This window comes from Methylobacterium sp. GC_Met_3 (genome assembly GCF_026540775.1).
In the GTDB taxonomy this organism is placed as follows: Bacteria; Pseudomonadota; Alphaproteobacteria; order Rhizobiales; family Beijerinckiaceae; genus Methylobacterium.
On sequence record NZ_JALNUL010000027.1, the window covers coordinates 1 to 54,317 of the forward strand.

The window sequence follows — 54,317 nt, forward strand, 5'->3', positions numbered from 1 at the left end:
CACGTACATGGAGCGCTTCGCGAACATGATCTCGCAACACGAAATGGTTCGATTGGTTGCCGGCGCGGGCCGCATCAAATGATCGCTCCTGAATCATGCGTCTCGGGAAGCGGGTCCGGTAGATGACCCGGAAGGTGGCTTGGCGCGCCCCGTGAAAGCCCATTCCGCTCTCGGTTTCCCCATGCGCCAAGTCATGATCGCTTCCGCCATGAGGCTCGACTTGGAACAAACGAGTGCACCTGCGTGGGAAAGGTCGTCATCCTGATCGGCTGATCGACCTCGGCCGGACTGGTCATCCCGAAATTCGTAGCCTGTAGCGTATGCCGTTACGCGGTATGCGTTACCCTCGGAGTCGCGCAGCTCTTGCACGAGGCCCTGGTCGCCCCCGACATGTTCTCCCTCGTCCACGTCATCCTGCCCGTCTCGGAGCTCGCCCCCGCCGAGGCCATCCGCGCCTCGCTTGCGCCTTTCGAACGCGGCGGCAAGGGCGAGGTCCCGGACGACTGGCTGGCCTTCCACGACGAGACCGACGAGGTCCGCGCTCTCCACCGGACCGAGTTCACCTTCACGCGGGTCGCGGGACCCGGATCGAGGGCGAGGCACACTGGCACCTGGACGTCGGGGCGATTAACGCCGAGATGGCGCGCCGCGGTCTTCGGCGCTGGCAGGTGCGCTTCGCCGACGCCGAGCCCGACCTGGACGCCTTCGTCGGCCGCTGTCGCCGAACTAGGTCCCGTTCGGGCATACCGTGAGGACGTGCATCCGTTCTACGGGTAAGGGCGAACCAACGGGAGAAACCATGCGCCGTCTCGTCCCCCTTCTGCTCGCCTCCATGCTTCTGGCAGCCCCGGCCCGCGCCGAGCAGGACCTGCTCCTGGGCGCCGACATGGGGTCGGCGGCGATGACCAAGGCAGAGATGACCCGGGCCGACGTCGAGGCTCTGATCGCCAAAGCCGACGGCAAGCCCATCGACCTGTCCGATAAGGCACTGGCAGGCATCGACCTTTCCGGGCTGAACCTGAGAGGCGCGAACCTGCGCACCGCCCGCTTCAACAAGGCCAACCTGCGCGGTGCCGACCTGACCGGTGCGAACTTAGAGCAGGCATGGTTCATCAAGGCCAACCTCAGCGGGGCCAAGCTCGCCGGCACCAAAATGTTCGGCATCACCGCCCGCGACGCAAACCTCAGCGGGGCCGACCTCAGCCGAAGCATGCCAATCGGTGACTTCAAGGGTGCCAACATGGCAGGGGCGACGCTGGTCGACCTCAAGGGTGGAGCCGACATCAAGAACCAGTCCATGGGTCTGATGCGGGCCGTATTCGTTTCGGTGAACCTTAGAGGAGCCAACCTGAAGGGGGCGAACCTCGGGCGGTCGCGCCTGGAATATGCCGATCTCACGGACGCCGACCTCACCGACGTGGTGCTGATGGGATCCGACCTGTCCGGCGCCAACCTCACCGGCGCGACGGTAGCCGGTGCGGATTTCAGGAACGTCGACGTCAGCGGCGCGCGTCTGATCGCCCTCAAGGGCCAGGACAGCGCCAAGGATTGGTCGGCGCGCGTGAACGCCGACCGTGCCATCGACCACGTATCGAACTGAAGTCAGCCAGGCCACCCTTCATGCTTGGGTGACGCGAACCTCGACCGTCATACCTAGGAAATCGCTCTGAAGCCCCATGAAGCTGCCGACCACGGGCATCGCCTGCCGGATGTCCCGCGCGACCGCGACCGGGATCAGGTTCGCGCCACCCATCCTGCGATTGGTCGGATCGAAGGTGATCCAGCCGGCGCCGGGCACGTAGACTTCCCCCCATGCATGGGTCGATCCGGCATCGGCGGAGCCGACGAGGGTCCGGGTCGGATCGTGCAGGTAGCCCGAGACGATCCGGGCTCCCATGCCGAGGCTGCGGGCAGCCTCGACGAACAGGGTCGCTAGATCCCTGCAGGAACCCTGCCCGATGGCCAGGGTCTGGTCCGGCGACTGCGTGCCCTCGTCTTCCCGGGCGATGTAGGCGATGCCGTTGGCGACGCCTGCGTTCAGGTCCTGAAGCAGGGAGAGCGTATCGGTCGGATTGGACGCCACAAAGCCCTGCGCCCAAGACAGCAGTCGCCCATCGTCCGAGTATTGCTGGACGGCGAGCGCACCAAGATCGGTCCGAGCGTCCTCGGAATAGGGGAACGGGTAACTGATGGCGGAAGCGTCGATGTCGAAAACCGGATAGGCCGCGGCGGAGAGTTCGACCCGGGCGACGCTGTCGATCACCAGGGTGTCCGAAGGTGCGCCGAAGGTGGCGGTCGCGATGGCGTTGCCGAAAACGTCGTAGGCCCAATGCAGGATGCCGGAAGGCGCCAGGTTCACTTCGCTGCCGATGAGGCGCACGTCCCGGCTCTCTCGGGGCCGCAGCATCAGTCGGTGAGAACCAAGGCTTACGGGCCGCCCATAGCGATACGTGGTCCGATGATGGATCCGCAGGGCGACCATTCGACGTTCCTTCGGTTCGGAAGGGTTTGTCATAGGGACGTTTTGGTCATGACTATCGGGAGGACGATGGCCCGCTGCCTCACCGTACGAGCAGAGCCTTGTTCATCGTGAGGTTCACGACAACCCCGCAATCGTCCCAGGTCCGTTCGACGGACCCGTCGAGCTGCTGCGTGATCGCCCGGTCGAGCAGCCGGCTTCCATACCCCCCAGGTCCCGTGGGTGGCGCGACGGGTGGACCGCCCCGCTCCGTCCAAACCAGCGCGAGGTTCTCCTGTCGGTCCGTGGCGGAAACGTCCAGCGTGCCGGTCGGGACCGATAGGGCGCCGTACTTGAGCGAGTTGGTCGCAAGCTCGTGCACCACCAGCGCCAGGGTGGTCGCGGCGGCCTCGCCCACGCCCATACGGGGAACCGAGACCCGGATGCGCCCGGTGAACGCGCCCATGTCGTCGTAGGGCTTGAGCAGGATCGCGATCAGGTCGCCCAGGAGCGCCGCCTTGCCCTCGTTGCCCGGTAGCGGGCGGACGAGGTCGTGGGCGCGACCCAAGGCGGTCAGCCGCTGGGTAAGCTCGCGCGCCATGTCGACCGTCGTCGTCGTCGAACGCGAGGTGATGGCGGTTAGGCTCGCAGCGATGGTGAGGAGGTTCTTGACCCGATGGCTCATCTCGCCAGCAAGGAGCTCGTGTCCCTCCTCGGCCTGCTTGCGCCCGGTGACGTCGAGGAAGATGCCCGACATGACCCGTGCGACGATGCCCTTGTCGTCACCCTGCCCTCGCGCCGAGATCCATCTTGCGATCTCGCCGTGCAGAATGCGGAAGTCGATCTCGTAGGGTCCGACAATCGCGCGAGTCGCGGCGAAGGCGGCTCGGACGCGGTCCCGGTCGGCCGGGTGGATACGCGAGGACAGATCCTCGAATTTGACGGATGCGCTCTGCGGCAGGCCCCATAGTCCGAACGCGCGTTCATCCATGGCGAAGGCGTCGCTGTCCACGTTCCACGACCATAGGGACACCCCGGCCGCATCCAGGGCGAGCCGCAGTTGCTCCGACGTCCAGAGCGACGGGATCTGAGTTGGTGAAGGCACGGGAACGCTTCCGATGGTCGGATCTCCAAGATAGGTTTTCCGCAATCGGAATGGTGCCGCATTCATGCGTCCGTCGCTACGGCGTTCTCGCATCAACTTCGACAGAAACGGCACTACGGTGCCGGCCGAGCCTTATTCATCGTCTACGCTTCGCGTCCACGGTCCTGCGCAGGAGGCGCGAGAGCTCCTCGACCGAATAGGGCTTGCGCAGCAGATCGAAGCCGTGGGTGCCGTTCTGGGCCAGCACGTGGCTGTAGCCCGAGGTCAGCAGCACGGGCAGGTCAGGGTAGTCGCGGCGGATGCGACGCGCGAGATCGACGCCGTCCATGCCGGGCATCATCACGTCGGTGAAGACCACATCGAATCGAGATGCATCCTTCGCGAGTTCGGCCAGGGCGGCTTCGGCATCCGATGCCAGAACGGGTAAGTACCCGAGTTCGACCAGGCTCTGCGTGGCGAAGCTGCCGATCTCGGCGTTGTCCTCGACCACCAGGACGCAGGTACCCTGGCCATCCAGGAGCGCTTCGGATGCGATCTCGACAATCGGCCGTCCGGCTTCCGCGGCGCGCGGAAGGAACAGCGTGAAGGTGGCGCCTGCGCCCACCCGGCTCTCGACCGTCACCTCGCCGCCGGACTGCTTGGCGAAGCCGAACACCTGGCTCAGGCCGAGGCCGGTGCCCTGGCCGACGCCCTTCGTCGTAAAGAACGGCTCGAAGATCCGGTCGAGCATCTCCGGCTCGATACCGATACCCGTGTCGGTGACCGATACCGCAACGTAGTCTCCCGGGATCGCACCGTGGGAGCGCACGGCGGGCATGGTCTCGACGGCGGCGACAACGACGACGATGCGACCCTCGCCGTCCATCGCGTCGCGGGCATTGACCGCGATGTTGACCAGCGCCGTATCGAACTGGCTCGGATCGACGTTCAGGTACAACGGTTCGTCGGGAAGTCGGATCTCGACCTCGATGCGCGAGCCGGCCAGAGTGGACATCATCCCGCTGATCGCCCGGACGCTGGCACCCGCATCGAACACCTCCGGCTTGAGCGACTGTCGTCGGGCGAAGGCCAGGAGCTGCGCCGTCAGCTTGGCCGCCCGGTCCACGGTGTCGGAGATCGCGCCGACGTAGCGTGCGCGTCGCTCCTCCGTCAGGTTCGGCCTCTTGAGGAGGTCGGTGGACGACTTGATCACCGTGAGCAGGTTGTTGAAGTCGTGCGCCACGCCCCCGGTCAACTGCCCGACCGCCTCCAGCTTCTGCGATTGCCGAAGGGCGTCCTGGGCCATCTCAAGCTCGGCGGTGCGTTCCGCCACCCTGGCTTCCAGCGTCGCGTTCAGGTCGCGCAGCCGTTCCTCGCCGGTCCGCAGCGCCTCCTCGGCCCGCTTGGCGGCGGTCACGTCGCGAGAGACCGACAGCAGCTTCTCCGGCCTCCCGTCGGGGCCGTTGACCGGTGTCACGATGACATCCCACCAACGTGGGCTTCCCTTCAGCGTCGTGGCGAAGCCCTCGAAGCGCGCGATGCCACCGCCACGGGCCGTCGCCACGGCGTCGACCGCCTTCGCGTGCCCGTCACCCATCCAAAAGTCCGGCCAGCACGCGCCGCGGATGGTCTCGAAATCGTCGACCTCCATCACGCACATGCCCTGTTCGGTCATGAATTCGAGGCGCGCGTCGAGGTCGAGCACCTTGATGCAGTCGGCGGAACTCGCCAGCACGCGGCTGCTGAACTCCTCGCTTCTGCGAAGCTCCGCCTCGGTCGCGATAAGCCGATTGATGACCCGCTGCTGATCATGAGCCAGCCGGTCCATCGCCTCCGCCTCGCCACGGAGCCGGACGGTCTCGGTGACTTCCTCGACCCGGTGAAGGATGAGGGCGACCTCGCCGTCCGGCCCCAGAACCGGCACGTTGACCGGGCTCCACCACCGCTCCTCGAAGCGACCCTGGGCGTCGCGCACGGCGTAACGTTGCACCGCCATCGTATCGGACGACTTCGTGTCCAGGACGCGTTGGAAGGAGGCTGTCAGGTTTCGAACGCCATCGGCGGCGGGATCGGCCGGATCGTCGGGAAAGAGATCGAAAAGCCGACGTCCGACCTGGTCGGCCTGCGTCGTGCCGGTCGCACGAAGCCTGGCATCGTTCGCCGCGACAATGATCCAGTGCGGAGGGGACACGACCAGAAGTGGCGCCGGGACGGCTTCGAACAGCGACCGGTAATCGAGTGCCTGAACCAAGTCGGCGCCAGGAAGTGTGATCAACGAATCCGTCGGACGGTCGATGTCTCTCATGCGGCGTCTTGGTTCTGGTTTGATGTTGCCCGGTCACCGTCACGGAGACGGAACGCAGAACCGACCGGTTGGAGGACCCTATCCATAAGGCGTTCCAACCGGCGAGAATTCCATCGGTTGCCGGCTCCCTCGACGATTGAGGTTCGGTCTCGCGGGTTTTCCGGCCAGTACCGATTCCGATCTTGGACCCGGTGTCGTGTGATGGGGTTTAGGCAGCCATCGCATGGGCCATGAAGAACCGAAGCATCTCACGGCTCGCATCGGGACCCTGGGGATCGGTGTGGGACCCGGAGGGGTGGCCGCCGGCCCAGGCATGGCCGGCACCGTGGAGGACCCATTGCTCCGAGGACCAAACGCCGTGGGTCTCCGCCAGCACGGTCCGCGTGAATGCCATCCCGCCGGCGGAACGCCCCTCGGTGGTGGAGCCGGTGAGCTCCGTCCCCGGCCGGGATTGGGCGATGGCCTGGTCACCGTTGATCGGCGCGACAGTGGTGTCGCGGTCCCCATGGAATACGATGGTCGGAACCGGGTGCACCGTCCGCGCCGGTTGGCGCAGGGCGCCCCGACGCATCGTCGAGAAGGCCGCCGCCATCGATCCGGCGGCCCCGCTGGCCAGTCCGGAATGGATGCCGACGGCGGCATAGATGTCCGGGTAGGCTTGGCCCATCACCGCGGCGGCGGCCCCGCCCGAGGAGAGGCCGGCGACGTAGACCCTTGCCGGGTCCACGTCGAAGTCCTCCATGATCCGTCGCGTCAGCCCGGCGAGGATGCACGGCTCGCCCCGCCCACGCTGCTGGTCGCCGTCCCTGAACCAGTTCCAGCTCTTGACCAGGTTGGCCGACCTCGGCTGGTCGGGATAGGCCACGATGACACCCTGCTCCTCGGCCAGCCGGTCCATCCGGGTTCCGATGGCGAAGTCGCGCGCCGTCTGCGAGCAGCCGTGGAGCATCACCACGAGCGGACGGGAACCGCGTCCGGACCCGGCTGGCACGAACAGGTCGTAGGCGCGGCTCCCGGCCCTGTTGCCGTACCGACGTGCCAAGGCGCCAGGCCGGTCGATGGACCGTTCCGCCGACTCCCTCGACGTGGGTCCGGGAAATTCTGTCATCGGAATGCTTTCGGGGATGGCCCAGTCCGGTGCGGATCGCGAACTACGGCAGGGCGCCGATCATGCCCTTCGCCTCGGTCATCGTATTCTCGCAGGCGCGCTTGTCGCCGCCACGGTCCTCGGCGGACGCCCGGACGATGAGGGCCCGCGCGGCGGCGATGTGGTCGGCGGTCGAGACTGTTTCGGGATCGCTCGGGGAACCGGTGCGGACGGTCGTCAGGCCCCGTGGGGAGCCCGTACGTAGCTCATGGCCTTCCATCAAGCCGGCGACACGAACGGCCCCGGCGCTGTCGAGGCGACGCTCGATGGTGCCGATCTGCTCGGCGCAGGACGATGCGAGGGCGGGAAGCGGTAGGGTCGCAAGAACGGCGGCGGCAACCAAGCGCATCATGGTGTCTCTCCGGGGGGTGGCAGCACCTGCGGATCCGCTCGGCGAGCGAACGACCGGGATGCCGTCCCTCACGCGGTGATGCGAGGGTAGCGTCAGTCCAACCTGGGCCAACGCCGAATGTTGCGCCGCAGCACGAAACGCGGGGCAGACCCGTGCCGACCGCCGCCATCGTCACAACCAGTCGCTGAGGCCAATCAGCGATAACTCGGCGGGGACATGCTCGCCGCCGGTCCGCTGAACGACGGGCCAGCGACCCGAAAGGCGAGCGGACGGCCTCATCCGCAGAAATTCTTCTTAGCCTTCGTGGGATCAAGCGACCCGTCGGTTGGTTGTTATCATGCTTAGCGCTCGACGGTGGATGGTCTTTCCCACGGTTTTGAGCGCGATATTTTCCAACGGGATCATCGAAATGAAGGCACTTACTTGGCAAGGTCGAGGCAAGATCTCGTGCGACACCGTGCCGGACCCGAAGATCGAGCATGGTCGTGACGCCATCATCAAGGTGACCGCCTGCGCGATCTGCGGCTCGGACCTCCACCTCATGGGTGGCTTCATGCCCTCGATGGAGTGCGGCGACGTCCTCGGGCACGAGACCATGGGCGAGGTCATCGAGGTCGGACGGGACAACCAGAAGCTCAAGGTCGGCGACCGCATCGTGGTGCCCTTCACCATCTGCTGCGGCGAGTGCCGCCAGTGCAAGTGGGGCAACTGGAGCTGCTGCGAGCGCACCAACCCGAACGGCGCGATGCAGGCCAAGGTCTTCGGCTATCCGCTCGCCGGACTGTTCGGCTTCTCGCACCTTACGGGCGGCATCCCCGGCGGCCAGGCCGAGTACCTGCGGGTGCCCTATGCCGACGTCGGTCCCATCGTGGTGCCAGAGGGTCTCACCGACGAGCAGGTGCTGTTCCTCAGCGACATCTTCCCCACCGCCTACCAGGCGGCCGAGCACTGCGACATCGGCCCGGAGGACACCGTGGCGATCTGGGGCTGCGGCCCGGTCGGCGTGCTCGCAGTGAAATGCTGCCTGATGCTCGGCGCCAAGCGCGTCATTTCCATCGACAGCGTTCCCGAGCGCCTCGCGCTGGCTCGGGAAGCGGGCGCCGAGACCATCGACCTGTCCAAGGATAACGTGCAGGACACCCTCATGGAGATGACCCACGGTCTCGGTCCGGACTCGGTGATCGAGGCGGTCGGCATGGAGTCCCACGGGGCCGACACGACGCTACAGAAGGTCTCCTCGGCCATCATGGAGCACACCGTCAGCCTGGAGCGTCCCTTCGCCCTCAACCAGGCCATCCTGGCCTGCCGCCCCGGCGGCAACGTCTCGATGCCCGGCGTCTTCGCGGGCCCCGTCGGTCCCGTCGCCCTTGGCATCCTGATGAACAAGGGCCTGACACTGAAGACCGGGCAGACCCACATGGTTCGCTACATGAAGCCGCTGATGGAGCGCATCCAGAGCGGCGACATCGATCCGTCCTTCATCATCAGCCACCGCTCCACGAACCTGGAGGACGGCCCGGCCCTGTACGAGATGTTCCGGGATAAGAAGGACGCCTGCACGAAGGTGGTGTTCAAGCCGCACGGCTGAACCGAAGACCGCGGGGGCGGTGCACATGCGCCAATCGTGCCCGGCCCCGAACCAACAAAACGAGCGGGAGGAGACCGGATGTCGAACTACGTTTTCGACGACAGCAACATCACCTGGCGGACGTTGGATTGGCTGCCGTACATCGCGTTCTTCGTCTACAAGGTCGACGAGGACAACCGCATCGTCGATGTCGTGTTCAAGTTCGCGTCGAACCGGAAGGTGATGCTCCATCGGCACAAGTGTCCCTACGTGACGCTCGTGATGCAGGGAGAGCTCCGGTTCTACCGCGAGGACGGGACCCACAAGGAGACCCGACCTACCGGCAGCTTCGTCTCCGGGCCCGCGAACGGCGAACCGCACATGGAAGGCGGCGGCAACGAGGACGCCATCGTGTTCTTCAGCAACCGCAACGTCGAGGATGCCCTCTACGAGTTCCTCGACGACGCGGGCAATCCGGTCCAGGTCCTCGGCATCGCCGACTTCAAGGCGCAGCTCGCCGAGCAGGTTTCGTCCGGGACCTACGCCAAGGTCGAGGGACGACCCGCCTGATCGATGCCGCCACTGCATCGGCCGGGCCCCGTTTCCGGCCCGCCGGCGGGCGCCATTCGCCTCGCATCGGTGAAGGACGGCAAGCTCCCGGATGTCCCTCGCCGCCCAACACAGACAGGAAAGCGACTGATGCCCACCGCAGTGATCTTCGACGTCGATGGCACCCTGATCGACTCGGTTCCCCAGCACGCCCGTGCCTGGCAGGACGCCTTCCGGGACTTCGGTCACGACATCCCGTTCGAGGATCTGCGCAGGCAGATCGGCAAGGGCGGGGACCTCCTGATGCCGGTGTTCCTGTCGGAGGCGGAGATCGCCGAGAAGGGCGACGCCCTGGAGAAACACCGTTCGGGGATCCTGAAGGAGCGCTACCTGCCGACCATCAAGGGCCTGCCGCAGGTCCGGTCGCTCCTCGAACGCCTGCTGGCCGACGGCAAGCAACTCGCGCTGGCCTCCTCCGCCAAGGGCGATGAGCTCAAGACCTACAAGACGATCGCCGACATCGACGACCTCATCAACATCGAGACGTCGTCGGACGACGCGGAGGAGAGCAAGCCGAACCCGGACATCTTCCAGGCCGCCCTGAAGCGCCTCGACGGCATCACGGCGCAGGACGCCGTCGTCGTCGGCGATACGCCCTACGATGCCGAGGCCGCCGGCAAGGCCGGCATCCGCACGATTGGGCTGCTCACGGGTGGATGGACGGCCGAGGAGCTCATGCAGGCCGGATGCATCGCGACCTACAAGGACCCGGCCGACCTTCTCGCCCAGTACGACACCTCGCCACTGGTCGGGTCGCGGACCTGATCGCACAAGGGTGGGGTGTCCGACATGACCGATACGTTCCCGAGCGTCACCGATGGCCCGCACCTGCGCACCGTCGCCATGCCGCGCGACACGAACGCCGCCGGCGCCATCTTCGGGGGCTGGACGGTGTCGCAGATGGATCTGGCGGGCGGCACCTTCGCCGCACAGCGCACCAAGGGCCGCGTGGCGACCGTCAGCATCGAAGCGATGCGCTTCCTCCGGCCGATTGCGGTCGGTGACGAGGTGAGTTGCTACTGTGCCCTGCAGGAAGAAGGCGAGACGTCGTTGGGCGTCAGGATCGAAGTCTGGGTCCGGGACCGTACCGGGAGCAATCCAGAGAAGGTCACGGAAGGGGTCTTCACCTACGTGGCCCTGGACGAAGAGGGGAAGCCCCGGCAACCGGCCGACGACCGGGCCAGCGAGACCTGAAGGCAGCCGCCGCCCTTACGCGACGGTCTCGTTCGAGAGATGCAGTGTGGCGATACAGGCCCGCCGCCATCGTCTCGGGCACGTCGTTTCGGTGAACAACGGATTCGGGGACCGATTGAATCGTCATGGAAACCTATGTCGTCGTCGTCGCCGGGTTCGGTGTCCTGGTGCTTCTGACGGCATGGTTGCCGATGGTACTCCGGGCGCTGCCTCTTTCGCTTCCCATCTGCTGCGTCGGCATAGGTGCGGCCTTGTCGACCATCCCGGTCGTCGCGGAACTCACACCCCATCCCGGCTCCCACGCCAAGCTGATTGAGCATGCCACCGAGGCCGTGGTCGTAATCTCGTTGATGGGAGCGGGCCTCAAAATCGACCGCCTGTTCGGTTGGCGAACTTGGTCGGTGACTTGGCGGCTCCTGGGTATTGGCATGCCGCTGACGATCCTCGCCTTGACCGTGCTGGGATCGACCCTGCTTGGGCTTGGTCTCGCGTCGGCACTGCTCCTCGCGTCGTCCCTGGCTCCGACGGATCCGGTCCTGGCATCCGACGTTCAGGTTGGTCATCCCGACGAGGACCATGAGGACGAGCCGCGGTTCGCCCTGACCTCGGAGGCAGGGCTTAACGACGGCCTCGCCTTTCCCTTCGTGAACCTCGCCATTGGCCTCGCCGGTGGCGGTCTTGCCGGAATGTCGTGGTCGCATTGGCTTGCGGTCGACGTGCTCTGGAAGATCGCCGTGGGGGCCGTTTTCGGCGCGGCGGTCGGCCGAGCGTTGGGATGGCTGATGTTTCACCTGCCCAACCTGTCGAAGCTTTCCCGCACCGGAGACGGCTTCGTGGCGCTCGGCGTGACCTGCATCGCCTATGGATGCGTCCAGGTTCTCGACGGATACGGTTTCGTCGGCGTGTTCGCGGCGGCCCTTGCGCTGCGTGCATCAAGTCGCGGCCATGAATACCATCGCAAGATGCACGACTACGCCGAGGAGCTCGAACGCCTTCTGATGATGGTGCTGCTCATCGGCTTTGGGGCGGTGCTTGTCAGCGGCGGGCTGCTCCGTGCCCTGACCTGGCCGGCGGTTGCCTTCGCCCTGCTCGCGCTTCTCGTCGCGCGACCCTTGTGTTGTTGGATCGGACTGCTCGGAAGCGGGCGATCCACCGAGGACCGTGCCGTCGTGAGCTTCTTCGGTATCCGTGGGTTGGGAACGGTCTACTACCTCGCGTTCGCAACCGGTCATGCCGCCTTCGAGGAGATGGATCTCCTTTGGGCCACGGCCGGGCTGACCGTGCTGATCTCCATCCTTCTGCACGGCGTCACCGTCACGCCGGTCCTTCGCGCCCTCGACCGTAGGATGGGACGGGACACGGAGAGCGCGCAGCTGGACCTGACCCTCCCCAAACCGATGGCGTAAGCGATCGGCGAGCGTAGCTCGCCTCTTGCAGGCACCGTCGCCTTCGCGGTCGAGAGGCGGGATTGAAAGCGGTCGGTCATCGAGCCGGCAACCACCGTGACGACACCGTGTTGTTGATGGCACCAGCGGTCAGCAACGCGCCAATCCGCGGTCTGGCGTCGGCGAGCGCACAAGCCCCCGCCAACGAGCCGCAGCATGACCGATCCGACGACGCCTCCGTCCGAGGTGGCCGATATCCGGCGTCTCGATGCCCTGCGGGACTACGACATCCTCGACACGCCTCCCGAGAAGGGGTTCGATGACATCGTGGAGTTGGCCCGCATAACCTGTGCCGCCCCGGTTGCCCTGGTGAGCCTGGTCACCGGCGACCGCCAATGGTTCAAGGCGAAGGCGGGCTTCGCCCCGTGCGAGACGTCCCTCGACAAGTCGGTGTGCGCGCATGTCCTGGGCGCACCGGACCTGCTGGTCATCCCGGACCTGACGCTGGACTCCCGCACCCGCGAAAACCCCCTCGTCACGGGTGAGCCGTACCTGCGCTTCTACGCAGGGGCCCCGCTTCAGGCTGCGGGCGGCGAGAGGTTGGGTAGCCTGTGCGTGATTGACCTGGCGCCCCGGCTGGAAGGGCTCACCGAGCCTCAGGCGGGGGCTCTGCGAGCGCTCGCCGGGCAGGTGATGACCCAGATGGACCTGCGCCGTTCGGTGGCCGAGCGCGAGCGCATCCTCTCGGGGCAGGCGGCGTTGATCGCGCAGCAGAACGTCTTGATCGCGGCCCAGACCGCGGTCACTCGAGCGGCCGGGGACCGGAACGCGATCCTCGACGCACTCGTCGCAGGCGTCATGGAGGCCGTCCCGCAGGCCGAGGGCGGGGTCATCGAGCTGCGCGAGGGGGACGAGCTCATCTACCGTTCGGGACGCGGTTCGCTCGCCGGACACGTCGGGTTGCGACGGCCCCTGGACGGCAGCCTTTCGGGTCATTGCCTGATGACGGGCAAGCCGGTGCTGTGTCCGGACGTGCTTCTCGATCCCCGGGTCAAGCGCGACGTCATCGCCCCCCTCGGGATGCGGTCGGCCATCTACGTCCCGGTCTCGCGGGGACCTCGCCGAGATCGGCCACTCGGATGCGGCCCACGATCATGGCGGCTGCCTTGGTCGCGTAGGGGTATGTCGATCTCTCGAAGAAGAGGCCATCCGCGGACGTCACGATCCAACGGAAGCATCCTGCATACGAAGGGCAGGGCACTGCCGCGAGCCTGTAGGTGCGAGACAACGCGTTGGCCTCATCGATCAGGCTGAGCAATAGAGGAGGAAGGGCTCCGCGAGGAGCCCCCCCTTTCACGGTGGAAGTGATGCCTCACATGTGGTGCATCATCCGCTTCTTCATCATGTGATGACGCATCATACGCTTATGCATCATGCGCTGTTTCATCGTCATCCGGTCGCCGTGCATCATACGGACTTGCGTAACATCCGACTGCCCGGGCTGCACGCCGTTCACCGGCATTGGAGCTGCGGACGCGGTGCCGACACCGAGAGCGAGGCTGCCAATTAGGGTTGCTGCGGCGAGCGAGAAGGTGATCTTCACCATCGTGGTCTCCTGAGTTCGGCGGCGGTGGACGTTCGTGGCCGGTAAGGCTTTGGAATTCCACTCCCGCGGAGCGGCGCCCGGATGGGGCGTCAACGGCCCTGTACGGCCCTGCTGATGCAAAGGTTTCAGCACCAGGTTCGATAAATCGAGAATGCTCAATGTATGAGTACATGCAGTTTAGTCGCTGCGGCGTGGCCGAGAACGAGCTACGGTTCAGCTTGAGCGCAAGCTTGACTGAACTGACACCCCATCATTGACGAGAGCTGAAACTATTTAGACGACGCTTCCGTTCTTCGAAGGCGTGGTCACCCCCGGCGGCGCAACCGTTGGAGCTGCCTGTGACCCGTATGCCCATCTCAATCCTTGCGACTATCCTGCTAGCCGGGTCTCTCTATCCGGCGGTTGCAGCTACGAAGAAGGTGCGCGTGCCGGACCAGTTCGACGGCTCCTGGACCATCGTGGCGACCACGGCTGAGGGACCTTGCTCGGCCAGCACGAGCTATCGCGTTAAGATCAAGAACAGCGACGCCTCGATCCCCGGCGAGGAGGTGGACATCGACGGCGGCGTATCGGCTGGTGGCGCCGTGCAGGCTACGATCACCCAGAGCTCAAACAAGGTGCCGATCGCCGGCAGTTTGACCGCGAAGGGCAGCGGTAGCGGCACGTGGCGTACCTCGGGCGGGCTAGTTGAGTGCAGCGGTATCTGGAGTGCTAAGCGGGCAAGCTGATGAGCATCAATCTAGAATTCGAAGCCCGCAATTGGCTGATCGTAGCGTCGACCCGGCAACCTGGATCTTCTCAGTCCAAAATGTGCTGGATCAGCTCGCGGTTCGCGCTGATGAGCGCGATGGTCCCGGCCCATATCACCTCAGGCGACATGCCGATCCTGTACTATGACCGCGGATATTATCATCCAGTACGCATATGATTGTCCATGACAATACGGCGTTGTAATTTCTCGTGCCCTGCCGCCATTCGAACCCACCGGGGAGCATTTCATGCATTTATACGCCGGTGCGCGACTCGCCCTGATGTGTTGACCAGCACACTGGAGCGGCGGCGCGAGGCTTCGGTCGTTGCAGGATTGACGTCGTTCGGTGGTGCGCTGAGGTTCCCAACTGGTCGACCTTGCGATCTTGCGATTGCAATGCCGGGGCGCCCCGGCATCTGGAATCCGACTGACCGAAACGCGGCGGGGTCGACGACCGCACGCCCTACGGCACATGAACGCGTACCGGGTGCCGAAGCATCCGGCGACAGTCACTCGGCCATATGCTTTGGAAACCAGTTTCCGTGAAAGCCTGGCGGGATCCGGTGCCCGAGATGGACCGTGGCGACGGGTGCCGCCTCGAACGCGCGCGCGTCGAGGATGATGAAATCAGTCGTGTCGTTCAATGTGTCGACGACGAGCCCAACGAGCCAGCCCTCGTCTTCGCCGGCCTCCGGCCTGGCCGGCACGAAGACGAACTCTCCCGGGATACTGTCAGGGCCGAACTCGTGCACATGCCGCTCCCCCGTTGCTAGGTCATGCTTGTAGATCTGCGTCGCGTCCACGAGCTGCGTGTTGCCGTCGGCGGGGACGGAGCCCGTGTAGACGTACCGGTGGGGTTGTCCGAAGCGACGCTCGTCGATCCGGGGGAACTCCTGCGCCGCGGGATCGATCACCCGACGGTCGACCTGTCCCGTCGCCGGGTCGGCGGTCCAGCGTTCCAGCCAACCCGGTGCGTCGAGGCCGCCGCTGGCCGAGGCGAACACCCGCTCGTAGACCACCACGTCGAGAACCACGCGCCCGTCAACGTCGTCATAGGCGTTGGCGACGTGGAAGGCGAAGCACGGCTCGATCGCGCACCACACGATGTCGGCGGCCGTACCATGCCGCGGGAGCAGGCCGATGCGGGCGGCATGGGCCGGGTTCCAACGGAACGGGAAGCGGTGTCCTGCCAACACCGCCCGCATCGAGAAGGTGACGGGCAGGTCCAGCACGACGACGAAGCGCGTCGTGATCGCGCAATCGTGGATGCAGGGGCCGTGCTCGACCGGAATCGCTACGTCACGCACAACGCGACCGGCGGGCGATATGACGACGTGGCGCACGCTGTCCCAGATGCGGCCGTCATAGGCGACGGCATGTGTCTCACCGGTCGCTGGGTCGCGATGCGGGTGTCCGGTGAAGGAGCCGGCGAGGGTGCCGTCGAACGGATTGTAGCGCTGCGTCTCCAAGTCCTCGGACAACAAGACGGGAAAGCTGCCGGCCTCGACCACGGCGAAGGCGCGGTCACCGATCTCAACGACGTTGGTATTCACGGTGTCGTCGCCGCGGCGCGGCCCCGGTGCAGCGGGCCGGCCGAGGGCTGCGGACGCCGCACGCGAGCCGATCCAGCGGTTACGGTACCACAAGGCCTTTCCGTCCTCGATGCAGAGACCGTGCACCATGCCGTCGCCCAGGAACCAGTCGTGGCCGCGCGTTGTCGGGCCGGCGGGGTTGGCACCCATCTTGAGGTAGCGGCCGTTGAGCCCCGCCGGGATCGTCCCGCTTACGCGCAGATCCCGCAGGGTTAGCTCCTCGCGCATCGGCGCGTGGACGCCGACCACGAAGGGGTGCTGCGTCCACGGAAGCCGCAGCCGATTGCAGGCCGCCACCAGCGCCACAAGGCCCTCGGCGGTGGCACGCAGGCTGGACTCTATCAAGTTCGGCATCTGGCGCTGGCTCGGGGCGATCGGAGGGAGAGCGAGGGCCCTTGTGATGGAGGCCTTCCCCTTTTCCGGGCAAGAATGTCAGCTCTGTTCGTTTGGGACGACTAGCCGATCTTGTCGTTGATGTATCCAACTACGTCCCGCTGTGCGACGGACGTGGATCGCTACGTCGACAGCTCGATCAGCCAAGCGCCCGGACGCCTCCAGCCGCCGGATAAATGGCCGCTTGCGGATTTACCATCGGAGAGCTTCTTCGGCGTGATTGGGTCGGTAGCAGGCCGTCCGCTTTTCCGGTCGGCCTGCTCCGAAGCGGATAGACCGCTTACGGCCAGATCCAGTCCTGCGCCGGGCGCCCCTGAATGGCTGGGTTGGGTGGAAAGCTTCCGGTCCGCTTCCGGGCTGTAATAGGCAACTACCGCCATTCGCCACCGCATCAGCGTGACGGCAGCGGGATAGCCCGCAGCACGCCGTCAGGATCGTACCGGCGTTTGAGAACCGCTAGCTTGGCCGCGTTCGGACCGTAGGCCCCGGCGACCTGCTCGGTCGACGCATCAGGTAGCAGGTTGGCGTAACCGCCCGGCATTGCGGCAGGCGCTAGATTGGCCATCAGTTGCGCCGTCCAGGCGCGAGGCACCGCCCCGTCGGCAGATGGCGGGTCCCAGGTGGCGTAGAGCAAGGCGGTGAAGTGCGGTTCGCGCTGCCCAAAGGCCGTGGCGTCCGCGCTGATGGCCGTCGCAGCGCCGTAACAGTGGTGCACGATGATCGATGACAGAGCCGATGTCCGCGCCTCGAACCCGGCAATCAAAGAGTCGATGGCGTCGGCGGATAAGGTGGCGAACCAGCGCGTGCCGACATCGTAGCCGCGTCCCTGCATGAGCTTGCCGTCGGTCAGCGAGAGGAGCGCACTTGCCGGCATCAGCCCGGCTTTCACGACGATCGGCGTGCCTGCCGCGACCACCTCGGTTACGAAGGTCTCGCCTCGGTCGTCCGCGCCGGTCCATACCAGGGACACGACTGCCACCGGCGCACCACCAGGCCCCACGGCCAGCACCGCCGACCCAAACAGTTCAGCGGGGGCACACTGCATCAACTCAGCGTATGCCATGATCGCGGCACGCGCGTCTGACCAAGGGAAGACCACGGTAATGACCAGTGGTGGCGGTAAGTCATACAGGCGCAGGCGCGCAGCGGTGACGACGCCGAAATTGCCACCGCCCCCGCGCAGCGCCCAGAAGAGGTCGGGCTCGTCGTTGGCATCACAGCAGACTATCCTGCCATCGGCCAGGACGACTTCGGCGGACAGAAGACTGTCGCACGCCAGGCCAAAGCGCGTCATCAAGGGTCCGTAGCCCCCGCCCATGAACAGGCCGGCCATACCCACGGCGCCGTCGTTGCCTATGATGGCCGTCAAACCCTGTTCCCCCGCCGCCGCGTTCAGTTGCCCCGCGGTGACGCCACCACCGATCGCCGCCTCGCGCCGCTCCGCGTCGATGCTGATCGTTGTCATGGCAGACAAATCGAGGACGACGCTACCGTCGCGCAGCGAACGCCCTAACCAGTCCTGCCCGCCGTTGTGGATCGACACCGGCTGATGGACCTCCCGAGCGAGGCACAGGGCGCGAGATACCTGCTCGCCGGTCTGGCAGCGCACGATCAACGCTGGATCAGCGTCGAGCGCCCCGTTCCAGTGCCGTCCGGCGCCACCGGCATCATGAAGATCGGTCAGTGTGCATCCGGCCGCCATGAGACTTTGACGAAACGCAACTGCGCTCAATGCCTGAAATTGTTGCATTTCCCATCAACCGTGCTGAACGCTTCGGCGAGACACGCATCATGTTAGATCACGATGGTGCCACCTATGTTACGAGATCGATTGCAGAGCCCACAGGGCCGCTTTCGAGCTATACCTTCAAGTACTGAGATGTGCATTTGGGTCGCTACGAGACCGTCCACTTCTCCGGCGGACTTCCTCAGAAGCGGACCAGGGGCTATCGGCCAGATCAGTCGCAATGAACCATTCTGCATGGGACACTTCACGACCGGAAAAGGGTCGGTAACCGGTCACCGTCTGCCGTGAAACCCAGTCCGGCTTCGGGCTGGAGAGATCCAGATCGACCGTTGCGATGCACTCATCCTGGAGTGGTTTGGCCTTATCCGGGGTCCGCACCCCTGCAATCGGCTCGACCACTCCAGCGGCGGCCAATCGTTCGACGACATACCCGCCGACGTTGCTCGTGGCGCGGACAATCAAAGCCTTGATTTTCGTCATAGCCGAGCTCGTCTATACTGAAGTGAGCTGAATCCATGCATGGGCAGCAGGTTCGCCGGCGCTTGACGCAACTTCACTGACCCGGAAAGGCATGCCCGGATGAAGTGTCTCCGGGTGCCCGTGCTTCCACCCCCGCGAGTGCGCGCAGCCGTGGTTCCCCGACCTGCGAGAGCATGTCCCCATGGACCGACTTCCAGCCAAGTTCCGTTCGAGCACGGGGGTCGAGCGAGCGGCTGCACGCGGAATAGATCATCGCGCCGAGCGGCCCGAACATCTCCTGCGCCTCCTCCATGGAAAGACTGCGGGTCGGTACGCCCAGGTCTCGGGCGACGGCTTCCGCGATCCACCGCCAGGCGATCTCCCCACCGGCTGCGTGGTACAGGGCGCCGGGCACGCCACGGTCGATGGCCAGCGAGTACAGCCGCGCCAGATCGGCGTGGTGGACGCTCGAATAGGCCGCCAAGCCCGAGCCAACGTAGCAGGCTGCCCCCGCGGTTGCGACGGTGCGGTAAACCCGGGCCACCTGCCCGTTGTCGCCCGGTCCCCAGATCGCCGGGGGACGGACCACCATGCCGCGAACCCTTGTTTCCGTTGCCACTCGCACGATGCGCTCGGTCCTCACGCGCTCGCTAAGGAACGCGACGGGCTCGAACGGGTCGTCCTCGGCCATCGCGTCCGAAGTCCAATCACCGTCGGTTCGCTTCATGAAGACGCTGCTTCCGGAAGTGAAGATCAGCGTCTTGCCCGTTCCTGCAAGCGCCTGGCACAATCGCTCCAGGACCTCGGGTTCGCGGTCCAACTCGACCAGGGCGGCGAAGACCACCACGTCGGCATTGAATGCCGCTGCCAACACAGTGGCTATGGCGGTGTCGAGGTTGCCCAACACCGGCGCAATCCCATCCCTCGCCAGCCTCGCGCTGGCCTCCTCCGTCCGTGCCAAGCCGGCGACCTCGTACCCCTCCTCGACGAAGTGCCGCGCGAGCACGCCGCCGAGATAGCCAGTGGCGCCTATGACGAAGATGTTTTTCGACATGGATGATGCCTCGACGAAGCGAGCGGATCGAGGGGATGGAGCGAAGAAGGCGCCAGGGCTTGGGACATGCCGCGCACAGGGAAGCGCCGCTGCGTGCGGACGAGACTTCCCAGACGGGTACCGTCCTAGACCGAGGTTTGGGCCACCTCGGCGAGGAGGTCGGCATGCCTGGGCTTCCAACCGAGCATTCGACGTGCCTTTTCGCTCGATGATTGACTGTTAGAGGACCAGTAGTCGGCCATCGGCGGGAAGCCGATGGCTTCGGCGAGCGCGGGGCCGTCCAGGGCGACGGTCTTCCCGCCCAGCCCCATGCCGTGACTAAGGGCGACCGCTATGTCCCGGGTGCGAAGCCCGTTCTGAGCCCCGGCGTGGAAAAGCTGCCCGGCGGGGGCCTTTTCGAGAGCCAGGACGAAGAGGTCGGCCAAGTCGTCGACATGGACGAAGGTCCAGAAGTTGTCGCCTGCCCCGACCGCGTACGGGACGGCCCCCAGCCGTTGGGCGGCGGCCCGTATCATCCAGAATACGGCACGGCCGTCGCCAAGCCCGTAGACGTTGGGGGGGCGCAGCACGATGCCGCGCAGGCCGGGTGCATCCAAGACCGTCCTCTCGATCTTAAGGCGCATCTGGAGCGACCTGACAGCGGGCAGCTCCGACGCCGCGATGGGGGTCTCCTCGTCGTAGATGGCCGCCCCGGTATCTCCCAGCACCCCGGTTCCGCTGGTGTAGACAAGCGGCTTGTCGCTCCCTTGCAGCCCGACGATCAGGGCTTCGACGGCTTCGGCGTCGAGGGCGTTGGACGTCGCGAAGTCGCCCGTGCTCATGTCGAAGGCATTGTGGATGACGCCGTCGGCGCTCCGAGCCGCATGCGTGAGGATCTGCGTATCGGTGAGTGCGCCGTGGAGAGGCTCAATGCCCTGCTTTTCCAGTTTCCGAGTGGCGTCATCGGAACGGGCGAGCGCGACGATTTGGTTTCCCGTTTCCAGCAGCCTTCGGGCGATGGCGCTTCCGATGTAGCCGGTGGCGCCCGTCATGAATACTTGCATGGTCCTCGCTCAACCTTAAGTTGTATCAGGAGACGTGTTTCGAACATCGGCACAGCCGGCGGTTTCCGTTGGAGGTGGAGGCGGCGGCCGCTTGGCGGCTCAGAATACGAGCGCGCTCTTCCCTCGGACGTGCCTTCCTAGGATCGCGTCATAGGCGTTCGGCGCATCGCTGAAGGGGTAGGTTGCGCTGACCTCCCAATCGAGGTCACCGGCCACGATGGCGGCTAAGATGCGCTCGACGACCTTTGGGTCGCGTCGTCTCCAAATCTGCTTGATCCGCAGCGACGAGGGTTGCAGCGCAGCTACGGACCCGACGGTCCCGTCCGGTTTCACGCGGGCCAGCGAGCCTCGGGTCGCCTCGTCCGTGCCCGCCATATCGATGGCTGCATCGAACAGGTCGGGCCAAGCCATTTCCAGCCGCTCGATAAGGCCAGGTCCGTACACGACCGGGATCGCGCCGAGCGAGGCGAGGTAATCCTGGTTGACCTCCGAGCCAGTGGCCACGACGGCAATCCCCCGACGTCGGGCGAGTTGCAGCAAGATCGAACCGACGCCGCCGGCACCGCCATGGGCGAGGAGAGAGGAGATTGGGCCGAGCTCCTTTAGGATCGTCATGGCGGTCTGCGCCGCCCCGGCCAGCGAGCCAGCGATCTGCCAGGGAACCGACGGCGGGCGTCTGATTAGGTTAGCGACGGGTACATCAATGACCGTGGCATGGGTGAAGTCGCCACCCGATCCCAGGACCTCATCGCCGATGCCCCATCCGGCAGCATCGCCCCCCAGCGCGACCACGGTACCGGCGAACTCAGTGCCGAACGAGAGGGGGAGCGTGCCGTAGCGGAACTCGCCTGTCATCCGTCTGGCATCAACCGGATTAACCCCGGTCGCCCTCACGGTGATGCGGGCCAAGCCGCTGCCGAGTGATGGCAGTTCGAAGGTGGTGAACTCAAGCACGTCGGATTGACCATACCGCTGGGCGGTCAAGGCTGTGGTTTCCATACAGGTCCCTTCTCCCGGAATGTCTCGTGCCAAGGCGGGGATCAGACGAGTTCGGAGAGAGAGGCGAACTCGAAGCCCTTGAGGGATTCAGTGTTCCGTCCTTGCGCTTTCAGGACCCAGTTGGGATCGCTGAGCAGTGTCCGTCCGACCGCGATGAGGTCGAACTCGTCCCGCCCCATGCGCTCGATCAGCCGCTCCAGGCCCACGCTGGTGGAGCTCTCGCCACAGAAGGCGGACAATGAATCGCTGGACAGGCCGACCGACCCGACGGCAATCGTCGCGGCACCCGTCAGCTTCTTGGCCCAACCCGCGAAGTTCAGTCCGTCCGTCCCGTCGATCTCCGGGAACTCAGGCTCCCAGTAGCGACGCTGGGAGCAATGGAGGATGTCGACGCCTGCCTCCACCAGGGGCAGCAGCCATTCGGTCATGAGCTTCGGCGTCTCGGCCAGCCTCACCGTGTAATCCTGCTGCTTCCATTGGCTCACGCGGAAGATGAGCGGGAGGTCGGGGCCGACAGCCGCCCGGACGGCAGCGACGACCTCACCCGCGAACCTCGCCCGCTCCTTGATGGTCGCGCCGCCGTAGCGGTCGGTGCGCAGGTTCGTGCCGGACCAGAAGAACTGGTCGATCAGGTATCCATGCGCACCGTGGATCTCGACCGCGTCGAAGCCGAGCCGCCTAGCCTCGGTCGCCGCGGTGGCGAAGGCCGCCACCGTATCGGCGATGGCCTCCTCGCTCATGGCCTCTCCCCGCGGTGTGCCGGGAGCCAACAGACCCGCGGGGCTCTCGACCGGGGCCGCCGGCTCCCATTGCAGGTGCTTGGTCGATCCGGTGTGCCAGAGCTGCGGTGCCATGCGCCCGCCGGCCTCGTGGACGGCATCGATGACGCCCTTCCACCCGGCGAGGGCGGCCTCGCCGTAGAAGGACGGCACTTCGGGATGGTTGCGCGATGCGGGACGGTCTACGACCGTGCCCTCCGAGAGGATCAGCCCAACCTGTCCCTCGGCTCTGCGCCTGTAATAGGCCGCGTTCGCCTCGCGCGGGACGCTCCCAGGGGCCATGGCGCGGGTCATAGGCGCCATCACGATGCGGTTTTTCAGATCGAGAGTTTTGAGCTGGAAGGGGCGAAACAGCGGAGCGCTGTCGGAGACGGACATCGGGGAACCTCCTCGCGCGCTTAACGGAAGCCGCCGCTCGCCATCAGGCGCTCGCCGGTCATCCAGCGGGCGTCGTCCGAGGCCAGGAAGACCGCGACGCCGGCGATGTCGTTCGGTTGGCCGATGCGTCCGAGCGGGGTGCTTGCAATCGCGTATCGCTCGAAGTCCGAGCCGATTATCCCCATGGCACGGGTGCCCTCAGTTTCGACGACACCGGGGAGGAGGGCGTTCACCCGGATTTTGCGCGCGCCCAGCTCCTTGGCGAGCACCCCCGTGATGGACTCGGTGGCCCCCTTCGTTCCCGCGTAGACGGCCGACGTTGGCGGCAACAGGGTCGTCACGTTCGACGAAATATTGATGATGCTGCCGCCCTCGCCGAGGTGCTTGAGCGCGGCTTGGGTAGTCAGAAGGAGACCGAGGACGTTCACGTCGAAGGTCCGGTGGTAGTATTCCTCGGTAACCTGCTCGATGGGCACCATGGCGTAGATGGCGGCGTTGTTCACCAGTACGTCCAGTCGTCCGAACTCGGCGACGGCGGCTTCGACCAGGGCTTGCGCCTGATCCGCCTTCGAGACGTCGCCGCCGACCGCGATCGTCTCTCCGCCGGCATGTCTGATCGCCTCCACGACGGCGTCGGCGCCTTCCCGGCTGGACGCGTAGTTCACCACCACCTTGGCGCCTTCAGAGGCGAACGCCTTGGCGATGGCCGCTCCGATGCCCTTCGAGGCCCCCGTCACGACAGCGACTTTCCCAGTGAGCTTGGCCATCTTGCAACCTTTCAAAAGGGCGAGCACCGCGTTCCGGTGCGGATTAATTCATTTATCCCGTTGTTCAGGATTTCCGGATTATTGAACTCGCTGTCAAGGCCGTTTATGGAAATCGCATGCGCCAGCCTTCCCATCCCGCCATCGAGGACGTACGACCAGACGCGATCCTGCACGCCCTTGGCGACGCGGAGCGCGCAGCGATCTTCGCGCAAATCGAGGGCGTGTGTTCCGGCGGCACGTGCACGGCATTGGCGAACACGGGCGAGCGCGTCGTTCCGCGGTCGTCCCTGTCCCAGCACATCAAGGTACTTCGGGAGGCCGGCCTTATCCGGAGCGAGCGTCACGGCGTCGAGATCCGAAACCACTCGCGGACCCCCGAGCTGCAGGAGCCAATGAGGGACCTCGTCCGGTCCATCATGGATGCGTATGCCTGGCATTACGGTCCGCGAGCGGCAGCTGACCGGTAGCATCCCCGTACAGGTCGGCCGCCATCGGAGTTCCACCCTGATCAGCCTGAGGACTCCGTCTGGCGTCCGTAGGGGAGTGAGGAGTGGCACCATGCTGAGGCGTGACGGATGGACGTGTCGACGGGGGATTGACCGCCCGGCGTTACGTGAAGGAGACCATCACGGCCCCGCCAAAGAACAACATCCTCATAGGCGAGAAGGCCGGGCCTGAAGGCCGGCTGTCAAAGCTTTACGCCGACGCTCTCCAGGAAGGTGTCCATCCGATTGTCGACTTCCGCCTTCGTTTCCGCCCACGCCGGGAATGACCGGAGAAGATTGTCATGCCAGGCGACCAGATTGGGATATTCCTTGATTGGGAACCGCGCCCTGTCGACCTGGGAAAAGGGGGCCGCGACGTCGAGATCAGCCAACGTCAGCGCATTGCCGACCATGAACGCGCGGCCTTCCAGATGCTTATCGAGCACCCTGGCCGAAGAGCGGATCTTCCCCTCGGCGAAGGCGATAAGATTTTCATCCTTGGGCAGGTTCATGACGGTCTTGCCGATACGCTCGTCAAAGATCGTGACGGTGAAGGTGCGCCACTGCTCGCCGGACCAAAACATCCATTGAAGCACCTGTGAACGCTCCTTCTCAGTGTTACCCAACAGCGGCGAATTGATTTTGTTAGCCAGGTATAAGTTGATCGCGGCGGCCTCGTAGAGAATGAAATCCCCGTCCTCAAGAACTGGTGTCAGGCCGTGCGGATTGAGGCGAGACTTGAATTCGGCGGTCTGACTTTCACCTTTAAACAGGTCGACGAACACCCGCTCCAGTTCAACTCCCATGATCTTTGCAGCGGTCGTTACGCGCCGCAGGCTACCTGAGCCGGGGTCGCCGTAAAGCCTCATCGTCATGATTGACCATCCCATCCCGGGCCATCGCAGCCCGTTGTGTATGGATCATCCACATTCGATCTTGGAATGATATTAGAAAAATTACGATAGTATCTATTCTCTCTGAGAATTGGTGCTGAGGTGGAAACGGAGGGAGAGCTAGCCTAGCCAGCAAACTGGACCGACACGCGGTCGGGGTAGAAAGCAAGGCGACCGGAGATGTCCACGACAGCTTCGAAAGGTGCTTCGTAAGTCCACATGGCGTTCAAACCTCCCTTGCCGAGAGCAGGAATGCTGTAGTAGTTCGCCCCGACCTTGTAATGACAATATGTCCCATGCCGATATCGCACCAATCACGACATGCCGATATCGCTACGTAGTTTGTATTGAACAGGCTAATATGACGCTTCTTTGAGCGTAAAAACTGAACGTGTGCTCGCGAGGTGTAGCAGATCCTTCCCGGCAATGACCGTCATCGGGCATGAATGCATGACGATGGAATGGGCGGAGGGGGCGTTAATATATTGGAAGCGGTCACGAGCTTACCTTTCCCACCCTACATTAAATCGTTAAGCCGACTCCGAAAGAGCTTTGGCCAATATAAGTTCTATTCCGAAATGGAATGGCAGCGATGGATAAGTTTAATGCAATGCGAATGTTTGTACGGGTTGTCGAGAGCGGAAGCTTTTCGCAGGCGGCGCGAGATCTGAACGTCAGCCAGCCTACGGTCAGCAAGCAGCTCGCTGCGCTTGAGGCGCGCTTGGGCGCCCAACTGCTCGCAAGGAACTCGCGTACCCTCTCCGTGACGCCTACGGGGCAGGACTATTACGAGGACACCCTGCGCATCCTGCAGGATCTCGACCTTGCCGAGGAGAGGGTCGCCGCGGGACAGTCGGCTCCGGCGGGGCTGATCCGCATCACCCTCTCCCCGGCCTTCGGAAGGATGTTCGTCATTCCCCGGCTTGCCGGTTTCAGGGAAGCCTTTCCCGACGTGTCCATCGAGATGGAGGTCTCCGGGAGGCATGTCGACCTCATCGAGGAGGGGATGGACGTCGCGATCCGCATCGGGCGCCTTTCGGACTCAGCCCTCGTCGCACGGCGTATCGGCGACATGCGGATGATCACCTTGGCATCCGCCGCATACCTTGCTCGACATGGCACGCCAATGACCGTGGACGAACTTCGCCAGCATCACCGCATCGGCTACGTCTACCAGAGGGATATCGTCGGGTGGGGTTTCGAAGTGGACGGCCGTCAGGTCACTGTCGAGGGTGGCGGTGCGTTCCGCACCAACGATGCCGAACATGTCCGTAGCGCCGTACTGTCGGGCCTCGGCATCGCTCACCACGCAAGTTGGCTGTTTACCGATGTGCTCGCCTCGGGCGAGGTGGTTCAGGTCCTGGATCAATATGCGCCGCCAACCTTCCCGATCAACGCGGTCACGGCCGCCGGGCGACGCATGCCCTCGCGCGTGCGGCATTTCATCGAGTTCCTCGCGGCGATTTGCGCCGAGGAGCCTCAACTGAAGGTGAGCGAGGACTGAGATGCATCATGGTCATGGCTTCATACGTATCCTAACGGACCTGGACCGAATTCCTCACCAGCCTTCGTCGTTTCGCGAATGTATGACACCTCCGCAGGCGTCGACCGCCGCCACAACGCTTCGTTGCGCGAGGCTAGGGTCCACTTGCCACCCCGAGGCGAAGTTGCCGTAGGACTAAGGAACGGCCGCTTTGGAGATGCGCCGCGGGCGATCCGGGTGGCCGCGTTGGGTCGATAGGAGGCCGTCCGCTTTTCCGGCCGGCATTCTTCGAAGCGGCCGTTCTGCTTACGGCCAGATCTGGTCGACTGCTTCGGACCCGCTGCAGCCAGATGCATCTTACAGCGCGAGCTGTGATGGCGGTGCAGCCAATCGAGATGCGTTTGCGTGCGCCTTCCGTCCTGGGCAGCTTAAGGAGCAGCTTGGCCTCTTATCACCCGGAGCACTCGCCCGATCTGGCAGCTTATTTGCGTCGTAGGATGGCCAACAGCGGTAATCGTACGATCGTATACCAAGGCGATCACACGTCTGCGGCAATCTACCGGTCGCCCGCTTGGGTCTCGCGGAGTTCGTATGCCCCAATCCTGGTCGCCCCAGCTTCGTAGGCGCTCGATCCTGAAAGGTCTGGCCGGACTGGCGGTCGGTGCGCCGCTGGCGCCGATAGTCGCGCGCGCTGCGGGCCTCAAGACCGTCCGCTTCAGCGAGGCCGTCCACAACCTCGGATACATCAATCTCTACGTCGGAATGCACGCCGGCATCTTCGAGAAGAACGGCCTCGACATGCAGGTGAGTGCCGCCGGCGGTGACACGCAGACCTTCGCGGCCGTGCTGGGCGGCTCGGCGGATTTTGCCATCGGCGATCCCACGATGGTGGTGATCTCGCGCGAGAACGGCGGCCCCGGGATGGTCGTCGGCACCGTCGTTCAGCGGGCCCACTATTTTGCGGTCTCGAAGACGGTTGAGCCTTTCACCGATCCGAAGGGCTTCAAGGGCAAGCGGATCGCCACGTCGCCCGAGCCCAACACCAACTTCAGCGTCACCAAACGCCTCGTCGAGAGCAACGGGATGAAGCTCGGCGTCGACGCGACGATCGTACCGGTCAGCCCCGGAACCGAGATCGCCGCCATGCTCGCCGGCGCGGCCGACATCGCCGTCGCCTACCAGCCCGGCGTGGCGCAGGCGGTGGCGCAGGGCGCCAGGATCGTGTTCGATTTCTCGAACTACATCGGACCCTTCTGCAACACCGGGATCATGGTGCTGCCCGGCACGATCCAGAAGGATCCCGAGACCGTGCAGGCTCTGGTGACGGCCTTCGAGGAGGCCGGGCGCAAGACCTACGGCGATCCGGACTACGCTAAGAAGGTCGCGCGGCTGGAATTCCCGGATCTGCCGGGCGAGGTCGTGGACGCGGCGATCGAGGCCGAGCTGAAATACAAGATTCCGGCTTCAACCGTCGTGACCGAGAAGGACGCCTGGGAAAGCCTGATGGGCATGCAGAAGTATCTCGGCAACATCAAGGGCTCGCTCACCTTCGATCTGGTCGTCGATAATACCTTTGCCAACAAGGCTGCGAAGCGCGCCGGTTGACCGGCGCCCCCATGTCCGAAGGCCCCCCGCACGCCGCACCCCACCCCGTGCCGCCGCTCGCCGTCGAGCGCCTCGCCAAGGCGTATCGGTCGGGCGGTCGGATCCTGCCCGTCGTCGGCGACCTCACCTTCGCGCTCGCCCGCGGAGAGATCGTGGCGATCGTCGGGCCCTCGGGCTGCGGGAAGACCACGCTGCTCAACGCCGTCTGCGGTCTGACACCGGTGGATTCGGGCCGCATCCTCTGGCACGGCGCGCCCCTCGACCGGCGCGGACGGCCGCCGAGCGGGATCGGCTACATGCTGCAGAAGGATCTGCTGCTGCCCTGGCGCACGGCTCTCGACAACGTGAAGCTCGGGACCGAACTGCGCGGGATGCCCCGCGGGCAGGCCGACGAACGGGCGCGGGCGCTTCTCGACCAGCTCGGCCTACACGGGTTCGCCGGGGCCTATCCCGCGACCCTGTCGGGCGGCATGCGCCAGCGTGTGGCGCTCGCCCGCACCCTGATTAACGATCCGGACGTCCTGCTGTTCGACGAGCCCTTCGCGGCGCTCGACTTCCAGACGAAGCTGCTGATCGAGGCCGACACGGTGCGGCTCGTGCGCGAGGGGGCCAAGTCCGCACTCCTGATCACCCACGACATCGAGGAGGCCGTCTCGATCGCCGACCGCGTCCTCGTGCTGAGCGGGCGGCCGACCGCCGTCAAAGCCAGCTACACGATCGACCTCGACTGCGCGCCCGACGACATGATCGGGGCCCGGGAGAGCGTCGGTTTCGGCGATTATGTCCGCCAGATCTGGGCCGATCTCGACATCCCACGCACCACGCTCGGCGGTGCCGGGCGTGGCATCCGCCGCGCTGCCGCGAGGTCCTGAGATGTCGGACGCTGTGACCGGACGGGCAACCATCGCGGGAGAGAGCCAGAAGGCCCCGCCGCGCGACAATGCGCGCCTGCGGGCGGGCGTACTCGTCCTGCTCGTGCAGGTCGCGCTTCTTGCGGCCCTGCTGTCGACCTGGGAATGGCAGACGCGCCTGAACCCGCAAGCGTCGTTCCTGTTCGGCTCGCCCTCCGCGATCGGCCGCTTCCTCTGGCAGGGTCTCGCCGACGGCACGCTCCTGCGCGACGCGGGCGTCACGGCCCTCGAGACGGGGCTCGGGTTCCTGATCGGCAACATCGTGGGCACGCTCGCCGGCCTGTCGCTCTGGTACTCGACTTTCGTCTCGCGGGTCGTGCAGCCGTTCATCGTCGCGATCGGCTCGATCCCAATCATTGCGCTCGCCCCGATCATCATCATCTGGTTCGGCACGGGCCTCGCCTCGAAGGTGGCGATGTCGACGCTGTCGGTCGTCGTGGTCGCCCTCGTGACCTCCTACAAGGGCGCGCTCGGCGTCGACCCGGACCAGATCAACCTCCTGCGGACCCTCGGCGCGCGGAAACCGCAGATCTTCACCAAGCTCGTCGTGCCGTCGAGCCTCGCCGACATCTTCGCTGGCCTGAAGCTCACCGTCGGCTTCGCGCTGATCGGCGCCATCGTCGGCGAGTTCATGTCGTCTTCCGTGGGTCTGGGCCACGCCATCTTCAAGGCGGGCTCCCTATACGCGATCCCGAAGGTCTTCGCCGCGCTGGTCGGCACGATCGCGTTGGGCCTCGTCCTAACCTTCCTGGTCGGCCGGGCCGAACGGATCCTCATGCCCTGGCGGCATCATCTCTGACCCACGCCATCCCTCGAAACCAACGCCACCAGGAGCCCCGTGTGACGCAGCGCATCAGCAAGCAGGGCACGATCAAGTACGCCCTCTCGGGCGACGAGCCCTTCGTCGCCAGGATCGCACCGGGCGAGATCGTCACGGTCGAGTGCGTGATCAACATCGGCGACGGCGTCATAAAGGATCTCGGGCAGAACCTGACCGAGGCCGACGTCACCTTCCCGTTCGTGAATGGGGCGACGGGTCCGATAGAAGTCGCGGGCGCGAAGCCGGGCGACATGCTCAAGGTCGAGATCCTCGACATGGAACTCGGCCAGCGCGGCTACAGCTCCCTGTGGCCCGGACACGGCATGTTCCCGGATTGGGTGCGCCGCAAGGAATGGGGCATCCGCACCAAGGTCGTCGATGTGCACGACGGGCATGTGATCTGGAATGACCGGCTCCGGCTGCCGGTGAAGCCGATGGCCGGCGTCATCGGCGTAGCACCCGTCCACGGTGCAGTCCTGACGGTGGACAACGGCACTCATGGCGGCAACCTCGACGTTCAGGAGGTCACTACCGGCAACACTGTGATGTTGCGGGTTGAGAAGCCCGGTGCGCATTTCTTCATCGGTGATTGTCACGCGCTCCAGGGTGACGGTGAAGCAGTCGGAATGGGGGCAATCGAGATAGGAGCAAACGTGACCCTGCGGGTGAGCCTCGTGCCCGCGCCGGTGCGGCTCGGCCATCCGCGGATCGAGACGCCTACGCATCTCTGTACGCTCGGCTGTGCCCGCCCGCTCGAGGATGCGATGCGTATCGCGTTCGCCGACATGATCTACTGGCTTGCCGACGAGTGGAACATCCCCGAGCCGGAGGGTTACCTGCTGCTCGCACAGATCGCCGAGGCGCGCTGCACGCAGATGGTCAATCCGAAGTATACGTATATTTGCAAGGTGCCGAAGACCATCCTAGCTGCTTTCAAGTGAGCCGAGTCGCAGAGCTGCAATCCAGTCGATTGCTGGATGCGATTCGACTGAGCCAAGCAGTTCGGCTTGCAGATCATCGGCGCTCGCAGTGCCAGCCTCGACCTGACCCGCATGGCGGTCGCCCTGGGGCTTGAATGGACGCGACGGTGAACCGCCCGGATATCGTGGCGGAGATTATCGGATGCGGAGTGCATCGGCTTCAACAACGACATCAAGCCAGTAGAAGCCTGTCCGTTTGCCCGGCTGTTCTTCTCCGAAGAAAACTAGCGGCTTTCGGCCCGCATCTGCCGCAACGCTGGGCTCGCGTGAGCGTCTCAGATGGGTGGTTTGCCGCCAGTCCGCTTTCGGGCGGCCATGCATAAGAGCGGACATAACCACCGCGCCCGCTCACGACCCTTCTCGGACAGTAAGCCAGAGGCAGTCGGAGGTCTGCATTCTGGTAGGAGCAGACGTTCGACGTAACTACGCCGCGAACTGACGGATCACGGCAACGATCCGGCGACGGTCGAAGGGCTTGCTGACGTAGATACCTCGCTCGGGCATCTCGTGCGCCTTCGGCGTCGCCTGTGAGGAGGTGAGGATCAGTTCGATCGGAGGCCAACGCTCGCGGATCACCAAGGCGAGCTTCATGCCCGCCGTCGAGCCGCGCATGTCGAGGTCCGTGAACACCGTCCGGATGTCCGTCCGCGTCTCCAACATCCGGATCGCTTCGGCTACGGTATGCGCCTCGACGGCTTCGCACCCAGCCTGCTCGACGAAGTCCACCATCGCCATCATCAGCAACGGGTCGTCCTCGACAACGAGGACCGCCGCCGAAGCTGGGGGGAGTTCCTGGATCACACCACGCCTAATGAGACTGGATTTCGTGGAAAGGCGCTTTGAACTCAGCCCGCAGGCCCGTCGTGTCGTAGTGCAGGACCGCTTGCCGAGACCCAAGCAAACCCATTCGAATGAGCTTGGTTCCGAACCCCCCACGCCCTGTCGGGGCAATTACCGCCGGGCCGCCGTATTCGATCCAGTCGAGCACGAACTCCGACCCGTCGTCGCCCGCGACCCGCCATGACACCGAGACCGTGCCTGTGTGGTTCGAGAGAGCGCCGTATTTCACCGCGTTGGTAGCGAGTTCGTGCAGCAGCATCGACAGCGACAGCGCTGCCTGGGCTCCTATGTCGAGGTCAGGGCCGTTCAGCATGATCCGATCCAAAGGCGCTTGCAGGCTGAGCACGCCCTCCATGACATCGCGCATGCCCGCGGCCGACCAGTTCTGCTGCAACAACACATCGTGCGCCCGCGACAGCGCCAAGACGCGGCGCTCGAACGCTTCGACAGGCTCACGCTCGGAGACGGTCCGCAGGGTCTGCGTGGCGATCGACTGAACGATGGCCAGTGTGTTCTTCAGCCGGTGCGATAGCTCGCGGTTGAGCACCGCCTGCTGGTCCTCGGCACGCAGCCGTCCAATGCCGACCTGCACCCGGTCGGCGACGTTGCGAGCGAAGGTGACCTCCTCCGATGTCCAAGGGCGGGGTTCGGGATTATGAACGAAGAACAGGCCGACCGTACGACCCCGCACCTGCACCGGCACGTTGAGCATGGCGCCGATGTTGATCGCGGTGAACGGCTTCGCGTGGTCGGCGGTCCTGGGATCTTCCGTCACGGCACAAACGACCAGGATCTCTCCTCGATCGAGTGTCGCACCGATCGCGCCGTAGTCGGCGAAGCGGTGACGGCCGACCAGACTGGCTGAACCCAGCGTCGTCCAATCCTGATGGATCGTGATGAACTCTCCCGTCGCGTCGAGTTCGCCGTATCCTGCCCGGCTGGAACCGAGGGTCCGACCGACGATCTCCGCCGCCTTGGCGGTCATCTCTGAAATCGTGTCCACGTCTCGGAGATGATCGCCCAACTCGACCTGCGCCGCCCGCCGGATGGAAGCCGCACGAGCCTGTTCCTCGTCGGCCCGTAGTTGCGCGACCTGCTGACGCTCTCGCATCAGGACCATAACCTGCCGAGCCAACCGCCGCAGCGCGTCCGCTTGGGCTTCGGTCAGGCCCTCGGGCCGGGGCTTGCCATCGATCACGCACAGGCTGCCCATCACCCTGCCACTGGGCGTGCGTAGTGGTGCCCCAGCATAGAACCGGATGTGCGGATCGCCGGTCACAAGGGGATTGGAACTGGTGCGCGGATCGTCGGCAAGATCAGGGATCACGAGCAGGTCGGGCTCGCTCAGCACGTACTTGCAGACTGAGGAGTTCAGGTCGGTCTCGCAGGGCTGGAAACCCACGCGCGCCTTGAACCATTGCCGATTGGCGGCGACCAAGCTGACCAACGCGACCGGGGCATCGCAGATGGTTCGCGCTATGTGCACCGCATCGTCGAAGCCTTCCTCGGGAACCGTGTCGAGGACGCCGTAGGCATCCAGTTCGGCGAGACGCCCTGGATCAACCGTGTCGGGATGGATGCCGCTGTCCGGGCTGTGCATCATGGCCAGAGCTGAGCTTGGGGACAGAGGTGTATCGTCCATCTCGGCATATGTCATTCTGCCGACCACTCAATTTCCTGATAGGGCGGCCACACGCGCATCTTCGGACCGGCCCCATGCGGACAAGGGCTTTCGACTGTCCGCTTCGAAACTTCTGCGGACGTAGGAAGGCTCGGGCGCGAGGGTCGGCTTCCCACCTCGAACCGAAGTCGCCAGACGACCGACGAATGACCGCTTTTGGGAAGCGCCGATAGAGATCTAGGCGGCCGGGTTGGGTCGGAAGCGGAATGTCCGGCTCGCGGCGAAACGCCAGGATCCGGTTGCCATCCGCAGCGGACTGTCAGTGCGAGCAACAATCGTCAGTTTTCGAAGCCTAGACAGTCTCTGAACAGGGGGAGCAAGTGGCGCTTGCCGAGACGATGCTGCCTGATTTTGGCAGGCCTCAAAGGTGGCGGAGTTGGCAGGCAACCGCCGCGAAAGCAGCGGAGGGACGGTCCTGCACTGATGGGCCGCGAGCGTAACCGGCTGTCAATGCGCCTACTATAGACCTTCCCAGCATCATAAAAACAGCCATAGCTCCTATCAGTGACACAGCCTCCTGCACCGCGTGTCCGTAAGCGAACCTGGCTCTACGACTTTGCACCGGGGTGCAAGATCGGCGTCGGTCCCCAGCAGGGATGGATCGACCGCCTCAAGTTTGGCCTACCCGGCATCAACGTGCCCTGTGCCTGCGCGCATGGGGACCTGAAGGCTTATCTCGGCCGACGAAGCCGCGAGTACGATGATCCCTTCGAGGTCGAGCAACTGCCCAATCGCAGCCTCCGAGTGACGTTCCCCGCCAAGCGGTGGCTGTTCAACCTCCAAATCACGATCAGTTTGCGAGACGGGCTTTGGTCGGGCGCGGGAGCCCTTGAACTCAACACGACGCGCCTTTTCGCCTCGGTCGATGAAGCGCGGAACCTAGCCGCATCACCTGAGGTGAACCGCATCGACCTTATGCGGCCGCATGGATTGAACCCGATCCGGGCACTCACACTCGACGGCAACGATAACTTCGTTCCCGACCGCTTGATCCCCATGGCAGTCCAAGCGGACTGGTCGCGCCTGACCCAGAGTTACGCTGCCGCGGTGCTCGATGTCGTGACAGAGGCAGTCGGTACGCTGCACGATCTCGAACTAAAGAACAAATCGCACGAGCCGCTTCTGCGCCTGCCTCCGCTCGAGCGGTGGACGCTGAAGCACGCAGAGGTCTACGCCGAGTTCAAGGATGCCAACGCCCCCCTTCGCGTGGCCGAGATTGCGGAACACGGGCGAAGCTTGTCCCCCCTCTTCGCAGTAGAAAATCATGGAAAGTCGCCCACTCACGGGATGAGCCGGAACGGCAACATGCCTGCGATGAAGATCGGCCTCGGAGCGGCGGGGGTCGATCTCTCGATCTACGCAAAGGCTCACGACCGTCTCCGTGTCGAAGCCAGATACACGCGCGCACCCCTCAAAGCGTGCCGGCTTACAAAAGAGCACTACTCTGGATCTTCGGCGTTCGTAGCGGAGGTGCTGGTAGGGATTAGGGAGAATGCAGTGGCACGCATTACCCAGTTTCTTGAAGCGTATGAGAAAAGCCGAGGCTCGGCTGCCCCTCGACTTACCGCTCTCGTGAGCCTGCTGAGTGCCGTCTCACGTGCGTGCGGGAGCGACCTGCGCTTGATGAACCGCGTCCTTTCGCTCCTGATCGTGCATAACGGTCTGAGCCGCACGAGCGACCAACGCCTTCAAGAAATCGCAGACATCCTAATTCAATCCGGCTTCTTGCGGCAAAGCCGAGCAACACTCCGCTCGCGTCGGACGGAGTACGTCCTTGCTCCCTACTACGGCGCCGCTCTCGCGTCATTGCGGGCACTACCGAAACAGTAAAAGCGCGGCAGCACAGAAGCCCGAGCAGACCCTTTTGCACCGGGGTGCAAGTTCAATGAGCCTCGTCATTCGGCGGACAACTCTCCATACGCGTCCTCCAAGAATTCATGGATGGTCCGGCCCTGATAACTCCAAAACAGGCCTGGAGCGACACTGTAGTCCAATTGCATTGCCTCACGTGTCGCTGCGGTAAGGGATAGCTCGTCGGTTCCAAAACGTACCTTCCTAGGCCCGACAACCACCACTACGGCATCATTCCGCGTGCATCGCAGCTCGGCACTAATCGGTATGCCCAAGACCGTAAAATCGAGATTTGGCCGCCGTGCTCGGAGCGCACGCGTCGCTCCGAGTTCCTGTTCGGAAATCGAAGATGACTGCTCCTCTACCGCCTGGGTCGCATCCTCAATATGAAGCAGACGGAGGATAGCTAACGCTTGCTCTGGCTCTATCCGGAAGAACTCACGCCGCGCGTTGACCCTCTGGGGAGCAAAGGCAATGTGTAGGGCCTGCTCAACCCGCACTGCGTCTTCGACCCCGCAAGCGAAGACAAGTTCGAAAGGCACAGGTACGCCTGTCGTGTAAAGCTGATCGAGGCGTGCCTGAGCGGTGTCCTGTGCGGTGCGGCCGATCTTCACGAGCCCTGGCATTGCGGGGTTGGTCAGCAGGTAGACAATGCTCAGACCCGATCCGGAAGCGGTCCGCTCAGTGGTATCCATCGAAGCATAGGAGCATGTTGGGTGAGGATTTCATACTCCGCGCCTGTGAAATCCGAGAAGGCTGCAACGCGGTGTAGCGGCCGGTAGCTCCAGCCTCGGGGGGCAAGGTAGCTGCAGGATAGGCCTCTGCCCAACCGGCGGCGGTCTTTTTGCACCCCGGCGCGAAGTCGGCCTGCTATACATTCTCCAGAACAGTCTCGGTTTCGCCCTCAATCGGCCAGATCCCAGTACCAAGCCCGTGAAGGGCGGGCCGGCGGATCTTGATCGCCTGGTGCGTCTCGGGGCTCGTCAGCTCCGTTATGACTTCGCCGGTCTGGGCGGACAGCCATTCCGCGAGCAGAGTGCAGTACGAGGTGCCGGCTGCCGCCGAGCTGACCAACACGGGCTCCCACGGATAGGCCATCACGCAGAGCTGGCGGTACAGGGCGCACGCGTCGGCCAGGGCGAACATCGCCCAGATCTCGGCCGTGAGCCGCTTCGTGTCCCCGATGAAGAACGGGTCCGGGGCGAGGCGGTAGCCCCGTGGTGTGCCCTGTGGTGGCTTGGAAAGCGCGATCCGCCCCCTGCCGGTGTAGGTCCAGTTCGCGATGCGCATGATCAAGCTCCTAGATGGCGTCACTGGACGCGGGTTGCCGAGGTCACCGCGGTGACGTTGGCCGCGAAGGACGACCACCGCGGCTCACGACCGGGCCTCGCGCTGACGGACAGGCTGGACAGCCCTCTCAACAGGCCAGCCACGAGCGAGCCTTCGCTTCAGGGTGTTTTTCGCGAGCCCGTGTGCCGCAGCCGCTTCCGCGACCGTCATGCGCACGCCGTCGAGGCTGATGTAGCTGCTTATTTCCGCGAGATAGCGGTCTCGGGTCTGTCCGGGCATAGCAGTTTCGCTCGAAGGCGATCTGTCGGATCTCCGGGATCCGAATGCCGCAGCAACACAAGCCATGTCTACACTACCTTGTTACCGGGTCCAACCGGTCGTCCTGCGATAACTACTGCTCTTCAACAGGGCTGCTCTGCCCAGATACCTGTGCCCCAAACTGCTTGATCAAGCTCACCGGCAGCCGTCACAGCAGCGATAGTTGGACTGGACGTGCCGGGGTGGACGGCTGCTCTACAGGGCGGCGGTATTCTGCGGGCAAAAGCGGGTGCTCCGCGGCACAGCCCTCGGCCTCCATGCCGAACTCGGGGACGTGCAGGCCGGCGCGGTGCGCGAGCCACACGCTGACCCACGCGCGGTGACACCAGTTCGACCCGCCCGGTTTGCAGAAACAGGTCAGCACGGGTGTCTTCCCGCCGGCCTCGCACCGTATCCGCTCGACAACTCGAACTGGATCCAAGTCCGCGAGCTGCCGCACGTAGCGGACGCGATACTCTTCCGGATCCTCGGTCGTGTAGAGCCACTGGCCGGGCTGCAATTCCGGGATCCTAGGCTGTGCCTTCATCCACCGCGGCGAACCGCGCGAGATCCCGATACGGACGTGATCCGGAGGGATGTGGCGGGCCCAATAGCTAGTCTTCAGGATCATCACGTCTCACCTGAGATGAGCGCAATTCTACCCCATGACATGGCTGGAACGAAGGTCGTAGAGCCTCGAAAATTGCACCGGGGTGCAGCGTGAGGCCAAGATGTTCAGCGAGATGCTTCAGGCAGTTCCGGCACTAAGGATTACCGCACTCGCCACAGAGCCCCAACGAGGCCGAGATTAGCGAGAGCTAGCGCGAGCAGGATCCACCAAAGCGCATCGGGGCTGGCGTGAGTGAGAACGAAGGCGCCGATTGGTGGCGCAAGGGCCTGAGCCACCAGACCCGGCCGGGCCAAGCGGCCGACCACCAGCGGGTAGCGTACAGGGCCGAACAGGGCCAAGGGCACCGTCCCCCGCGCAATCGAATAGATCCCGTTGCCGCCGCCGTAGAGCACCAGCCAGACCCCGACGCCGGGCAAACCGAACGCGAGCAGCGCCAGCCCGAGCGCGACCAGGGCGAACGCTGCTGTCAGGGTCCAGAGCGGGTGATGCCGGCCCTTGAACGACATCTCCACGATGCGGGCGCCCACCTGTGCCGGGCCAATCAGTGCCCCGTAGGAGACAGCCGACGCGAGCGCCACGCCCCGCGCCTGCAACAAGGTGAGCAGATGTACCGACACCAGGGACATGATCGCACCGCCGAGGATTAGGACCCCAGCGAACAATAGGAACGCCCGCCGCTCGTGCGCTGATAGCGGGCCGGTGGTCCCCTTCTGGTGCTCCGTCGTCATCGGCAGTGCCGGAGCCGGCGGGATCAGCACCAGCACCAGCGGCAGCGTGACCGCCAGATGCAGACCGGCATAGGCCAAGCAGGCTCCCCGCCAGCCGACGTGCGCGACCAGAAACGCAGAAAGGGGCCAGCACACGGTGCTGGCAAACCCACCCCACAGGGTCAGCGTGGTGATCGCTGGCCGCGCTGTGGCACCGTAGAGCCGGCCAAGGGTGGCGAAAGCGGGATCATACAAGCCGCAGCCCATCCCCGCCCCGAGGATCAGCCAGCCGGCCAGATAGACCGGCAGGACCGGTGCAAGGGCCAGCGTGGTCAGCCCGGCCGCCAGCAGAAGCGCGGCAAGCGCAAGCACCGGCCGCCCTCCGTGGCGGTGGATCGCTGTGCCGACGTGCGGAGAGGCGACCGCAGCGATCAGGAGGCCAAGCGCCAGACCGCCGACCACCCAGGCCAGCGGCCAGCCGGTGCTTTCCGCGATGGGACCAGCGAGCACCGCCGGCAGGTAAAAGGACGAACCCCAGGCGAGGATTTCGACCACGCCGAGGGCCGAAATGACGGTCAGGCGCCTCCTTCCGTCGCTCTCCGCCTCAGATCTCACGGGAAGTTGGCTTGAGCACCGCACCTTGGCGAACCGCGCCACGCTCGTACCAGCCTTGGCTGCGGTTCACGATCCAGACCACGGTGAGCATCACCGGGACCTCGATCAGCACCCCCACCACGGTGGCGAGCGCCGCGCCCGAGTTGAAGCCGAACAGGCTGATCGCCGCCGCCACCGCCAGCTCGAAGAAGTTCGACGCGCCGATCAGCGCCGAGGGACCGGCCACACAGTGCTGTTCGCCAGCGAGGCGGTTGAGCAGGTACGCGAGACCGGCGTTGAAGTAGACTTGGATGAGGATCGGCACCGCGAGCAGCCCGATGCCGGCCGGCTGGGCGAGGATCTGCTCGCCCTGGAAGCCGAACAGCAGGACGAGTGTGGCCAGGAGCGCCACCAGCGACACCGGCCCAAGCGCCTTCAAGAAACGATCGAGCGCCGCTTGCCCGCCCGAGGTCAGGAGCGAGCGCCGCAGCAACTGCGCCACGATCACGGGGATGACGATGTAGAGCACCACCGAGAGCACCAGCGTGCCCCAGGGCACGGTGATGGCCGACAACCCCAGCAGCAGGCCGACGATGGGGGCGAAGGCCACCACCATGATGCTGTCGTTGAGGGCGACTTGGCTCAGCGTGAAGTGGGGCTCGCCCTTCGTCAGGTTCGACCACACGAACACCATGGCGGTGCAGGGCGCCGCCGCCAGGATGATGAGGCCGGCGATGTAGCTGTCGATCTGGTCGGCCGGGAGATACGGCCGGAACAGGTAACCGATGAACAGCCAGCCGAGCGCCGCCATCGAGAAGGGCTTCACCGCCCAGTTGATGAACAGCGTCACCCCGATGCCGCGCCAGTGCCGCCCGACCTGCCGCAACGAGGCGAAGTCGATCTTGAGCAGCATGGGGATGACCATGAGCCAGATCAGCGCCGCCACGGGCAGGTTCACCTTGGCGACCTCGGCTGCGCCGACCGCCTGGAAGAAGCCGGGCATGACGTGGCCGAGCGCGATGCCCGCCACGATGCACAGCGCGACCCAGAGGGTCAGGTAGCGTTCGAACGTGGACATCGAGGCACCTCAGGCGGTGGCGACGCGGCGGCCGTGCTCATCCACCACCCGCTCGCCGTCCTCCTTGACGAACTCGCCCTGCTGCACCGGCAAGAGGTCGAGCACAGCTTCCGAAGGCCGGCACAGACGCACGCCCTTCGTGCTCACCACCAGCGGGCGGTTCAGGAGGATCGGATGCGCCTCGATCGCGTCGAGCAGCTGCTCGTCCGTCAGCGCCGGATCGCTCAAACCCAGTTCCGCAAAGGGCGTACCCTTCTCCCGCAGGACGTCGCGCACCGACAGGCCGGCACGGGCCAGGAGCTGCTTGACCAACACCCGGTTCGGCGGGGTCTTCAGGTACTCCACGACGTGCGGCTCGATGCCGGCGTTGCGGATCATCGCCAGGGTGTTGCGCGAGGTGCCGCACTCGGGGTTGTGGTAGATCACGACATCGAACGGCTCAGGCATGTGCGGTCTCTCCGGTGCGGCAAAGGCAGCCAGCCAGCGCCTCGACCGCCGGGGCACAGACCTCCGGGTGGCCCTGGCAGCAGTCGCGCATGAGGAACTGGACCAGCTCCGACAAGGCTGGGTAGGCGGCGCTGTAGATGATCGAACGGCCCTCGCGACGCGAAGCGACCAAGCCCGCGTGGCTCAGCTCTTTGAGGTGATGGGAGACCGTAGCAGCCGACACGCCGACCGCTTCGGCCAGGACGCCGGATGCCAGCCCCTCCGGGCCGGCGATCACGAGCGCGCGCACCAAGCGCAGGCGGTGTTCCTGCCCGAGGGCCAGAAAGGCGGCGAGGGCTTGCGCTTCGTCCATATCCGCTACAATCTTCAAATAGCAATTTGAACGTACGAGAAAGCGGCCCCTTGGACAAGCCTCAGCAACCCTTCACCGATGGCCTGCCGAACCTAAGCCAGGGACACTTTGCGGTACCGACCCGCGAGAGCGTGCAGGCTGCCACGCCGTTCACCCACGCGCCGCGCTTGCTGATCCTCTACGGCTCGCTCCGGGAGAGGTCCTTCAGCCGCTTTCTCGCCTATGAGGCAGCCCGCCTCCTCGAAGCTATGGGCGGTGAGGTGCGGATCTACGATGCCCACGGCCTGCCCCTGCCGGACGACACCACCGCCGATCACCCGAAGGTGCAGGAGCTGCGCAACCTCTCGATCTGGTCGGAGGGGCAGGTCTGGGTCTCGCCGGAGCGCCACGGCAACCTGACCGGCGTGATGAAGAGCCAGATCGACTGGTTGCCCTTGAGCGAGGGCAGCGTGCGGCCGACCCAGGGCCGCACCCTGGCCGTCATGCAGGTGTCAGGCGGCTCTCAGAGCTTCAACGCCGTGAACAGCCTGCGCGTGCTCGGCCGCTGGATGCGGATGATCGTGATCCCAAACCAGTCCTCAGTGCCGATGGCCTACAAGGAGTTTGACGACGCCGGCCGGATGAAGCCGGGGCCGCTCTACGAGCGCGTGGTGGACGTCTGCGAGGAGCTGATGAAGTTCACGCTGCTGAGACGCGAGCGGGCCGACTACTTGGTCGATCGCTACAGCGAACGGAAGGAACGGGAGCCGGAGCGGCTGAAAGCCGTGGCCGCCGACATCGGCTTTGTGAGGCGCTGAGGCCGGTCCAGTAACGCGGCCCGAGGAGCACACCGATGCTGACCCTTGATCGCCCTGAGCAGACCGCGCTGGCCCCCGCTACAGACATTCCGCTTGGTGCCCTGCTCGCTGCCTGCGATGCGCAGCCGGCGGTGCCGCTGGTGTTCACCTACGCCGGGCGCACCATCCAGCGCGGCTACCACGTCACCGAGGTGAAGGCCGGGCAGTTCGCTGCCCTCGACTGCGGCGCCAATCCGGAAGCATGGTCAGAGATCTTCATCCAGCTCTGGGACGTGATCGATGGTGACCGCACCCACATGACCACCGGCAAGTTCGCCGCCATCATCCGCAAGGTGTCAGAACATGTCGGCCTCGACCAAGGCGCCCGTCTCACTTTCGAGGTGAGCGACGGCGTAGAGCCGATGCAACTCCACTGCGCTGCTGCTCCTATGACGACAGCTGGTGTGCTGTCCGTAGCTCTGTCACCTCGGGTCGCGAGCTGCAAACCGCGTGACCGCTGGCTTGAGGAGCAGAAAGCGAGCGCGTGCTGCGGCACCTCAAGGAGTGAGCAGCCTTGCTGCGGCTGAGATCGACCTGAGTGCCCGCTTTCCACCCGTCGCGGACCGTGCAGGTGGGCACAGAGCGTCGGATTTTGCACCGGGGTGCAGCAGAGACCTAACGAGGCACTGGCCTTTCGGGGCTCGGCCTAGGTCTCGTCTCGGCGGAGCCGCGCCAGGGCCTTGCGGCCTGTGTCGGTCAGAAGCCAAGCGGGTTCGCCGCAGTCGCGCAACCGAACCAGCCCCATCTCCACCAGCAGCGGCATCACGCTCGGATGCGATTGGATCCTGAGACCGCCGGGGTTCGCTGCAACGGCACGCAGGGCGGCGAGGAGCTTCCCACGCAGCGGCGGTACGGCTTCAGGTGTCATGCGTCTCGACGTGTCGTGCTGTCGGTCGGCCTCGACCCTCAGCCTGGATCTAGAACAGGACAGGAACGGTGAAAGGCATGCTCCGTTGAAGATGCAGCCTGCAACGGGCAGGCGACACGGATACGGGCATGAAGACGGAGCGGTTCGGGGTCTGCCGGCTGACGGGGACGCGCGGTAAGTTCGCGAAGTCGCATTTGATCCCGAGGGCGTTCACCAAGCCGACCGAGAATGGCGCCCCGCTTCTCCAAGCCGGGCACCGCACGCCGATCAGTGAGCGGTACGATAGCTGGTACGATCGGCAGATCGTGACCCAGGAAGGCGAGTACATCCTAGGACAGATTGATGATGCCGCGATTAGGGAGTTGCGCAAGCACAAGCTGGTGTGGAGCGGCTGGGGTGGAATGCGGGAACTCAACGACCCGGATCACCACCTGTTCATGCCTCCCGCACACGGCGTCAGGCGGGTGCGCGGCATCAATACCGGGGTGCTCCGTACCTTCTTCCTGAGCTTGCTGTGGCGAGCCGCGGTCACGTCCCGGTTTGAGTTTGCCGAAGTGATGCTGTCGGAAGCTGACGTGAGGCAGCTCGGTGAACTCGTCCTGAGCGGTGAGTGGGGCCCTGCGGACTTCTACCCCGCGACGCTCATCCAGCTCTCCACTGTTGGGCTGATACACAACTTTACCCCCATCGTTGAGACGAAGCACATGCCGGGCGCCGAAGGCTCTCCGGCCTGGACGGTAGACATCGTGAGGTTCTACCTCGACGGGCTGATGGTCCACCTGCACATACCCGGAACCGACGACGGACAGACAAGCCGTCTGGGTCCCGTGATGCTAGGCGGTGACGATTGGTTGGCGGTCACCACAGTGACCTATGAGCAGTCCTGGCAGGCCGAGAACCTGGAGGATGTGATCACGCACTCGATGTTCCCGGATGATCCACCGGGCCGCAAGCGGCGCTGAAGTTTGCACCGGGGTGCAATCTCAGTGTGAAAACGCGAGCCCGCTCGCGTTGAACGATTACGTGGGTGCCCAGGGAAGGTCATAAGGGAGGAACACCATGTATGTCTTGTTCCAGTCCCCTACGCCTTCCACGTCAAAGTGGAGGCGCATCTCGATCCGTTTGCGCTCAGGGTGGTGCGCGAGCACCTCGACAGACCGAACTGTGCGGACGCATCGCAGGGGCGTGTAGCTACGCCCGGTGAGATGGTCCTGGTGCGGGATTGCAGCCTGCCTGATCACTTCGAGCTGCATCAGGCGCCCGAGCCACGGTGTGTCGGCGTAGGTGCGCACGTACTCTAGGAAGCGCACCCCGTAGGTCGGCGCAAAAGGCATCTCACCGCGCTGCACGGACAGGCAGTTGAAGACGAACTGCTCGAATGCCTCGACCCCGCTCACTCTGGCGATACTGCCCGTCGCGGTTAGGCTCATGTCGGTATCGGGGGAGAGTTTTATGTCACTACCCATCCGGCGCGCATCTTCGCGCGACACGCTCGGGGCGACACGGCAGATCAGCTCGTAGCCAGCGGCTGAGCGAGACAGCTTGGGTGCCGCCAGAAGGACGCGGCCGTCGCCGATCCGCTCGGACAGCACGTACCGTTCGGAAGGCTTGAGCCGATCGAAGTCATCAACCAGCCGAAGCAACTGGTTGAAGTCGCCGATGACGAAATGGGTCAGCCGGACGACCCAGCTTGTCGCCTCGAAATGCACCACGTCGCCCGTACAGACCACATGTGGGCCGAGAGCAAGAAGATCGTCGCCGAAGTCCAGTCGGGTACCGCGAGCCTGCTCAAGAGCCATCGCCGCTTCGTGGGCTGCCCTCATCGCGCGGAGGACCTCGACGGTGTAGGTAGCCTCGTCTCGATCAATGAGCACGGAGTGCGTCGCGCACAACCAGATGCCATTTTCGATCGCAGCCCGCTCCTCCGGGGTCATTGCGAGATCGTACCGCGGGCCGCCTCGCGCCGCGGCGCAGATGTGAGCTGCAACCCCAGTCCGAGCGACAGCATCTGCCGCTTCCTGACTGGGTCCGGCAGTCGAGCAGCCGCAGCCCGTGAACGAGCATCGATAGGATGCGCGCAGCGCCAGGGCCTGCTTCGTTCGCTCGCTGAAGTCGTCTCGCTGCGCCATGCTCGTCTTCTAACCTGCGCGTTTGGTCACCCGAAGCGGACACCAGCCGGCACCTCATTTTGCACCGGGGTGCAGCGTGACTGTAATCGCGAGGCGTCACGCGTCCTCGTCGGTCTCGTGGTCGATCGTCTCAGGTTCCAGGGCAGCCCGGCGCTCGGCCAGAAGCTCCGTGAGGCGGGTCGCCATCGCTGCAAGGCCCTGTTGCGCAGCCAGCCGGCTGACCACTTCGGCGCTCTGGTCCGGCATGAGGCCGATGCGTTCAACGACCTTCTGGCTCAGTCCGAGCAGGGCGTTCCGCTGGCCCTGGATGTCCAGTAACAGCTTGAGCAGCTTCACTTCGTCCTTTGGGGACGGATCCTTCTTGTTGCCGAGCGCCGCATATCGGGACCAAGCTTCCTGCTCAAGAAGCTCCAGGCGGGCCAGCGCCTCGCCGCGGAACCGGGTGATGGTGCGCCCGCCCCCGCTAATCTCCCACCGGGCATGAACGCGATCAATGAAGCGCATCACCACCCGAGTGTTCAGATCGAGGAGCTGACCGATAATCTCGGGGCGCGTGATGCCCTTGAGCAGAAGCATCTCCACGCGGGTGACGTCCTGATCATCACGCGTCGCACGATCAGCCGTGGCTGCAACGGTAGCAGCCGGCGGGACATGGATCCGCTGAGCGGCGGCTGACGCTGACTTGGCCTTCGCCAGGACGCGCCGGTTCGGTCTCGGTGCCGGTGCTACGGCCTGCTTTTTCTGAAGGGCCATGGATCGTCTCTGTAGGGTCATAGGTGCGAGGAACTTACGGTATGAAGACAGAGGGATTTGCGATCGGGCTTCCTGCCTTACACGGCCATCCAAAGCGCCAGCGGGCAGGGTTATCCTCACGTCAAAAATCCCCGCCCTTCAGTCCAGGGCGAGGATGCTGTTGTCCGTCAGTTTGCCTGCTTAGCTATCGGGATTGTCCATCTTGGCTAGCATGGCGTCGAGCGTATCAGCCCGTTGCGCGTACGCCTCTGCACGCTCCTGATGGTGCCTTGATAATTCCATCAAGTCTTCCCTGGTCATTTGTCCAATTGGCTTATCCCAGCCAGGAGGAACAAATGCGAGAATTTCCTCTCCCGTCATATTGGCGTAATCCGGAAGCTCTTCATCATCATTCATTTCGGTCTCCAAGTTTTAAATTTTTAAGATCCGCGTTCTGCGCATCGCATTGTAGTTATAACATCAATAGATCAGCGATTATAGTCACATATCACTGCATAATTGTTCATCAAGCCTGCGCACTCTGCATCGTTCTAGCCCGGAGGGTCGGCTTCCGGACGTCAGGGGTTACCTGGGGCTCCGGGACACGGGCCAGGAGGTTGATCACCGTCTGGCTGGCCCATTTCGCCTTGCCGGTCGGCGTTGAGATGCCCTTTTCCGTGAGTGCACGGGCACAGGCGTTGAGGCTGAGACCTTGCGCCTGAAGCTCCCGGATGATCGGGGCGATGTCCTCTGCACGGCGATCCGCGATCTGGGTGCGCCGAGCCCGGCCGGCGGTGCGGCCCGCATCCGTGTTCGTCAGGTTGGCCGGGGTGCCGAGCTGCTTCCCCCTCGCCTTCGCGGCGGCCAGGGCCTTCCGGGTGCGCTCTCCGATAAGTCCGGCTTCCAGTTCCGCGACCGCGACCATCTGCGAGAGAAGGAAGCGGCCGGTCGGACCCTCGATTTGCGGCAGGTCGCAGAAACGCACCTCCACGCCGGCTTCGAGCAGCCGGTGCAGGAAGCTGGAGGACCGGGTGAGCCTGGACACGTTCGCGACGATCAGCGTCGCCCCGGTGATCCGGCAGTGTGCCAGGGCGCGAGCCAACTCGGGGCGGTCTGACTTCCGACCGCTCTCCACCTCAACGAACTCGGCCAGGATCTCCCAAGCCCCGCCGTTGAGGAAGTCGGAGACCGTCTTGCGCTGGGCTTCGAGGCCCAGACCGCTGATGCCCTGGCGATCGGTGCTGACCCGCAGGTAGGAGACGAATTTGCCAGCGGCCATCACTGCTGCTCCCGGAGGGTGCTGCCCAGCAAGTTGGGTTGAATGAGGGTTTGATAGAACTTGCTGATGTGAGCCTGGGTCGAAATCGTCGGGCTGGGAAGCCCAGAGACGCAGCGAGCGGCGAATTTTGCACCCCGGTGCAAGCCGCCCCCAGCGATTGGCAGCGTCACGCGTTGAAGATCAAGCGCGGCCGGTCCGGGCAGCGCACATGGCCACTGCGGGAACACCGATGAGCAATCAGGCCGACAATACGATCCGTCTGGAAGGTCGCTACGGCAGCTCGGCTGATGAACCAGAACCTCTCACCCTGCGGTGCAACTTGGTCACGTATCGGGAAGCGGCGTTCAAGGAAACGAAGGGTGCGGACGGCTCGGTCATGCGGTCGGTGGTCGAGCAACCGTCGCTCATGGTCTCTGGCCTGCCTACCGGCTTCAACCCCGCGATGGGCGATTGGACCCATATCGTCTCTAGCCTGCTGCCGGATGGCCAGGGGGAACTCCGCAGCATCATGCCCCTGGGTAGCGACAGGGCACGGTTCGTCATCAAGTTCGGCAGCTGACGGTGGTCCGCTCCTGCGCTGGCCCTCTCGGATGTGTTCCAGGGGTTAAAAGGGCTCAAAATGCGTTGAGCATCAAGGGCGGCCAGATCCGGCTTGCGCTCGTACTCAGCACCGGAGGGCCGATGAGCCCGCAGGACGAAAACACCATCCGCCTGGAAGGGCGGTTCGTTGGTCGTGAGGACACCCCCTCTACCACCCTGAAGTGCAGCGCGGTCGCATTCCGTGAGGCGGAGTACAGCGCGCGGACAGGGGCGGACGGATCCGCCATGCGTTCGATGCTTGTGGAGCCCTCTCTGTTTGCGATCGGTGTGCCGTCGGACTTCGATCGGTACCGGAAGGGCTACTGGACGCACATCGTCTGCTCCCAGATCCCAGGCGAGGAAGCCGAACTCCGGGGTGTCTTTCCGGTAGACGGCGATGGCGCACGCTTCACGTTGCGACTGGGCGGCTGAGCCGTGCACATCGAGGCTAGTGGGTGAAATCCGACCCTTGGTCCCGTCCGGTTCCGACCCATTGCTGGCCTGGGGAAGGTCCGCTTCTAGGCTGAAGATTAGCCAGAACGGTTGGGCTGGTCGCAACAATGCGCTGGCTGACCGTTTTCACGGGCCTCCTGGATCGGCGGACAAGGCACATCACCGAAGGAGCACAAGACGCAGCAGTCGCCTGCATTTGGGCGCAGGAGCGTGCCGCAGCCGGTACACTCGTAGAAGAACTAGCAGGCGTCGGTCGGCATCGCTTCCGTTACCTGATGGCCGCAGTGCGGGCATGTCAGAGTGGACTGAAGCTGCATCTGCCTTACCGGATGACCCTGAAGACCATGGCCTCAAGGTAGGGTTCCCACACGAGCGCCCGGGCAACAACTGCCGTCCCGATCCCAAGAGGGTATTGCTCAGGGGTGTACGTAGGTGAACCCCATACCCTGAAGCCGGACGATCTCGGCGACCCCGCTTGGGACGATGTCGACCTCCGTCACGCCGTAAAGCTCATGCCAATCGATCTTGCGCATCGTCAGGGTGTTCTTGCAGATCAAGAACTTGACACCCTCTGCTTTGAGGCCATCGATTTGTTGCGCAAGCTTGGGGTCCTTGGCTGCCATCTGGAAAAGATCAACGCCGTCGCCGAAATCAACCACACGGATTTGAATGTGGTCCTTGCCTACCGCCTCGACGTGGTTCTTCATGTTGCCGAGGATGTGCTTGAAGTAGGTCACGTTGTCCGGCATCCCGCCGTCGTTCTGGTAGACGACTTTCTGATCCGCATAGTAGCCGGGCGTCGCTGCTTCGAGGGCGAGCGCTGGTCCCAGGAACAGCCCCAGGAAGATGGTGAAGGCGGCAGCTAATCTCGTCATAGCTCTTATTCGCTCCGCTTGCTGCAGTGGCTGTCGAAGCGACCGCGAGATCGTCAATGTTCATATTCACTGCCAAGCAGCGCCGGACAGCGCCTCCAGCGGGATCTTGAGATACCGACGGCCATTGCGCTCTGGCTCCGGCATTCGGCCACCCCGTATGTTCACTTGTAGGGCGTGGAGGATTAGGCGGGGCATCGACAGGGAGCTATCCCTTCCCTGACGCAGCGCCACAAAATGCGCCTCGTCGTGACCGTCGAGCAGATGCCGGTTTTGCGACAGCTGCTCGGCGATTGAACTTTGCCAACGCGCCTCGCGGCCACCTGGCTGGTAGTCGTGGCCGGTGAACAGTCGCGTATCTGCAGGTAGCGCCAGGATGCGCTGGATCGAGCGCCAGAGCGCACAGGCGCTGCCTCCGGGAAAGTCAGTTCGCGCTGTCCCACCGTCCGGCATGAACAGCGTATCGTGGATGAAGGCCGCGTCCCCCGCGAGGTATGTGACGGACGCGAGCGTGTGGCCCGGCGAGAACAGAACCGTCACCTCGATCTCGCCGATATGGAAGCGCTCTCCGTCCGCGAACAAGCGATCCCACTGTGAGCCGTCGCAAGGGAAGTCTTCGGGCAGGTTGTAGAGATCCTTCCAGAGCGCCTGCACCTGCACGATCTGGTCACCGATCGCCATCGGCGCGCCCGTCTGCGCCTTGAGGTATGCCGCGGCCGAGAAGTGGTCGGCGTGTGGATGGGTGTCCAGCACCCACTCCACGGTGAGCCCCTGTTGCTCGACATAGGCGAGGAGCTTGTCAGCCGAGCGCGTTGCCACGGCCCCTGATTTTTCATCGTAGTCGAGCACAGGATCGATGAGGGCGCACCGCAGCGTGCTGGGACAGGCGACCACGTACTGCACGCTGCCGGTCACGGGCTCGTGGAACGCCGTCACGATCGGAATGATCGAAATTCGATCGGGCATGGCTTAGGTATCCCGCGCGAAGGAGATCGTCCCATGTAGAGCGCCTCAGCTAGAACAAAACCCTACGCAGAAGCTCGCCTCTGGAACTCTCATCTACCTGCCGGTTCCTCTGGCTTGGGAACGTCAGAGACGGGTGGTCAGGTTCGTCAGCCAGGACGGTGAGGCATTGACCAGGGCCGTTTCAGCCGCCTTGTCGTAGCCGGTGGCGATCATCATCCCGGTGGCCACAAGGATCAGGCTGAGGGCGGCCTTCAGCCCCTTGCCCAGACCCATCATCCGGTCGCGCCAGCGCATCAACACCTCGCGCGAGAGCGTGCCGAGCAGGAGCAGTGGCAGGGCCGCGCCGAGGCCGAACAGCAGCATGGTTAACGCGACGGTGCCGAGGTCCCGTCCCTGGGAAGCGAGCAGCGAGGCCGCCCCGAGGGTCGGTCCGACGCAAGGGCTCCACACCGCCCCGAGCAGCACGCCCACTCCGAATTGGCCGAGCAGGCCGGCTGTCGAGAAACCGCCGAACCTGTTCTCCGTCCAGTTGCTCATCGGACCCGCGGCCACGGCCAGCCGCGTCTGAGCCGCCGGGACCATCAGGACCAGCCCGATCAGGATGAGCATGATGGCCGCACCGGTCCGGAAGATGCCAGCATCGAGACCGATGGCGAACCCCACGGTGGCGACGAACAGCCCGATGACAACGAAGGACAGGGCGAGCCCGGCGGCGAGCGCCGCCGGACCGAGCCGATGCTCCGAGGCGGCCGCACCCAGCACCAGCGGCAGCAACGGCAGCACGCAGGGGGACAGCACCGAGAGGATGCCGGCGAGGAAGGCGAGGCCCAGGCTCGTGACCATGACGGCTCAGATCGCCTTATCGAGGAGCGACGCGATCGCCTCGGGCTTGGTCTCGCCAGCCGAGCGCCCGGTCTCCTTGTCGCCCTTGTAGGTGATGAGGGTGCTTTGCATCGTCGCGCCGAACTGCTTCACCACGTCCTTGCGGGTGTCGAAGTCGACATCGAACACCTGCAGGTCCTTGAACTTGGGTTCGGCCTCCAGCTTCGAGAGGATCGGCTTCTGCGCCGCGCAGGTGGTGCACCATGGGGCGGTGATGTGGACGAGGATCGGCTTGCCAGCCTTCTGGGCGGCCTCGAACGCGGCGGGCGTGTAGGTCATCTCGGCGGCGATCGCGCCAGTGCCGAACAGCATGGGGGCGACGGCGAAGGCGGCGAGCAGGATGCGGCGGGTCGTCATGAGCGCGGATCTCCGAGATCGGATGTGGGACGAGGGAACGAGGGTTAGTTCGACGCCTGGGTGATGGCGCGGTCAACGTTCACGCGGGCCGCCCAGTCCTTGGCGCTGTCCTGACCTTTGAGGTCGATCAGCCGGGCGCCGCTGACATCGACGTTCTTGAAGTCCGCACCCGCGACCGTCGCGCCGGTCAGGTTCGCACCGGACAGGTCCGAGCCCATCAGCACCACGTCGGTGAGGTCGGCGTCCTTGAGGTCGGCGTATTCCAGCCGCGACCGGCCGAGATCGGCACCGTGGAGCTTCGCGCCCGACAGGTTCACCGAGGTGAACACCGCCCGCATCAGGCCCATCGACTGGTTCCTGATGTCGGCGCCGCCTTTGAGGTCGATCAGCGTCGCGCCGCTCATGTTGGCGCCTTTGAAGTCACCGATCGGCATGGACCGGCTGAGGTCTGCGCCGCTGAAGTCGGCATCCCGGGCGGTGATGCCAAACATTTTCGCGTCGGCAAGCTTGGCGCCGGATAGGTCGGCCTTGAGGAACCACGCCTGTTCGAGGTTCGCGCCGCTGAGGTCGGCGCCGCGTAGGTTGGTCTTGTTCAGGCGCGCGGTCCGCAGGTTGGCGCCCCGGAGGTTGAGCCCGGAGAGGTCGAGGCCCGACAGCGCCTTGTCGTGCAGGTCGATGGGCTTCCCGTCCGCAGCCCTGATCATCGCCTCGACGTCGGCGCGGCTCATCTCGGCCTTTGTCATGGCGGGCGAGGTCATGTCGGCCCCGAGGAGTAGATCCTGTTCGGCCGTAGCAGGGCCGGCGGCGAGGGCGGCGAGCATGAAGCTCAAGGCGAGGCGGCGCATCGGTTCACTCCCGGTGGGCGCCGCGCGTGGCTGGTGCCCGTATCGTGTTCGTCGTGTCACGATGGTATGCGGAGCCGCTGCAGCCAGTCGGTGACCCAGGTCACACAAGTCCGGTAAAGCGGAAAAGTAGGCGCAACGCGAGCCGGACGATCAATCCGTTATCGCGTCCGGAGGACGACGCCAGCCATGACGGACGCGCAGAAGGTCGAGCGCTGGATCGATCGGTTTCCGCTTCTGCAAGCGCTTAGCCCCGCACATCTGCAGATCGCCCGGGGAACCGTTCACTTCCCGGTGCTGGACCAAGGAGCTATCGCCTACGAACTGGACGGCAATTGCGCCAATTACCTAATGTGTCTGGAGGGACGCACGCGCATCTTCCGCATGTCAGAGGGCGGGCGCGAGGTCCTGATCTACAAGGTTGGCCCGGGCGGTACCTGCGCTCTGACCACGCAGTGCCTCCTGTCCGGCGGTACTTTCCCGGCGCAAAGCGTGGCCGAGGAACGGACCGAACTCGCGGCCCTACCAGTGACCACGTTCCAGCACCTGATGGATGACAGCGCGGTCTTCCGCAGCCTCGTCATGGACGACTACACACGACTGATGTCCGGTCTGCTCACGCTGATCGATGAGGTCGCATTCGCACCGCTGAAGCAGCGCCTCGCGCAACGCCTTCTTGCTGAGGCCGACCCGCGGGGTGTCGTCGCCGTGACCCATCAGAAGCTCGCAGACGACGTCGGCAGCGTGCGCGAGGTGGTGAGCCGCGTCCTAGCACAATGGGCCGAGGCAGGCCTGATCGAACTTCGGCGCGGCGCGGTCGAGATCGTTGATCGCGCCAGCTTAGCCGCGGCCGGCCGACGGTAACTTGCGAGGGTCAGCGTCTGCTTCGGAGTGAAAGGTAGGGTCGGCTTTCCACCGAGGCTGTGTGAAAACGTGGAGGCGGTAGAAGGACCTTCTCTCGAACGCCCTGTCCGGTATCGGAAAATGCATCCTACTGGCTTCAGGGCCGCCATTTAGCGGCCAAGTATGTCTTGCGCAGAGAGAGATGTTTTGCAATTTCGGAGCGCGCCTGCGTTTTCACACAGCCTCCACCCTTTGCGAAAGCTGGGAACGTCTGCATCCAGGTAGTCTAATTCGGCTCTAGAGGTCGGTTGGTGGACGTTGAGGTGAGACGGCTTGCATTTTGCCGCGCCAAGGCCACGCCTACGATGGCCTCGTCGCTCGGGCGATAAGGTCGTCCACGCGCGACAGGAACAACCGGAGAAGCTCCGGCGCGTGCTCCTTCCGGTAGCCGAGCACGAGGTCGATGCCTGGAGGCTCCCCGTCCGTGCTCAGAGGGCGGCTGATCACCGACCAGGGTAGGAAGTTGCGCGCGTAAGCCGGCAGCAGAGCGACGCCCCGCGTCGACGAGACTAGCGACATCGCCATCGACAGGTTGTCCACCTCGTGCGCCGGCGTGATGCCTAGACCCGACCTGGCGAGGTACTCGTCGATGACCAGCCTCAGGGTCGGAGCCGTCCGGGACACGATGATGAACGGATCTTCGACCAAATCCTGGAGGCGAACCGTCTCTCGTGAGGCCAGGCGATGGTCGCTGGGAAGGATGACAACCAGCGGGTCTCGCGTGAGCGGCACGAAGGCGAGGTCGGGCAGGTCCGGCTCGCGTCGCATGAAGGCGACGTCCACCGTGCCCTGCATCAGGGCGGAGACCAGGTCCGGCGAGGTTTGGCTGGAGATGGTGACGTCCACGTCCGGTAGCACGTCCCGGAGCACGCACATCGCCCCGGCCAGCCAGTCCACCTCGTAGCCGGTCAGGAAGCCCAACACGAAAGCTGCCTTGACCGGTCGCGCCGCGCGCCGCGCCGCCTCTTGGGCGGCCTGCACCTGTGCGAGGGCGAGCCGGGCATGCTCCAGGAAAGCGCGGCCGGCCTCGGTCAGCTCCACGCCGCGCACGGACCGACTGAGCAGCGGCACACCGACCTCATGCTCCAGGTCCCGGATCTGCCGGCTGAGCGAGGGCTGGGCCGTGTGCAGGCGGCGCTCGGCGGCCAGCGTGAGGCTGCCCTCCTCGGCGACGGCCACGAAGTAGCGCAGGTGCCGCAGCTCCATCAACGTCTTTCATGCCTGTGAGGTATGCCCTCCAGCTTACAAAGTCTTTTTCGAACGCGCCAGCAACCTCTAGCTATGTCTTCACCGGCGGCGCTCCTGCGCCGCCATGACCGGGACGAAGTGCCAGCGGCATCGCTAGCAAGCCGGTCTCGTGAGGACAGATCATGAGCAAGCACGTCGTCCTAGTCACCGGCGCTCTGGCCGGCATCGGTCGCGCCGCTGCCTTGGGCTTTGCCAAGGCAGGCAACACCGTCGTCATCTCTGGCCGGCATGAAGAGGCCGGGCAGGCTCTCGCCGCCGAGTTGAGGGAGGCCGGCGCGGACGCCGCCTTCATCCGGGCCGACGTGCGTTACGAAAAGGAGGTCGCCAGCCTGATCGACCAGGTGGTCGAGCGCTTCGGGCGACTGGATGCGGCGGTCAACAACGCCGGCACCGAGGGGCAGCCGGGGCCCGTGACCGAGCAGAGCGCGGAGAGCTACGCGGCGACCTTCGACACCAACGTGCTCGGCACGCTGCTGAGCATGAAGCACGAATTGCGCGTCATGCAGGCGCAAGGAGCCGGCAGCATCGTCAACATCTCCTCGACCTACGGCCACGGCGGGGCCGCCGGGGCGTCGGTCTACGCGGCCAGCAAACACGCGGTCGAGGGGCTTACCAAGTCCGCGGCGCTGGAGGCGGCGGGTTCGGGCGTGCGCGTGAACGCCGTGGCTCCGGGGCCGACTGACACCGGCATGCTCGACCGCTTCACCGGCAGCGCCGAGCGCAAAGCCGGCCTCGTCTCGGGCGTACCGCTCCAGCG

58 protein-coding genes and 1 pseudogene (1 of these 59 running past the window's edge) are annotated in these 54,317 nt (G+C 64.7%); 23 read left to right on the forward strand and 36 right to left on the reverse strand.

Going from position 1 to position 54,317, the window contains the following annotated elements:
- Positions 1-363 precede the first annotated feature (363 nt).
- Together OXS27_RS22860 and OXS27_RS22865 are read left to right on the forward strand one after the other, a co-directional pair.
- On the forward strand, positions 364-777 hold the full coding sequence (locus OXS27_RS22860; protein ID WP_267358818.1) for a hypothetical protein: 414 nt from the start codon (positions 364-366) through the stop codon (positions 775-777).
- A gap of 22 nt (positions 778-799) precedes the next feature.
- Positions 800-1,600, forward strand: a complete 801-nt coding sequence (locus tag OXS27_RS22865) for a pentapeptide repeat-containing protein (RefSeq protein WP_267358820.1) — start codon at positions 800-802, stop codon at positions 1,598-1,600.
- 18 nt (positions 1,601-1,618) lie between these two features.
- Here OXS27_RS22865 and OXS27_RS22870 read toward each other — a convergent pair whose 3' ends face one another.
- The 5 genes from OXS27_RS22870 to OXS27_RS22890 all read right to left on the reverse strand — a co-directional run bounded on the left by OXS27_RS22870 (position 1,619) and on the right by OXS27_RS22890 (position 7,346).
- On the reverse strand, positions 1,619-2,482 hold the full coding sequence (locus OXS27_RS22870) for a transglutaminase family protein (RefSeq protein ID WP_267358822.1): 864 nt from the start codon (positions 2,480-2,482) through the stop codon (positions 1,619-1,621).
- A gap of 79 nt (positions 2,483-2,561) precedes the next feature.
- Positions 2,562-3,563, reverse strand: a complete 1,002-nt coding sequence (locus tag OXS27_RS22875) for an HWE histidine kinase domain-containing protein (protein WP_267358824.1) — start codon at positions 3,561-3,563, stop codon at positions 2,562-2,564.
- Between the two features lie 136 nt (positions 3,564-3,699).
- The gene (locus tag OXS27_RS22880; RefSeq protein ID WP_267358826.1) at positions 3,700-5,817 is read right to left on the reverse strand and encodes a PAS domain-containing protein; all 2,118 of its coding nucleotides are present in this window, start codon (positions 5,815-5,817) and stop codon (positions 3,700-3,702) included.
- A gap of 238 nt (positions 5,818-6,055) precedes the next feature.
- The gene (locus tag OXS27_RS22885; RefSeq protein ID WP_267358828.1) at positions 6,056-6,889 is read right to left on the reverse strand and encodes a PHB depolymerase family esterase; all 834 of its coding nucleotides are present in this window, start codon (positions 6,887-6,889) and stop codon (positions 6,056-6,058) included.
- Positions 6,890-6,998: 109 nt separating this feature from the next.
- Positions 6,999-7,346 (reverse strand): hypothetical protein, encoded by a 348-nt coding sequence (locus OXS27_RS22890; RefSeq protein WP_267358830.1) that lies wholly within the window; start codon positions 7,344-7,346, stop codon positions 6,999-7,001.
- Positions 7,347-7,755: 409 nt separating this feature from the next.
- On the opposite strand from OXS27_RS22890, the gene OXS27_RS22895 reads away from it, so the two are divergent.
- From OXS27_RS22895 to OXS27_RS22920, 6 genes are all read left to right on the forward strand, one after another.
- A complete protein-coding gene (locus tag OXS27_RS22895) occupies positions 7,756-8,934 on the forward strand; it encodes a zinc-dependent alcohol dehydrogenase (protein ID WP_267358832.1) in 1,179 nt (392 codons plus the stop codon).
- Between the two features lie 78 nt (positions 8,935-9,012).
- Positions 9,013-9,483 (forward strand): regulator, encoded by a 471-nt coding sequence (locus OXS27_RS22900; protein ID WP_267358834.1) that lies wholly within the window; start codon positions 9,013-9,015, stop codon positions 9,481-9,483.
- Between the two features lie 129 nt (positions 9,484-9,612).
- A complete protein-coding gene (locus OXS27_RS22905; protein ID WP_267358836.1) occupies positions 9,613-10,287 on the forward strand; it encodes an HAD family hydrolase in 675 nt (224 codons plus the stop codon).
- A 24-nt stretch (positions 10,288-10,311) separates the two neighbouring features.
- Complete coding sequence (locus OXS27_RS22910; RefSeq protein ID WP_267358838.1) at positions 10,312-10,716, forward strand: acyl-CoA thioesterase; 405 nt, start codon at positions 10,312-10,314, stop codon at positions 10,714-10,716.
- Positions 10,717-10,841: 125 nt separating this feature from the next.
- Positions 10,842-12,122: a cation:proton antiporter gene (locus OXS27_RS22915; protein WP_267358840.1), complete on the forward strand. Its 1,281-nt coding sequence runs from the start codon at positions 10,842-10,844 to the stop codon at positions 12,120-12,122.
- Positions 12,123-12,317: 195 nt separating this feature from the next.
- Positions 12,318-13,415, forward strand: coding sequence for a GAF domain-containing protein (locus tag OXS27_RS22920; RefSeq protein WP_267358842.1), 1,098 nt, complete (start codon positions 12,318-12,320; stop codon positions 13,413-13,415).
- A 58-nt stretch (positions 13,416-13,473) separates the two neighbouring features.
- On the opposite strand, the gene OXS27_RS22925 is transcribed toward OXS27_RS22920, so the two are convergent.
- On the reverse strand, positions 13,474-13,707 hold the full coding sequence (locus tag OXS27_RS22925; protein WP_267358844.1) for a hypothetical protein: 234 nt from the start codon (positions 13,705-13,707) through the stop codon (positions 13,474-13,476).
- A gap of 425 nt (positions 13,708-14,132) precedes the next feature.
- Between OXS27_RS22925 and OXS27_RS22930 the strand changes: the two genes are divergently transcribed.
- On the forward strand, positions 14,133-14,435 hold the full coding sequence (locus OXS27_RS22930) for a heme utilization protein (protein WP_267358846.1): 303 nt from the start codon (positions 14,133-14,135) through the stop codon (positions 14,433-14,435).
- A 532-nt stretch (positions 14,436-14,967) separates the two neighbouring features.
- On the opposite strand, the gene OXS27_RS22935 is transcribed toward OXS27_RS22930, so the two are convergent.
- From OXS27_RS22935 to OXS27_RS22970, 8 genes are all read right to left on the reverse strand, one after another.
- Positions 14,968-16,404, reverse strand: coding sequence for a carotenoid oxygenase family protein (locus OXS27_RS22935; protein ID WP_267358848.1), 1,437 nt, complete (start codon positions 16,402-16,404; stop codon positions 14,968-14,970).
- Between the two features lie 430 nt (positions 16,405-16,834).
- Positions 16,835-18,193, reverse strand: a complete 1,359-nt coding sequence (locus OXS27_RS22940) for an FAD-binding oxidoreductase (protein ID WP_267358850.1) — start codon at positions 18,191-18,193, stop codon at positions 16,835-16,837.
- Between the two features lie 117 nt (positions 18,194-18,310).
- Positions 18,311-18,670, reverse strand: coding sequence for a hypothetical protein (locus tag OXS27_RS22945; RefSeq protein WP_267358852.1), 360 nt, complete (start codon positions 18,668-18,670; stop codon positions 18,311-18,313).
- A gap of 73 nt (positions 18,671-18,743) precedes the next feature.
- Complete coding sequence (locus OXS27_RS22950) at positions 18,744-19,703, reverse strand: NAD-dependent epimerase/dehydratase family protein (RefSeq protein WP_267358854.1); 960 nt, start codon at positions 19,701-19,703, stop codon at positions 18,744-18,746.
- Positions 19,704-19,828: 125 nt separating this feature from the next.
- Positions 19,829-20,734 carry an NAD-dependent epimerase/dehydratase family protein gene (locus OXS27_RS22955; RefSeq protein ID WP_267358856.1) on the reverse strand — a complete coding sequence of 302 codons (906 nt, stop codon included), beginning with the start codon at positions 20,732-20,734 and terminating at the stop codon, positions 19,829-19,831.
- A gap of 111 nt (positions 20,735-20,845) precedes the next feature.
- Positions 20,846-21,745: an NADP-dependent oxidoreductase gene (locus OXS27_RS22960; protein ID WP_267358858.1), complete on the reverse strand. Its 900-nt coding sequence runs from the start codon at positions 21,743-21,745 to the stop codon at positions 20,846-20,848.
- Positions 21,746-21,786: 41 nt separating this feature from the next.
- Positions 21,787-22,902, reverse strand: a complete 1,116-nt coding sequence (locus OXS27_RS22965) for an NADH:flavin oxidoreductase (protein WP_267358859.1) — start codon at positions 22,900-22,902, stop codon at positions 21,787-21,789.
- 20 nt (positions 22,903-22,922) lie between these two features.
- Positions 22,923-23,669 carry a glucose 1-dehydrogenase gene (locus OXS27_RS22970; protein WP_267358861.1) on the reverse strand — a complete coding sequence of 249 codons (747 nt, stop codon included), beginning with the start codon at positions 23,667-23,669 and terminating at the stop codon, positions 22,923-22,925.
- A gap of 116 nt (positions 23,670-23,785) precedes the next feature.
- Between OXS27_RS22970 and OXS27_RS22975 the strand changes: the two genes are divergently transcribed.
- Positions 23,786-24,136 (forward strand): helix-turn-helix domain-containing protein, encoded by a 351-nt coding sequence (locus OXS27_RS22975; RefSeq protein WP_267358863.1) that lies wholly within the window; start codon positions 23,786-23,788, stop codon positions 24,134-24,136.
- 221 nt (positions 24,137-24,357) lie between these two features.
- On the opposite strand, the gene OXS27_RS22980 is transcribed toward OXS27_RS22975, so the two are convergent.
- Positions 24,358-25,029, reverse strand: coding sequence for a glutathione S-transferase family protein (locus tag OXS27_RS22980; RefSeq protein ID WP_267358865.1), 672 nt, complete (start codon positions 25,027-25,029; stop codon positions 24,358-24,360).
- Between the two features lie 601 nt (positions 25,030-25,630).
- On the opposite strand from OXS27_RS22980, the gene OXS27_RS22985 reads away from it, so the two are divergent.
- The 5 genes from OXS27_RS22985 to OXS27_RS23005 all read left to right on the forward strand — a co-directional run bounded on the left by OXS27_RS22985 (position 25,631) and on the right by OXS27_RS23005 (position 30,807).
- Positions 25,631-26,551 carry a LysR family transcriptional regulator gene (locus OXS27_RS22985; RefSeq protein ID WP_267358866.1) on the forward strand — a complete coding sequence of 307 codons (921 nt, stop codon included), beginning with the start codon at positions 25,631-25,633 and terminating at the stop codon, positions 26,549-26,551.
- Between the two features lie 570 nt (positions 26,552-27,121).
- Positions 27,122-28,135, forward strand: coding sequence for an ABC transporter substrate-binding protein (locus OXS27_RS22990; protein ID WP_267358868.1), 1,014 nt, complete (start codon positions 27,122-27,124; stop codon positions 28,133-28,135).
- A gap of 11 nt (positions 28,136-28,146) precedes the next feature.
- Positions 28,147-29,007 (forward strand): ABC transporter ATP-binding protein, encoded by an 861-nt coding sequence (locus OXS27_RS22995; RefSeq protein ID WP_267358870.1) that lies wholly within the window; start codon positions 28,147-28,149, stop codon positions 29,005-29,007.
- Between the two features lies 1 nt (position 29,008).
- Positions 29,009-29,845 carry an ABC transporter permease gene (locus OXS27_RS23000; RefSeq protein WP_267358872.1) on the forward strand — a complete coding sequence of 279 codons (837 nt, stop codon included), beginning with the start codon at positions 29,009-29,011 and terminating at the stop codon, positions 29,843-29,845.
- 41 nt (positions 29,846-29,886) lie between these two features.
- Positions 29,887-30,807, forward strand: coding sequence for an acetamidase/formamidase family protein (locus tag OXS27_RS23005; protein ID WP_267358874.1), 921 nt, complete (start codon positions 29,887-29,889; stop codon positions 30,805-30,807).
- A 462-nt stretch (positions 30,808-31,269) separates the two neighbouring features.
- Here OXS27_RS23005 and OXS27_RS23010 read toward each other — a convergent pair whose 3' ends face one another.
- Both OXS27_RS23010 and OXS27_RS23015 read right to left on the reverse strand, forming a co-directional pair.
- Positions 31,270-31,647: a response regulator gene (locus OXS27_RS23010; protein WP_267358876.1), complete on the reverse strand. Its 378-nt coding sequence runs from the start codon at positions 31,645-31,647 to the stop codon at positions 31,270-31,272.
- Positions 31,648-31,654: 7 nt separating this feature from the next.
- Positions 31,655-33,328, reverse strand: coding sequence for a GAF domain-containing protein (locus OXS27_RS23015; RefSeq protein WP_267358878.1), 1,674 nt, complete (start codon positions 33,326-33,328; stop codon positions 31,655-31,657).
- 783 nt (positions 33,329-34,111) lie between these two features.
- Here OXS27_RS23015 and OXS27_RS23020 point away from each other — a divergent pair.
- Entirely contained in the window at positions 34,112-35,197 is a 1,086-nt protein-coding gene (locus OXS27_RS23020; RefSeq protein ID WP_267358880.1) for a hypothetical protein, read from the forward strand.
- Between the two features lie 65 nt (positions 35,198-35,262).
- Here the strand turns inward: OXS27_RS23020 and OXS27_RS23025 are convergent, their stop codons facing one another.
- The 7 genes from OXS27_RS23025 to OXS27_RS23055 form a co-directional block, all read right to left on the reverse strand.
- Entirely contained in the window at positions 35,263-35,913 is a 651-nt protein-coding gene (locus OXS27_RS23025; protein ID WP_267358882.1) for a GIY-YIG nuclease family protein, read from the reverse strand.
- A gap of 175 nt (positions 35,914-36,088) precedes the next feature.
- Complete coding sequence (locus OXS27_RS23030) at positions 36,089-36,508, reverse strand: hypothetical protein (protein ID WP_267358884.1); 420 nt, start codon at positions 36,506-36,508, stop codon at positions 36,089-36,091.
- A gap of 466 nt (positions 36,509-36,974) precedes the next feature.
- Positions 36,975-37,436: a hypothetical protein gene (locus OXS27_RS23035; RefSeq protein WP_267358886.1), complete on the reverse strand. Its 462-nt coding sequence runs from the start codon at positions 37,434-37,436 to the stop codon at positions 36,975-36,977.
- Between the two features lie 140 nt (positions 37,437-37,576).
- Positions 37,577-38,758, reverse strand: coding sequence for an MFS transporter (locus OXS27_RS23040; RefSeq protein ID WP_267358937.1), 1,182 nt, complete (start codon positions 38,756-38,758; stop codon positions 37,577-37,579).
- A complete protein-coding gene (gene arsB, locus OXS27_RS23045) occupies positions 38,748-39,815 on the reverse strand; it encodes an ACR3 family arsenite efflux transporter (protein WP_267358888.1) in 1,068 nt (355 codons plus the stop codon). The genes OXS27_RS23040 and arsB overlap by 11 nt, the downstream gene beginning before the upstream one ends.
- Before the next feature lie 9 nt (positions 39,816-39,824).
- The gene (gene arsC, locus OXS27_RS23050; RefSeq protein WP_267358890.1) at positions 39,825-40,262 is read right to left on the reverse strand and encodes an arsenate reductase (glutaredoxin); all 438 of its coding nucleotides are present in this window, start codon (positions 40,260-40,262) and stop codon (positions 39,825-39,827) included.
- Positions 40,255-40,614, reverse strand: coding sequence for a metalloregulator ArsR/SmtB family transcription factor (locus tag OXS27_RS23055; RefSeq protein WP_267358891.1), 360 nt, complete (start codon positions 40,612-40,614; stop codon positions 40,255-40,257). Before OXS27_RS23055 ends, arsC begins: the two co-directional genes overlap by 8 nt.
- A gap of 50 nt (positions 40,615-40,664) precedes the next feature.
- Here OXS27_RS23055 and arsH point away from each other — a divergent pair, with 50 nt between their 5' ends.
- Complete coding sequence (gene arsH, locus OXS27_RS23060) at positions 40,665-41,411, forward strand: arsenical resistance protein ArsH (RefSeq protein ID WP_267358893.1); 747 nt, start codon at positions 40,665-40,667, stop codon at positions 41,409-41,411.
- Positions 41,412-41,446: 35 nt separating this feature from the next.
- Positions 41,447-41,977, forward strand: coding sequence for a DUF6428 family protein (locus tag OXS27_RS23065; RefSeq protein ID WP_267358895.1), 531 nt, complete (start codon positions 41,447-41,449; stop codon positions 41,975-41,977).
- Positions 41,978-42,096: 119 nt separating this feature from the next.
- Here the strand turns inward: OXS27_RS23065 and OXS27_RS23070 are convergent, their stop codons facing one another.
- Entirely contained in the window at positions 42,097-42,318 is a 222-nt protein-coding gene (locus OXS27_RS23070) for a hypothetical protein (RefSeq protein WP_267358897.1), read from the reverse strand.
- Between the two features lie 128 nt (positions 42,319-42,446).
- Here OXS27_RS23070 and OXS27_RS23075 point away from each other — a divergent pair, with 128 nt between their 5' ends.
- Positions 42,447-43,280 (forward strand): hypothetical protein, encoded by an 834-nt coding sequence (locus OXS27_RS23075; RefSeq protein ID WP_267358899.1) that lies wholly within the window; start codon positions 42,447-42,449, stop codon positions 43,278-43,280.
- 57 nt (positions 43,281-43,337) lie between these two features.
- Here the strand turns inward: OXS27_RS23075 and OXS27_RS23080 are convergent, their stop codons facing one another.
- The 4 genes from OXS27_RS23080 to OXS27_RS23095 form a co-directional block, all read right to left on the reverse strand.
- The gene (locus tag OXS27_RS23080; RefSeq protein WP_267358901.1) at positions 43,338-44,252 is read right to left on the reverse strand and encodes a hypothetical protein; all 915 of its coding nucleotides are present in this window, start codon (positions 44,250-44,252) and stop codon (positions 43,338-43,340) included.
- 291 nt (positions 44,253-44,543) lie between these two features.
- Entirely contained in the window at positions 44,544-45,029 is a 486-nt protein-coding gene (locus OXS27_RS23085) for a hypothetical protein (protein WP_267358903.1), read from the reverse strand.
- Positions 45,030-45,380: 351 nt separating this feature from the next.
- Positions 45,381-45,596 (reverse strand): hypothetical protein, encoded by a 216-nt coding sequence (locus OXS27_RS23090; protein WP_267358905.1) that lies wholly within the window; start codon positions 45,594-45,596, stop codon positions 45,381-45,383.
- Between the two features lie 109 nt (positions 45,597-45,705).
- Positions 45,706-46,458: a recombinase family protein gene (locus tag OXS27_RS23095; protein ID WP_267358906.1), complete on the reverse strand. Its 753-nt coding sequence runs from the start codon at positions 46,456-46,458 to the stop codon at positions 45,706-45,708.
- Between the two features lie 229 nt (positions 46,459-46,687).
- Between OXS27_RS23095 and OXS27_RS23100 the strand changes: the two genes are divergently transcribed.
- Positions 46,688-47,017, forward strand: a complete 330-nt coding sequence (locus OXS27_RS23100) for a hypothetical protein (protein ID WP_267358908.1) — start codon at positions 46,688-46,690, stop codon at positions 47,015-47,017.
- A gap of 122 nt (positions 47,018-47,139) precedes the next feature.
- Positions 47,140-47,469 carry a hypothetical protein gene (locus OXS27_RS23105; RefSeq protein WP_267358910.1) on the forward strand — a complete coding sequence of 110 codons (330 nt, stop codon included), beginning with the start codon at positions 47,140-47,142 and terminating at the stop codon, positions 47,467-47,469.
- Positions 47,470-47,567: 98 nt separating this feature from the next.
- Here the strand turns inward: OXS27_RS23105 and OXS27_RS23110 are convergent.
- From OXS27_RS23110 to OXS27_RS23135, 6 genes and pseudogenes are all read right to left on the reverse strand, one after another.
- Positions 47,568-47,807: pseudogene (locus OXS27_RS23110) on the reverse strand (GDCCVxC domain-containing (seleno)protein).
- A 99-nt stretch (positions 47,808-47,906) separates the two neighbouring features.
- A complete protein-coding gene (locus OXS27_RS23115; RefSeq protein WP_267358939.1) occupies positions 47,907-48,374 on the reverse strand; it encodes a DsrE family protein in 468 nt (155 codons plus the stop codon).
- Between the two features lie 57 nt (positions 48,375-48,431).
- The gene (locus OXS27_RS23120; RefSeq protein WP_267358912.1) at positions 48,432-49,328 is read right to left on the reverse strand and encodes an MBL fold metallo-hydrolase; all 897 of its coding nucleotides are present in this window, start codon (positions 49,326-49,328) and stop codon (positions 48,432-48,434) included.
- A gap of 123 nt (positions 49,329-49,451) precedes the next feature.
- Positions 49,452-50,171, reverse strand: a complete 720-nt coding sequence (locus tag OXS27_RS23125) for a cytochrome c biogenesis protein CcdA (protein WP_267358914.1) — start codon at positions 50,169-50,171, stop codon at positions 49,452-49,454.
- Positions 50,172-50,177: 6 nt separating this feature from the next.
- Positions 50,178-50,567, reverse strand: a complete 390-nt coding sequence (locus tag OXS27_RS23130; protein ID WP_267358916.1) for a thioredoxin family protein — start codon at positions 50,565-50,567, stop codon at positions 50,178-50,180.
- Between the two features lie 44 nt (positions 50,568-50,611).
- Positions 50,612-51,412, reverse strand: a complete 801-nt coding sequence (locus OXS27_RS23135; protein WP_267358918.1) for a pentapeptide repeat-containing protein — start codon at positions 51,410-51,412, stop codon at positions 50,612-50,614.
- A gap of 186 nt (positions 51,413-51,598) precedes the next feature.
- On the opposite strand from OXS27_RS23135, the gene OXS27_RS23140 reads away from it, so the two are divergent.
- On the forward strand, positions 51,599-52,273 hold the full coding sequence (locus OXS27_RS23140) for a Crp/Fnr family transcriptional regulator (protein ID WP_267358920.1): 675 nt from the start codon (positions 51,599-51,601) through the stop codon (positions 52,271-52,273).
- A 339-nt stretch (positions 52,274-52,612) separates the two neighbouring features.
- On the opposite strand, the gene OXS27_RS23145 is transcribed toward OXS27_RS23140, so the two are convergent.
- On the reverse strand, positions 52,613-53,518 hold the full coding sequence (locus OXS27_RS23145; RefSeq protein ID WP_267358922.1) for a LysR family transcriptional regulator: 906 nt from the start codon (positions 53,516-53,518) through the stop codon (positions 52,613-52,615).
- 164 nt (positions 53,519-53,682) lie between these two features.
- Between OXS27_RS23145 and OXS27_RS23150 the strand changes: the two genes are divergently transcribed.
- Positions 53,683-54,317 carry the 5' portion of a glucose 1-dehydrogenase gene (locus OXS27_RS23150; protein WP_267358923.1) on the forward strand. Its footprint extends 112 nt past the window's final position, so only the first 635 of its 747 coding nucleotides appear in the window; it begins with the start codon at positions 53,683-53,685; its stop codon lies off the right edge, out of view.

Excerpts from the sequence above, each read along its gene's own strand:
- OXS27_RS22865 (WP_267358820.1), top strand. The coding sequence starts at position 800 with ATGCGCCGTCTCGTCCCCCTTCTGCTCGCCTCCATGCTTCTGGCAGCC.
- OXS27_RS22870 (WP_267358822.1), bottom strand. The coding sequence starts at position 2,482 with ATGGTCGCCCTGCGGATCCATCATCGGACCACGTATCGCTATGGGCGG.
- OXS27_RS22890 (WP_267358830.1), bottom strand. The coding sequence starts at position 7,346 with ATGATGCGCTTGGTTGCCGCCGCCGTTCTTGCGACCCTACCGCTTCCC.
- OXS27_RS22895 (WP_267358832.1), top strand. The coding sequence starts at position 7,756 with ATGAAGGCACTTACTTGGCAAGGTCGAGGCAAGATCTCGTGCGACACC.
- OXS27_RS22900 (WP_267358834.1), top strand. The coding sequence starts at position 9,013 with ATGTCGAACTACGTTTTCGACGACAGCAACATCACCTGGCGGACGTTG.
- OXS27_RS22905 (WP_267358836.1), top strand. The coding sequence starts at position 9,613 with ATGCCCACCGCAGTGATCTTCGACGTCGATGGCACCCTGATCGACTCG.
- OXS27_RS22910 (WP_267358838.1), top strand. The coding sequence starts at position 10,312 with ATGACCGATACGTTCCCGAGCGTCACCGATGGCCCGCACCTGCGCACC.
- OXS27_RS22915 (WP_267358840.1), top strand. The coding sequence starts at position 10,842 with ATGGAAACCTATGTCGTCGTCGTCGCCGGGTTCGGTGTCCTGGTGCTT.
- OXS27_RS22920 (WP_267358842.1), top strand. The coding sequence starts at position 12,318 with ATGACCGATCCGACGACGCCTCCGTCCGAGGTGGCCGATATCCGGCGT.
- OXS27_RS22925 (WP_267358844.1), bottom strand. The coding sequence starts at position 13,707 with ATGGTGAAGATCACCTTCTCGCTCGCCGCAGCAACCCTAATTGGCAGC.
- OXS27_RS22935 (WP_267358848.1), bottom strand. The coding sequence starts at position 16,404 with ATGCCGAACTTGATAGAGTCCAGCCTGCGTGCCACCGCCGAGGGCCTT.
- OXS27_RS22940 (WP_267358850.1), bottom strand. The coding sequence starts at position 18,193 with ATGCAACAATTTCAGGCATTGAGCGCAGTTGCGTTTCGTCAAAGTCTC.
- OXS27_RS22945 (WP_267358852.1), bottom strand. The coding sequence starts at position 18,670 with ATGACGAAAATCAAGGCTTTGATTGTCCGCGCCACGAGCAACGTCGGC.
- OXS27_RS22950 (WP_267358854.1), bottom strand. The coding sequence starts at position 19,703 with ATGTCGAAAAACATCTTCGTCATAGGCGCCACTGGCTATCTCGGCGGC.
- OXS27_RS22955 (WP_267358856.1), bottom strand. The coding sequence starts at position 20,734 with ATGACGGGCGCCACCGGCTACATCGGAAGCGCCATCGCCCGAAGGCTG.
- OXS27_RS22960 (WP_267358858.1), bottom strand. The coding sequence starts at position 21,745 with ATGGAAACCACAGCCTTGACCGCCCAGCGGTATGGTCAATCCGACGTG.
- OXS27_RS22965 (WP_267358859.1), bottom strand. The coding sequence starts at position 22,902 with ATGTCCGTCTCCGACAGCGCTCCGCTGTTTCGCCCCTTCCAGCTCAAA.
- OXS27_RS22970 (WP_267358861.1), bottom strand. The coding sequence starts at position 23,669 with ATGGCCAAGCTCACTGGGAAAGTCGCTGTCGTGACGGGGGCCTCGAAG.
- OXS27_RS22975 (WP_267358863.1), top strand. The coding sequence starts at position 23,786 with ATGCGCCAGCCTTCCCATCCCGCCATCGAGGACGTACGACCAGACGCG.
- OXS27_RS22980 (WP_267358865.1), bottom strand. The coding sequence starts at position 25,029 with ATGACGATGAGGCTTTACGGCGACCCCGGCTCAGGTAGCCTGCGGCGC.
- OXS27_RS22985 (WP_267358866.1), top strand. The coding sequence starts at position 25,631 with ATGGCAGCGATGGATAAGTTTAATGCAATGCGAATGTTTGTACGGGTT.
- OXS27_RS22990 (WP_267358868.1), top strand. The coding sequence starts at position 27,122 with ATGCCCCAATCCTGGTCGCCCCAGCTTCGTAGGCGCTCGATCCTGAAA.
- OXS27_RS22995 (WP_267358870.1), top strand. The coding sequence starts at position 28,147 with ATGTCCGAAGGCCCCCCGCACGCCGCACCCCACCCCGTGCCGCCGCTC.
- OXS27_RS23000 (WP_267358872.1), top strand. The coding sequence starts at position 29,009 with ATGTCGGACGCTGTGACCGGACGGGCAACCATCGCGGGAGAGAGCCAG.
- OXS27_RS23015 (WP_267358878.1), bottom strand. The coding sequence starts at position 33,328 with ATGGACGATACACCTCTGTCCCCAAGCTCAGCTCTGGCCATGATGCAC.
- OXS27_RS23025 (WP_267358882.1), bottom strand. The coding sequence starts at position 35,913 with ATGGATACCACTGAGCGGACCGCTTCCGGATCGGGTCTGAGCATTGTC.
- OXS27_RS23030 (WP_267358884.1), bottom strand. The coding sequence starts at position 36,508 with ATGCGCATCGCGAACTGGACCTACACCGGCAGGGGGCGGATCGCGCTT.
- OXS27_RS23035 (WP_267358886.1), bottom strand. The coding sequence starts at position 37,436 with ATGATCCTGAAGACTAGCTATTGGGCCCGCCACATCCCTCCGGATCAC.
- arsB (WP_267358888.1), bottom strand. The coding sequence starts at position 39,815 with ATGTCCACGTTCGAACGCTACCTGACCCTCTGGGTCGCGCTGTGCATC.
- arsC (WP_267358890.1), bottom strand. The coding sequence starts at position 40,262 with ATGCCTGAGCCGTTCGATGTCGTGATCTACCACAACCCCGAGTGCGGC.
- OXS27_RS23055 (WP_267358891.1), bottom strand. The coding sequence starts at position 40,614 with ATGGACGAAGCGCAAGCCCTCGCCGCCTTTCTGGCCCTCGGGCAGGAA.
- OXS27_RS23065 (WP_267358895.1), top strand. The coding sequence starts at position 41,447 with ATGCTGACCCTTGATCGCCCTGAGCAGACCGCGCTGGCCCCCGCTACA.
- OXS27_RS23070 (WP_267358897.1), bottom strand. The coding sequence starts at position 42,318 with ATGACACCTGAAGCCGTACCGCCGCTGCGTGGGAAGCTCCTCGCCGCC.
- OXS27_RS23075 (WP_267358899.1), top strand. The coding sequence starts at position 42,447 with ATGAAGACGGAGCGGTTCGGGGTCTGCCGGCTGACGGGGACGCGCGGT.
- OXS27_RS23080 (WP_267358901.1), bottom strand. The coding sequence starts at position 44,252 with ATGACCCCGGAGGAGCGGGCTGCGATCGAAAATGGCATCTGGTTGTGC.
- OXS27_RS23090 (WP_267358905.1), bottom strand. The coding sequence starts at position 45,596 with ATGAATGATGATGAAGAGCTTCCGGATTACGCCAATATGACGGGAGAG.
- OXS27_RS23095 (WP_267358906.1), bottom strand. The coding sequence starts at position 46,458 with ATGGCCGCTGGCAAATTCGTCTCCTACCTGCGGGTCAGCACCGATCGC.
- OXS27_RS23100 (WP_267358908.1), top strand. The coding sequence starts at position 46,688 with ATGAGCAATCAGGCCGACAATACGATCCGTCTGGAAGGTCGCTACGGC.
- OXS27_RS23105 (WP_267358910.1), top strand. The coding sequence starts at position 47,140 with ATGAGCCCGCAGGACGAAAACACCATCCGCCTGGAAGGGCGGTTCGTT.
- OXS27_RS23120 (WP_267358912.1), bottom strand. The coding sequence starts at position 49,328 with ATGCCCGATCGAATTTCGATCATTCCGATCGTGACGGCGTTCCACGAG.
- OXS27_RS23125 (WP_267358914.1), bottom strand. The coding sequence starts at position 50,171 with ATGGTCACGAGCCTGGGCCTCGCCTTCCTCGCCGGCATCCTCTCGGTG.
- OXS27_RS23130 (WP_267358916.1), bottom strand. The coding sequence starts at position 50,567 with ATGACGACCCGCCGCATCCTGCTCGCCGCCTTCGCCGTCGCCCCCATG.
- OXS27_RS23135 (WP_267358918.1), bottom strand. The coding sequence starts at position 51,412 with ATGCGCCGCCTCGCCTTGAGCTTCATGCTCGCCGCCCTCGCCGCCGGC.
- OXS27_RS23140 (WP_267358920.1), top strand. The coding sequence starts at position 51,599 with ATGACGGACGCGCAGAAGGTCGAGCGCTGGATCGATCGGTTTCCGCTT.
- OXS27_RS23145 (WP_267358922.1), bottom strand. The coding sequence starts at position 53,518 with ATGGAGCTGCGGCACCTGCGCTACTTCGTGGCCGTCGCCGAGGAGGGC.